This is a genomic window from Pseudoalteromonas sp. DL-6, from assembly GCF_004328665.1.
Lineage (GTDB): Bacteria > Pseudomonadota > Gammaproteobacteria > Enterobacterales > Alteromonadaceae > Pseudoalteromonas.
Window position 1 is genome coordinate 749,731 of the sequence record NZ_CP019770.1, and the last position, 57,671, is coordinate 807,401.

The following is a 57,671-nucleotide window of genomic DNA, read 5'->3' on the forward strand; positions in this document are numbered from 1 at the left end:
AGTCATCGACGGTATGAGCATGGTCGTTTACATCGTTTGCACTTTTGGCGACCAGTACTAAAGACTCTCTAATTTTAGAGACAAATAAGTTAAATGATTGCGAAAGTTGAGATATTTCATCATTACCATTTTCGTTCAGAGTACGGGTTAAATCTCCCTCACCTTGAGAGATGTCTTTCATCATCTGGGCGGCTAAACGGGTAGGGGTTAAAATACTACGACCAATAAAGTAACTAAATAACACCACCACAATAATCATAATAACTACATTAATAATGATAATAGTGCGCTGCTGCGAAAAGGCACTGTCTATAGTATCAAGGTACACGCCTGAGCCGATTATCCATTGCCATTGATCAAAACCTTTCACAAACGCAATTTTGTCTACGGGGTTGTCGTTACCTGGTTTTGGCCATTTATAAGGCACATAACCTTCGCCGGATTTTTTAACAACGCTAACCATCTCAACAAATAGCGGGGTTCCATCAGGGTCTTTGTTATTAGTTAAATCTTTTCCCTCAAGAGCTGGTTTAATTGGGTGCATTACCATGGCAGGCTTATAATCGTTTATCCAAAAATAGTTCGTATCATCGTAGCGCAATGAGCGGATTGAGGCGATTGCTTGAGATTGTGCCTGTTGGCGAGTGAGTGTTTGGTTTTGTTCAAGAGCTGCATAGTGCTTAATAGTGCTATATGCAGTTTCTACCACATTTTTAGTTTTAAGGTATTGCTCTTTTTTGAGCGCTTGGTATTGATTACTCAAACTCGAAATACTCAATACAATTAAACCCAATATTACAATCCCTACTAAAATGGCTAGACGTTGAAATATAGTAAAACGACGGAGGTTTGGCATAAATATGTTCCTGTATCAGAGCATTATTTTTCTTCAATAAGCATAGTTAAAATATAGGCTAAGAGAGCTTTATTTTCATAATATTGTATTTCTTATATTTCGTTTTAGCGGTTAGTTTAAATACAATAACAGTTGGACGCTGAAGCTTAGACTTTTAGTTACCCGTGCTTAAGATGGATTTAATTATTGTGTGTTGACGTTTTAATATATCTTATTAGCATAAAAAAAGGCTGATACTTGTATCAGCCTTTAGTCGAATGATTAACCTAACTCTAGTTAGTTTGTATTAAAGTTACGGTTAAAGAAGTTAGTAATAGTTTGATGTAAGTGAGTCTGCACTTGTTTACCGCGAAGGCTATGCTTTGAGCCTGGGTAAGTCATCATTTCAAACTGTTGATTGTTATCTTGCAGCTGTTTAAACAATTTAGTTGCATGGGTAAACAACACGTTGTCATCGGCCATGCCATGGTAAATCATAAGTGGGCCTTTTAAGCCTTCAGCATATGGGAAAACAGCACTGTCGGTATAACCTTGTGCATTCGTATCAGGGTGACCCAAATAGCGCTCGGTGTAGTGAGTGTCGTACAAGGCCCAGTCAGTTACAGGTGCGCCTGAAACACCAGCACTAAAGTAGTCGCCTGCTTTAAACATGGTCATTAGCGCCATATAACCACCATAGCTGTGGCCGTATATACCAATGCGTGCATGGTCTACGTAGTCAAGGGTACGTAAAAACTCAACGCCTTTAATCTGATCAGCTACTTCAACAACACCTAACTTTTTATATATTGCATCTTCAAACTTTTTACCACGATTGTAAGAGCCACGGTTATCTAGTTGAAAAATAACATAACCTTGTTGCGCCATATATTGAAAATATAAGTTTTTACTACGCCAGCTATTAGTGACTCGTTGAGCATGAGGGCCGCCGTACACGTTAACAATAACCGGATGCTTTTTACCTTTAGCCATGTTTGCTGGTTTAAATAAACGGTAATGCATAACTTGGCCGTCTTCAGCGGTAATGGTGCCGTACTCAGGCTGTGCTAAATCAGTCAAAAAGGGAGTGAGTGGATGTGAGTCATCTAGTTTGTTTTCTTCAAGCCACGTAATAAATTCACCATTAATTTTGCGTAGTGCTGCTGAATTTGGTTTGTTGACCGATGAGCTGGTATCAATAAAGGTTTTATTATCTTTTGCCAGTACGACATTGTGATATTGGCCTTTTTCAGTAATACGTTTAATTGCTCCTTTTTTAAATAAAGGCGCGCTGTATAAATGGCTCTCTAGCGCAGTATCTTTACGCGCTGCAAAGTAAACCATACCATTTTTTTCATCTACCCCTTTTAAGCTATCAACAACCCAGTCACCAGCGGTTATTTGACGAATAAGTTGGCCATTATTTCGATACAAATAAAGGTGCTTAAAGCCATCACGCTCTGAAGCCCACACAAAATGCTTTTTGTCTTTTAAGAACTCAAGGTCAAAATGTAGGTTGATCCAGGTATCGCTTTTTTCAGTTAATGCGACGGTTTGTTGTTTCGTTTTACTGTTGTAAAAGCGTAACTCTAAATTGTGCTGAGAGCGATTTTGCCACTGGTAAGACAGGGTGTTACTGTCGTTTAGCCATTTAGCACGTGCGATATAAATGTCTTTATCTTTACCTAAATCAATCCAGTCAACAGCTTGGTCATTAAGTTTCACAACACCAAGTTGAATTTCAACATTGTTGGTGCCAGTAAATGGGTAGCGCTGATTAAATAGCTTTACTTCATCTGCATAAATTTCGTTACGAATCGCTTCCTGAACAGGGCTTTCATCAACGCGAGTAAAGGCGATTTTAGATTCATCATTTGCCCACCAATAACCGGTCATGCGACTCATTTCTTCTTGCGCCACAAATTCGGCCATGCCATTTTTAATAACGCCACCGCCATCTTTACTTAACTGAATTTCTTTGCCAGATGCCAGTTCTAGTGCATAGAGGTTTTGCTCGCGAATAAACGATACAAAATTCCCTTTTGGAGAAAAGCGCGCATCGGTTTCAAATGCTTCAGTGTTAGTTAGTTTTTTACTATTTTTTGTGTTTAAGTCGAAATAATAAAGGTCGCCATTTAGAGGAAATAGCAGTGCTTTACCATCTTTTGACCATTTATATTCAAGAATACCTTTACCAAAAATACGTTGGCGTTCACGACGTGCTTTTTCTTCATCTGATAGGTTTTCTGGGCCTGAAAATAACTGCGCTGAATCAACAAGTAATCGATTGGTATTGTCTTTTAAATTATATTCCCATAAATCGTAGCGGTTATAGTCATCTGTTTTACCTTGTAAGTAGGTGACACGGCTGCCGTCGGGAGAAAATTTAAGTTGTACTGGAGACTTTCCCGCTAAGCTAGGATCATCAAATATACGCTCAAGCGTTAGCGGCTTTGCTTGGACGCTTAATGCGCCCGCCATCAGGGGGATTGCCAGTGAGAGGTGTTTTAGTTTTTTTAACACAGGATTGCCTTTACTTGCATAAAATTATCCCCGATGGTAAAGCACAAGCGTGTGCAACTGCAACTAAATGCTATAAAGTGTGTAGTAAAATAACTAAGGATATCAACATGAGTGAAACCCCTTTTATCTTAGCCCCAGAGCTACAAAAAGATTGTATTGAGCTGGCTGATTGGCCATTGTGTAAAGTATTGTTATTGAATGACAGTCAATATCCATGGTTTGTATTAGTCCCAAGGGTTGCAGGCTTAAAAGAGATTATTGATTTAACTGAGCAGCAACAAATCACTTACTTACAAGAGTCGGCTAAGCTTAGTCATTTATTAATTGAAGTGTTTAATCCTGATAAGTTAAATGTTGCCGCGCTTGGTAATATGGTGCCGCAATTACACATTCATCATATAGCGCGCTTCAAAACAGATATTGCATGGCCTGCGCCTGTATGGGGTAAGTTTCCGAGTATCCCTTATACTAATGAGCAGATAGAGCAATTAAAAACGTATTTTTAAAATTAGAATGAGTTACTTTGAGGGGATAGTATGAAATTAATAAAACAACTTTGTGTCAGTGTATTTATGGCAGCTATTGCTGTTTCAACCGTAATAGCGAGTGAGCAGCCAGTCGCTATAGATGTGGTAAATAACGCCAACATTAAAAACTTTGCAGCACATAACAACTTGGTTTTTTCAGCAGCGCAACCGACTGATGAGCAGTTTAAGCAACTATCGCAAGCTAAGGTGAAGCACGTTATTAATTTACGTGCAGCAGATGAGCAAGACTGGGATGAAGGGGCATTAGTAAACTCTTTAGGAATGAATTACCACGCAATTGAGATTGCAGGTGCACAAGATGTTAACATCGATAATGCAAAACGATTAGCTAGCCTTTTAGAAGAACTTAAAGGTGAATCAGTGGTTGTTCATTGTGCGAGCAGTAATCGTGTTGGTGCGCTAATGGCTATTTCAGCCCATCAGCAAGGTGCTGATATTGAGTCTGCAATTGAAACAGGCAAGCAGTGGGGAATGGTAAGCCTAGAGCCGGTTGTTCGTAAAGTGATGAGTGATAAATAATCAGACAATAAAAAAGCGTTACAGTGTAACGCTTTTTTTATGTGAACTAATTTAGCTCATATTAATTAAGGCCAAGCACATCTTTGCCTTGTTTGAAGGTCACATCTACAGGGATGTTCGCTTTGCTTAACTTTTCTAAATCTTTAGCAAGCTCCGCTTTAATATCGCCATGAGTGGCAATAAGTTGATCTACTTTTTCGTAATCACCATCACCTTGCAGGGTTAAAATAAGGCGTGATAACTTTGCCATAGCATCGCCCATTTTATCCATGTTGATGCTGTAAAGTCCGTCTTCATTTTTAGAGAAGGCACCTTCTTGAGCAAAAAAGTTAAAGCGGATCATATTTGCTTTACCATGCGCACTTGAAGCACCAAAGCGCACTGAGCGGAAAATACCCGCCATAAAAGTGGTGTAGTAATCTTCTAATGTACCTTCGGTGATTTCACCTTTTTTAAGTAACTGTTCAACCATGTATAAACCAAGAATATCGGCTTTGCCTTCTTCTAAAGCGCTAGCGTGCTCTTGAAGTGATTGGCGAACAGTACCTTTACCCGTTAGGGTGTTTTTAATCCCTAAACCGTGAGCCACTTCATGGAACATGGTATTGGCAAAAAATGCATCAAAGGTAATGTGTTTGCGTTGCTCAGGTACAATTAACTGCTCTGAGATAGGCACTAAAATTTTATCAAACTTCGCACGCATTGCGTTTTTAAGCTGTAAACGACGTGTGCCTTTTTCTAGTTGTACTTGTTCATCATTGGGTAAGTTAATCGCAATGGTTTTACTGCCTGCATTTGAATGCCCAGCATAGTACACAACATCGTAGGCATTTAGATCAGCATCTGAGCCAGGTACTTCTTGCTTATACTTGCTATCTACAGGTAAACCTTTTTGTAGTTCAGGTAAAAACGCTGCAAATTTAGCTAGGCGCTCGCTCCACTTTAAATCTTTAATAAGAACATACGATTCATAAGCTGCGCGGTAACCAAATAATTGATCTTCGTAGTTTTCAATCGGGCCAATAACCACATCGATAGGGTTATTTTTCATATCCATCCACGCAAAGTCAGAGGCTTGAAAATCATCATTTTGGATTGCGTCAGCTCGTAAGTTTAGGTAGTTGGCGAATTCTTTGTCGTCGGCTAGTTTGCTGGCTTCTCTAAGCAACTCAGCAGCTTGAGCAAGCTCTACTGCATACTCTTCTGAATAAGGTGTGCTGTATAAATTACCTAATTCATCACGCTTAATCAGTGAGTAAAGGCCTGTTTTATCTTTTACATCAGCGTTATTAAGCTCTTCTTTGGTGATGTCTGCTGGGTAAAAGCCTGCACCAAGCGGCTTTTCTTTATAGCCTGATAAGAATACTTCATCGCCGTTTAAGCGATCCCATGGGCCGTAGTTAATATCGGCAAACTGACGTACTTTTTCATCATCTAATTGTGCTAAAAAGTCTTGTTTATTTTTACCAAATGCTTGCTTCCAGAATAAATCATCCATAATTTTTGAAGCATCAATAAGCTTAGCAACCATGGCTTTTTGATTGTCAGATAAGTGCGATAAATCACTTTGTAAACTAAAGTCGGTGTAAATGTCTAAGCGTTGACGGTCAATATTAACAAGTGTTGGGCCTGAAGGCGCTGTTGAAGCCGCTGGCGTAGAGTTTTGTGCTGTGTTGCTTGAAGAAGGTGCTTGCTCTGAGCAGGCACTAAGAAAAACAGCGCCAGAGAGCAATATCGCTTGGCTAATTTTATTTAAGTTCATTATTTTGCCTATTTAAAAGTCAATTTTATAGCTGGTGTACTGTAAGTTAAGGTACTGAAAGCGTGTTAATCTGCCTTAGCATGTTCGCATTAAAGCAAAACACACTAGTAAATAGCAAGTATTAGACGTTAGAGCGCATAAATCAGGGGAGGAGGTGTAAATAATTGAATAATTATCTACACGTTTCTTTACTTTGGGTATATGTTTAGTACTACATTAGCATTGAAATAATTAATAATATAAGACCTGCCGTAAAGCGAAGTAGGTCATAAAGCAAAGGGATAATTTATGTCTACAGAAAATGCCTTACTCACTATTTTGGTTGATAGAATTAACAACGACACACTGGTGTTACCTACATTACCTGAAGTGGCGATTAAGGTTCGTCAAGCCGCTGACAACCCAGATGTAAATTTGATGCAAATGTCAGATGCAATAGCGCATGACCCTGCATTGTCTGCACGTATGATCAAAGTAGCAAATAGTGCCATTATGGGGCGTGCTGTAAAAGTGTCTAATTTACATCAAGCGGTGACACGTATAGGGCTCAGACAAATAAAAAATATAGCCACGGCAATGGCAATGGAGCAGCTGTTTGTATCCAACAATGAGCTAATAAAGGGCTATATGGGCAAAGCGTGGCATAAAACGCTGCATGTTGCTTCGCATTCTATTTCACTGATGGAATTTTACTTAAAAAGAAATACCCATACCTCGCTTAACCGTGATGCCATTACTTTAGCTTCATTGGTTTATAATATTGGGGTATTACCAATTTTGACTGAGGCTGAGCGACACCCTGAAGTATTTGCTAATCCGAGCTTTTTAGCGCATGCAATTCAACGCTTAAGCGGTAAAATTGGCGGCTCAATTATGAAAGCATGGGAATTCCCAGATGTGTTTGTAGAAGTTGCACAACATTGGGCCGATGTTAACTATCGCTCGACTGAGGTTAGCTATATCGATTTTATTCGTATCGGCGCAATCCTTGAAGGCACTTTACAAGTATCAGATAAATCTGCGGCGCTACAAACCTACATTGATAAAGGCATTATTCCTTCTTTAGAGATGTTAGAGAGTGAAGAGTATCTGCATTTGGTTGAAGACGTAAAAGAAATGTTCAGCTAAAATTTTGAATAATAAAAAGCACGATTAGTATCGTGCTTTTTATATGTGATGCTATTTAATAAAGCTTTTACGCTAAATCGTCGGCATCACCTAAGCCTTGAGTAAGCTCTTCAAGAAGCTGCTTTATTTCCTCAGATGCAAGAATGAAGTCTGCGTCTAGCTTAACCGCCATATCTTCTTTTGGAATATCTGCATTTTCTTCTTTAAGTGTTTCACTGTAGCTTAAACGTTTAATTGAACCATCGTTTTGTAGCATAAACTTAACGCGCTCTTGCCAATCAAGGGCAAGCTTAGTCACGCGTTTACCACTTTCAAGGTGCGATTTCACTTCGTCACACGATAAGTCATGGCCTTTAAGCTTAACTTGGGCACCACTGTCATCCGCTTCTTCAAGTTCAGCATCTGAGCCAATCGCAAAGCCCTCAGGTGTACTAAAGTTAGTAAGCCAGTCAGTTAAAAATACATCTAAATCATAGTTAGCAAACGCAGGAACAACCGGTAACGTGCCTAACGATTTACGTAATAACGCCAAAAGTTCTTCAGCTTTATTAAAGCTTGCACTATTAACTACAACCCAACCATTTTCTTGGTCTATGAACGCAAACTGTAGGCTCGACTTTTTAAATGCTTGTGGCAGTAGCGTGTGTAAGATGTTTTCTTTTAATTCATCTTTTTCTTTTTTCTTTACAGGGCGATTTTCTTCGGCTTCAATCTGATCTACTTTTTCAGCGACAAGCTCATTTATTACAGACGCGGGTAACACTTTCTCTTCACGCTTGGCACACACTAAAATACTTTTTTGTGAGAAGTGAGACAGCGTTTCACCATGCTTACCAAATGCTTTTGTCCAGCCAAATGTTGCCAACTCTTGGCCAGTGCAGGGACGAAATAGATCTTGTTCTAACGCCTTATCAAAGTCTTCTTGAGAGTACGAAACGTCTTGTTTAAAGCGATAGCATATAAGGTTACTAAACCACATAGGGAAATGATCCATTTAAAAAATTTGTGCAATCATAGCAATAAAAGCCGCTTCTAGAAACGGCTGATTTTACTTAGTCGAGTTTAAAAAGTGGCAGGGGGGATGACATGTTTTTAGGGAACGAAATTCGGTAATGTAATCCTTGGTTAGGTTCGCTACTGACTTCAATTTTGCCATTGAGTGTTTGTTTTACAAGGTTAAAAATAATGTGAGCACCTAAGCCACTGCCACCTTCATCACGTTTTGTGGTAAAGAATGGGTCAAATAAACGCTTAAGTTGAGCTGGTTTCAAACCGATACCATTATCTTGGTAATTAATAACTAAGTCGTTTTCATCGGTGTTTACATCTATGGTAATTTGGCCGCTGTTTATATTTTCAAAGCCATGCACTAATGAATTCATAATTAAGTTAGTAAATATTTGGCTGATCACCCCTGCTGGTAAATTAATAATTAAATCATCCGGGCAATGTAGGCGAATGCTATGGGATGTTTTTTTAATCTGTGGATGTAAAGAACGTATAACTTCATTGATGTAATCCTTAAAGTTAATGGTTCTTAACGCCTCACTGGCTTGATCTACTGCAATTTGTTTAAAGCTGGTGATTAAGTCTGAGGCACGCTCTAAATTGTGAGAGAGTAGTTGAGCGCTTTGTGCTGCATCATGAATAAACCCTTCCAATGCAGAGGAAGACAGTGATTTATTCTTAAATGCGGTTTCTATTTCAGTTAAGCGCTCTTGCAAAAATGAAGTAGCAGTTACGCCAATACCAATAGGGGTATTAATTTCATGAGTGATACCTGCTACTAAACCGCCTAATACCGCCATTTTTTCTGAGCCAACCAGTTGCTCTTGCGCAAAGCTTAGTTCATCGAGCGAGTTCTGTAGCTGAGTTTGCTTACTTAGCAGTTCTTGCTCAGTTTGCTTTCGTAAGTCAACTTCTTCAGTTAATACCGCTTTTTGGCGCTCGAGTTCATATTTTTGTTGCTGTAAATCGATCATTGCTTGGCTTAAGTTTGATGTTTTACGCGCAACATCTTGTTCAAGCTGCAAATTTTGTTGATCTAGTTTTTGATTACTTTCGATTAGGTCATGCTGAGTTTGTTTTAACTCTTTTTTATACTCAACAACTTTAGAAATCAGATTGTTAAAAGAGCGCTCCATTACCTTTAGCTCGTTATTTTCATCGGTAACGACTTTAACGTGCTGGCCATCGAGCTCTTCTAATTCAAGGTATTCAATTTGCTCAGTGAGTTGTGTGAGCGGCTCGGTTAGTAGCTTTCTAAATGCGATCAAAAATAAGATGATTAAAAAGGTGGTTTTAATCATGGCGTTGCCAATTAAAAAGTAAATAGAGAGCATAATGCGGCTGAAAATTACGTCCCGGCTAGAAAATAAAGTCACATCGCCCACTTGGGTGGCACGGCCTGAAAACTCAAAAATAAGCGGAAATGTATAGCCAAATAAACCAGCCTTGGTGTCTTCTACAATCACATCTTCTTGAACAAGCTGCTGGCTGTATAGGTTGTGAATGTTTAACGCTCGGCCTAGTTGCGAAATAATAGCGCCATTATCATCGCGAATAATAACCCCTTCAACCATAGGAATATCAAGCAACCCCTCTGCAGTTGTGGTGGTTTGCTTTATATTTAGCTCCCAAATTGCTCGGGTTAGACTTCTACCAAATGTTTTTTGTAGTGTGCCGAGCTCATCGCGTATGTAATCTTTGGTATTAACATACTCTGCGAAGATTTGTCCGCAGGTCACCACAAAAGTCAGTATAAAATAAACTGATAAAACCCGTGTGAGTAACTTTGTTGAAAGACTTTTTTGCGGCATGAGGGACTTGTATTTCCTTTAATTATTCAGCTATTGGTGTACGCTTATAAACATTAGTTAATAAATCATTAAAAATAAACATATATTTTATTATATTGTTATTTTGCGCTCTTAAATAAGCATTACCCTGTAAACTTAACAATTGTACTCCTATCCAAGTGTAGTGTGTTTAGCTAGTTTGTTTGTAAATTAGGAGGGGGATTTTGCTAATTTGTATTGTGCACTCATGCATTTTATTGATAACGTTAATAAAAGCTATAGTAAATAACCTGCTCGCTACTTATATTGGTTATATTTTTGACTTTTTACTGACTGAGCAAGTAAATTAATTTTAAAGTGGGTTTAGGTGTTTTATATGAGTTTAATTAAATAGTCATTATGGTGCGTTTTTCTATTTTAGTCTGTGATGACTCAACCGTTGCCCGTAAGCAAGTGATCCGTTGTTTAAACGAGTGCATTGATGCCGATATTCAACAGGCTACAAACGGTAAAGAGGCCTTGGAGCAATTGCATCATGGGCAGTTTGATCTTGTGTGTCTTGATTTAACCATGCCTGAGGTTGATGGCATTGCAGTGCTTGAGCAAGTTAAAGCAAATAAAATAGAATCTTATGTATTGGTAATTTCTGCTGACATTCAACAAAAAATGCGAGAGCGAGTAGCGCAACTTGGCGCAATCGATTTTATTCATAAACCGATTAATAAAACACAACTTAACGAAGTTTTGCATAAGTTTGGCATTTATTAATAAAATTCATGATGAAAAAGACTGTTTTATCTTCTAATTTAGGGTTGACAGAATAGCCTTTGTTAAGGCAGTCTTAAGCTTATGAAAACATTTAGTCTTGTAACGACCATTATTATTACAACCACCATTCTTACTGGATAGTGGCATAGGTCGGTGCAACAAATTTAAAGGCCTGTGTTCACTTAGAACACAGGCCTTTTTTCGTTTTATGGAATGAGGAAACATAAAAAATGCGCGTTTTAAAATTTGGCGGCTCATCGCTCGCTGACTTTGCCTGCTTAGAGCAAGTCGCTGTTCTAGCTAAGGCACAATTAAAAGATGAAATGTTACTGGTGCTTTCAGCGCCTGGCGGTATGACAGATTCGCTTGTTGCGTTGGCTAGTGCCGCAGAGCAGGGGCAGGATTTCAATCTGTTATGGGATGCACTTGTTACCCGCTGCAATGCCTTAAAAACGGCAGTAGAAGAAAAGCAAGGAGCAGTTAAAAATTGGCCTGACTTTGACGAATTGAAAAATAAGCTTGATGGGGTTGCACTAATTAAGTGTTGCCCAGATAAAATCAGGGCTTTTATTATTAGCTTTGGTGAGCGTGTTAGCGTATCGCTAATGCAAAGCCTATTAGCCGATCATAACGCGCATTATTTACAAGCAACAGACTGTATTGTTTCAACGGGTGGACACATAGACGCTGAAGCCGATTTAGTCGCCAGTAAAGCCCGTTTTCAAGCGGTACTAAAAGAGTCGCCTGCGACGGTTTATATTATGCCTGGATTTACTGCAAGTAATGATAAAGGTGAGCTCACAACGCTTGGTCGAAATGGCTCTGATTATTCAGCAGCAATTGCTGCAGCGTGTTTAGAGGCGCAAGTGTGCCAAATATGGACTGACGTTGATGGGGTATACAGTGCCGATCCGCGTTATATCAAAAAAGCCACTAAGGTTGATTTTCTATCTTACAAAGAGGCAATGGAGCTTTCTTACTTTGGCGCTAAAGTGTTGCACCCTAAAACTATCCTACCGTGTGCAAAAGCTGGAGTGCCATGCGAAATTAAAAACACTCATAACCCAGATGCACAAGGCTCACTAATTAGTAACGATACGGTATCTGATGAACCAGTAAAAGCACTCTCAAGCCTACAAAACTTAGCTATGCTGACCGTTTCGGGCCCTGGTATGAAGGGCAAGGTGGGCATGGCATCGAAAGTATTTAATGCATTAGCGCATGATAACGTGTCAATCGTACTGATCACTCAATCATCATGTGAATTTAGCATTAGCTTTTGTGTGCATGAAAGCGATTTAAATCTAGCGTTAAGTGCGTTGCAAGTAGCCTTTGACTTAGAGTCAAAAGCTGGGCTCATTGAGCCTGTAAATGTGCAACGTAATTTAGCAATAGTAACGCTAGTGGGCGATAACATGCGCGCTCACAAAGGCTTAGCGGCTAAGTTTTTTGCATCGCTAGCTCAAGCACAAGTAAACATTGTTGCCATAGCGCAAGACTCAACTGAAAGCGCAATTTCTGCTGTTATTGACGGTGAGTTATGTAATGACGCGGTTAAAATTTGTCATGAAAACTTTTTCACTCATGTTCCTTCAATTGATGTGTTTTTATTGGGCTGTGGCTTAGTAGGTCAAGAGCTAATTAACCAACTTGAGCGTCAACAAGCATGGCTTGAAAAGCGTAATATTAAATTAAATCTATATGGTGTGGCTAACTCTCGCCAATTACACCTTGATGGTGAAGGCATTGCGTTTGATGATTGGCAGCAAAAGTTAGCGCAATCAGAGCAAGCATTCGATTTAAAATTAGTTGAACAGTTTGTTAAGCAAAATCACCTGGTTAACCCTGTGCTAGTTGATTGTACTTCATCAGATGCCTTGGCTGCCCAATACGTCGACTTTTTAAATGCTGGGTTCCATGTTGTGGCTGCTAATAAAAAAGCCACGACAAGTTCATATACGTATTACCAAGATTTAATAGCAGCTACACATAAAAATAACCGTAAGTTTTTATACGAAACCAATGTAGGTGCGGGTTTACCTGTAATTGATAACTTACAATCACTCTTTGGTGCCGGCGATGAATTACTTGAGTTTAGTGGTATTTTATCTGGTTCGCTTTCGTACATGTTTGGTGCCCTTGAAGATGGTTTATCACTCTCTGAAGCAACGATTAAAGCGAAAGAAAGTGGCTTTACTGAACCCGACCCTCGTGATGACTTATCGGGAACAGACGTAGCACGTAAACTACTTATCATTGCCCGCGAGTCAGGCATGCAATTAGAGCTTAGCGACATAGAAGTGGAGTCGGTATTACCACAAGGCTTCGCCCAAGGTGACAACGTTGAGCAATTTATGGCAAAACTACCAAGCCTGGATGCTGGCTTTAACGACCGTATTCAAAGTGCAGCGAGTGAAGGTAAAGTACTTCGCTATGTAGGCACAATTAAAAATGGTCACTGTAAAGTAGGTATTGAAGCGGTCGATTCATCACATGCATTGAGTGTTATTCGTGATGGTGAAAATGCGCTGGCTATTTTAAGCCAATACTACCAACCACGTCCGTTTGTTATCCGTGGTTATGGTGCAGGCTCCGCAGTAACGGCTGCGGGTGTATTTGCTGATATTCTCAAAACACTATCACGCTAGGAGGCGGTTATGATTGAAGTTTATGCGCCAGCCTCCATTGGTAACTTTACGGTTGGTTTTGACTCCCTCGGTGCGGCATTAGCCCCAATTGATGGCAGCTTGCTGGGGGATGTGGTTACTATTTGTGAAGCGCCTAGTGATGAGTTTATTTGTAGTGGCGAATACGCCCATAAGCTCCCAAGCGATGCGAAGGAAAACTTAGCGTATCAATGTTTAGTGCATTTTCGTAAACATGTAGCGCCGAATATGCCAGCCGTAAAATTAGAATTGAAAAAAAATCTGCCTATAGGTTCTGGGTTGGGCTCAAGTGCTTGCTCTGTTGTGGCAGCATTTGTAGCGCTGGATAAGTTTGCTCAAACCAATTTAAGTCAAGTTGAGCTCATTGAGCTAATGGCCGATTTTGAGGGCTTGGTAAGCGGTGGACGTCATTATGACAATATCACTCCTTGTTACCTTGGTGGCTTACAATTAACGGGCGACTTAATTCCAAATAAATCAATAGCGTTACCTGTCGATGAAAACTGGTATTACGTTGCCGCATTTCCAGGCTTTTCGCTCAATACCGCAAAAGCGCGCTCTGTTTTACCAAAAGAGCTAAGTATGCATGCCGGGGTTGAGTTTGCTCAGCGTTTATCGGCGTTTAGTAGCTTACTGTTAACAGGGCGTTTTGATGATGCATTAAGCATTATGAAAGACGAAATAGCAGAGCCATACCGTGCGCCACTTATAAGCGGCTTTAGTGATGCCAAAGCAAGCTTACCAGCACTGGGTGCTGAAGTTGTGAGTATTTCAGGCGCAGGGCCGACCTTGTTTAGTGTATGTAAAACGCTTGAAGCGGCAGAGCAATGCGCGCAGTGGCTAGAGGAAAATTACATCAACGAACAAGGCTTTTGCCATATTTGTAAATTAGATAACGACGGCACGCGTCAATTAAATGTTTTATAGGATAAAGAGTCATGCAATTACATAATTTAAAAGAATATTCACAAAAAGTGTCGTTTGTTGAAGCTGTAAAAACAGGACTAGGGCGTAATCAAGGTGTGTTTTTTCCAGAGTCGTTAGCGCCATTAAGTGATGTTGATGCATTACTAGATATGGACTTTGTTACTCGCAGCGGCAAAATTTTATCGCACCTTATTGGTGACGAGCTACCAAGTGATACTGTTGCCCAGATGGTTAAGAATGCGTTTAACTTTCCGGTTAAGCTGGTGGAAGTTGAAGACAATACCTATTGCTTAGAGTTATTCCATGGCCCAACACTGGCATTTAAAGATTTTGGTGGCCGTTTTATGGCCGAGTGCTTAGCGCAATTTAATCAAGGCGAAAAAGTCACTATTTTAACTGCAACATCGGGTGACACCGGGGCTGCAGTCGCACATGCTTTTTATAAAAAACCAAATATTGATGTCGTTATTTTATACCCTAAAGGTAAAATTTCATTAGCGCAGCAAAAGTTATTTACAACGCTTGGTGACAACATTCACTGTTATGCGATTGAGGGTAGTTTTGATGATTGCCAAGAATTGGTTAAAAAATCATTTTTAGATGAAGAGCTAAAATCGAAGTTAGGTTTAAACTCTGCAAATTCAATCAACATTAGCCGTTTAGTTGCGCAGGTGTGTTATTACTTTGAAGCCATTGCACAGCTGCCAAAAGAAAAGCGTGCTACAGCGCATATTTCAGTACCGAGTGGTAACTTTGGTAATGTGTGTGCGGCTATGATTGGCGCGGTTATTGGTATGCCTGTAGGTAAACTAAGCGCGACTACGAACCAAAACGACACAGTACCGCGCTTTATGCTTGATAAAAATTGGACGCCTAATGCGACAATTGAATCGCTTTCAAATGCAATGGATGTGAGTAAACCTAATAACTGGCCACGTGTGCAATCAATGTTAGATAATAACTGGTTTAGTTATGATAACTTTTATTCGGTGAGTGTTGATGAGCAGCAAACACAAACAGTGATGAAAAAAATTCAACAGCTTGGCTATATTGCAGAGCCTCACACCGCAATTGCTTACCAAGGTCTTGTAGAAAATAAGGCAACAGATGCTGTGGGGATTTTTTTAGCGACTGCGCATCCGGCCAAATTTAAAGACAGCGTTGAGGATATCCTTAATGTTGAATTAGATATGCCAAAGCCGTTAGCTGATGCATTAGCAAAACCGTGTTTAGCCACTGATATGCACAACGATTATGATGTTTTGCGTACAGAATTGTTTAAAAAGCTTGCCTAAAAAAGGCAGATAATAAAAGCGGCTTAGGCCGCTTTTTTTGTCTGTTTATGCATCGCTTAAGACATAACGCATAAGCTATATAAATGTAGTAAATAAAATTCATTTAAAATTGTTATTAGTTTATAAAAAAATATCATCATCAAAATGCTGTGAAATAGTCTCAATCCCTGTTTAAATATCCTCAACTTAAGAGCGTAGGCAAAACGTCGTTTTAAGCGTACAATAAAGCCTCTAAAAAATACCCATACACGTTGCCCAGGAGACCCCAATGTTAGAACGTAGCATGAATATTTCGGACTTTGATCCAGAGTTATTTGACGCGATGAGCAAAGAAACATCACGTCAGGAAGAGCACATTGAGTTAATTGCATCTGAAAACTACTGTAGCCCACGCGTACTAGAAGCGCAGGGTTCTCAACTTACTAACAAATATGCTGAAGGCTACCCGGGCAAACGTTACTACGGTGGCTGTGAGCACGTTGATGTGGTTGAGCAGTTAGCGATTGACCGCGCAAATGAATTATTTGGTACAGATTACGCAAACGTGCAACCACATGCCGGTTCACAAGCGAATGCCGCTGTTTTCCAAGCACTATTAAGCCCACTTGATACCGTTTTAGGCATGAGCCTAGCGCACGGTGGTCACTTAACACATGGCTCACACGTAAACTTTTCAGGTAAAACATACAACGCAATTCAGTATGGCCTTAACGAAGAAACTGGCGAAATTGATTACGCACAAGTTGAAGCGTTAGCATTTGAGCACAAGCCAAAAATGATCATTGCGGGTTTTTCTGCATACTCAGGTATTGTTGATTGGGCTAAGTTCCGTGAAATTGCAGACAAAGTAGGTGCATACTTATTTGTTGATATGGCGCACGTTGCAGGTTTAATTGCTGCGGGTGTCTACCCAAGCCCTGTGCCATTTGCTCACGTTGTAACAACCACAACACATAAAACATTAGCCGGCCCTCGCGGTGGTTTAATCATTTCTGCGTGTGGCGATGAAGAAATTTACAAAAAGCTAAACAGCGCTGTTTTCCCAGGTGGCCAAGGTGGTCCTTTATGTCATGTTATTGCTGCTAAAGCGGTTGCATTTAAAGAAGCACTTCAACCTGAGTTTAAAACATACCAAGCACAAGTTGTTAAAAATGCACAAGCAATGGTTGCGGTATTACAAGAGCGCGGCTACAAAGTAGTATCGGGTAAAACTGACAACCACTTATTCTTACTTGATTTAATCGACAAAGATATCACAGGTAAAGATGCAGATGCTGCCCTAGGTAACGCGAATATCACGGTTAACAAAAACTCAGTACCGAACGATCCACGTTCACCATTTGTTACCTCTGGTCTGCGTATTGGTTCACCAGCAATCACTCGTCGTGGCTTTAAAGAAGCTGAATCAAAAGAGTTAGCGGGCTGGATCTGTGACGTACTAGACAACATCGAAGATGAGTCAGTACAAGCGCAAGTAAAAGAAAAAGTGAAAGCAATTTGTGCAAAATTACCTGTTTACGCTTAATCCAAGAGTAAAATAGTAATTTAGATCACAACTGCACACATTTTTGTTATGATAATGGCCGCTATTACAGCGGCCATTTTTTGTTTTTAAAACGGAAACACACAGTTATGCATTGCCCTTTTTGCACCGCCAAAGATACTAAAGTTATTGATTCTCGCCTTGTCGGCGGGGGACACCAAGTACGTAGACGCCGTGAATGTAATGAGTGCCACGAACGATTTACCACCTTTGAAGGGGCTGAATTAGTGATGCCGCGAGTTATTAAGCAAGATGGCAGTCGTGAACCGTTCAATGAAGATAAGTTACTAAATGGCTTAACCCGCGCTCTTGAAAAACGTCCCGTAAGTACCGAACAAGTTGATGAAGTCGTTAATATAATTAAATCTCAGCTACGAGCCACCGGCGAACGTGAAGTGTCTAGCCATTTAGTGGGTGAGTGCATTATGGAAGCGCTGAAAAAGTTAGATAAAGTAGCTTATGTAAGGTTTGCCTCAGTATATCGCTCGTTTGAAGATATACGTGAGTTTGGTGAAGAAATAGCCCGCTTAGGAGAGTAGTAATGACCATGCAAAGCTCGTTTTCAGAGGATGATAAACGTTATATGGCACGTGCCATTGAGCTGGCAAAAAAAGGGCGCTTTACCACCACTCCTAATCCTAATGTAGGCTGCGTACTAGTAAAGAATAATAAAGTAATAGGTGAAGGGTTTCATCAATTAGCAGGGCAAGGTCATGCTGAAGTTAATGCTTTGGCTGAGGCCGGTGAGAATGCTAAAGGTGCAACCGCTTATGTAACCCTAGAGCCTTGCAGTCACTATGGTCGCACACCGCCTTGCGCTGAAGGGCTAAAGGCCGCGGGTGTAAAAAAAGTGGTTGCTGCTATGGTTGACAGCAACCCGCAAGTTGCAGGCAAAGGCCTGAAAATTTTAGCAGATGCAGGAATTGAAGTCGCTCACGGATTACTTGAAGAGCAAGCTCGCGCATTAAACCTTGGTTTTTTTAAACGTATGGAGCAGGGGGTACCCTTTGTAACCTGCAAAATGGCCGCCAGTATTGATGGTAAAACGGCGCTTAAAAACGGCCAAAGTAAATGGATAACAGGGCCCGCTGCGCGCCAAGATGTACAACTATATCGTGCTCAGAGCTGTGCAATTTTAACCGGTGCCGATACAGTCATAATCGATGATGCAAAACTAAATGTACGCCCAGAAGAACTTCCGGTTTCTTTACCGACCAATTTACCACTGCGCCAACCTGTTCGCGTTATTATTGATTCCCAAAATAGACTCACGCCTGAACTTGCCTTATTTTCAATTCAAAGTGAGGTGATAATATTCACCACTCGGGTTGATAAATCGCATCAGTGGCCTCATTTTGTTAAACAGATCGAAGTCCCCGAAAAGAACAATAAAGTAGACTTACAAGCAGCGCTGCAAAAGCTAGCGCAATTACAGTTTAATAATGTGTGGTTAGAAGCGGGTGCCACATTGGCCGGAAAAATGGCTGAACTTGATTTAATTGATGAGTTTGTTTTTTACATTGCCCCTAAGTTAATGGGTAGCGATGCAAAAAGTTTACTGAATTTCCCTGAGTTAATGAGTATGCAAAATACCATTAATTTAACTTTTAATGAGTGTGTGCCAATTGGTGATGATTTACGTATCACAGCACACAAAAAAGCTCATTAATCATTTTATATAAAGAGTAGCACTATGTTTACTGGAATAGTTGAAGCGACAGGTAAAATTGCGTTATTACAAAAAAAACAAGGTGATTTAGCTATTCGTATCCAAAGTAAAAACCTTGATATGAGTGATGTTAAGTTAGGTGACAGTATTGCAACCAACGGTGTATGCCTCACTGTTGTTGATAAGCATATAGATGGCTTTAGTGCTGACTTATCAAATGAAACGATTAGCTTAACGGGGTTTGCACATTACGCATTAGGGCAAACAGTTAACTTAGAAAAGGCGATGCAACCTGTATCGCGCCTCGGAGGGCATTTAGTGTCTGGTCATGTTGATGGTATTGCCACAATCACAGCAATAAATACCAATGCGCGAGCAACTGAATATTGGTTAGCCACCGACGAAAATTTAATGAAATACATTCCTTATAAAGGGTCGGTGTGTATTGATGGTATTAGCCTAACGGTCAATGCGGTTGAAGGTAATAAATTTAAACTAACGATTGTGCCACACACCAGCGGGCAAACGACCATAGCCGATTTTCAAGTCGGTACCAAAGTGAATCTAGAGGTCGACCAAATAGCACGTTATTTAGAGCGCCTTGTAAAGGGAGCTGAGCATCCTACTGGTTCAGATATTTCGATGAGCTTACTCGCTAAAGCGGGCTTTATAAAATAACGATATTGACAACTTATACGAGCAACTTATGAATTTAAACAGCGCACAAGAAATAATAGATGACATTAAAGCCGGTAAAATGGTTATTTTAATGGACGATGAAGACAGAGAAAATGAAGGTGATTTAATTATTGCTGCTGAGCACATAAGTGCAGAAGCAATTAACTTTATGGCGACTCATGGCCGTGGGTTAATTTGTTTAACCATGACCCAAGAGCGTTGCTCGCAACTTGATTTACCGCTGATGGTTAAAAATAACGGTGCTGCATTCTCGACCAACTTTACTATGTCTATTGAAGCATCAAAAGGGGTTACGACGGGGATTTCTGCAGCGGATCGTGCTCGCACTGTTCAAGCTGCCATTGCTAAAGGCGCTGTGCCAAGTGATATTGTACAGCCTGGGCATATTTTCCCTATTATGGCGCAACCTGGCGGCGTATTAACGCGCGCAGGGCACACTGAAGCTGGCTGTGATTTAGCGCGTTTAGCGGGACTTGAGCCGTCATCAGTGATTGTAGAAATTCTGAATGAAGATGGCACCATGGCGCGCCGCCCTGATTTAGAAGTATTTGCTAAGCAACATGATATTAAAATTGGCACCATTGCTGATTTAATCGAATACCGTAACTTAAATGAAACCACTATTGAGCAAGTTGCAAAATGTAAATTGCCAACTGAGCATGGCGAATTTGACTTAGTAACTTACAAAGACACCATTGACGGGCAGCTGCACTATGCATTGCTTAAAGGTGAAATAAAACAACAAGAACCAACGTTAGTGCGAGTGCACTTACAAAGTACCTTTAACGATATTTTACTCTCTGATCGTAATGCTGATCGTAGTTGGGGATTATCGCAAGCAATGGCGTATATAGCTGAGCATAATGGCGCCTTAGTTATTTTAGGTAAGCAAGAAAGCACTGAAGAGTTAGAAGCCACAGTAAAAGCGTTTGCCGCAGCTGATGCGGGTGAAAATGTGACGCCACGTAAATTTCAAGGTACTTCGCGCACCGTAGGTGTAGGCTCGCAAATTTTGGCTGATTTAGGTATTCAAAAAATGCGCTTGATGAGTTTACCTAAAAAATACCATGCATTATCAGGGTTCCATTTAGAAGTGGTTGACTACGTAGAACCACAATAATTACACGCTAGGTTATTATTTTATTTATGTGGTATAATGCGCATCAATTTTTGCGCAACCGAAATCGCTTAAACTTATTTTTAGGGTTATCAAATGAAAATTATTGAAGGTAATAAATACGCTCCAGGCAAAAAGTTTGCCATTGTCATTTCTCGTTTTAATGACTTTATTGGTAGTAGCTTGCTTGCAGGTGCTGTTGATGAGCTAAAACGTACTGGTGGGGTATCAGAAGATGATATTACCGTAATTTACGTACCAGGTGCGGTTGAATTACCTTTAGCAGCGAAACGCGTTGCAGCAAAAAAAGAATATGATGCAATTATCGCCTTAGGTGTAGTGATCAGAGGGGGCACGCCTCACTTTGATCTCGTCGCTGGCGAGTCAAATAAAGGGCTTGCACAAGTATCACTTGAGTATGATATCCCAGTTGCATTTGGCGTATTAACCACTGAAAGCATTGAGCAAGCAATTGAGCGCGCAGGTACCAAAATGGGTAACAAAGGCGGCGAAGCTGCTTTAGGTGCGCTTGAAATGGTTAATGTGTTAGATAAAATTTAAGTTTAAGGAATTTTTGTGAAACCAGCAGCAAGACGTAAAGCACGTATCTTAGCACTTCAGGCCGTGTATTCATGGCAATTAAGCGGCAATGCAATTGCCGATATCGAACAACAAATGTTGATCGAAAACGATGTGACTAAAATTGATGTTGAATATTTTAAAGATTTAGCGCGTGGAGTTGCAGTAAACCACAAGCAACTAGACGAAGCTGTATCGCCTCATTTAACTCGTCCATTTGATGAATTAGACGAAGTTGAACGTGCAATCTTACGTTTAAGCAGCTACGAGCTTAAATTTCGTGAAGACGTTCCTTACAAAGTGGCTATCAATGAAAGTATTGAATTAGCTAAAATGTTTGGCGCTGAAGATAGCCATAAATTTGTAAACGGTGTACTTGATAAAGCTGTAAAACAGTTACGCAAGTAATAACAACTTTAGCTGATTTTTATTATCAGATGAGTTGTTATAAATAACCGTTAAAAAGGAGAGCCGGCATAGGCCGGCTTTTTTGTGTATGAAGGAATTTGAATTAATTAATCGTTACTTTAAAGGTCGTGGCATTACTCGTCGCGATGTTAATTTAGGGATTGGAGATGACTGTGCGCTTGTCACAGTTCCAGCGAACTGTCAGCTTGCTGTAACCACAGATACCTTAGTTGCTGGGGTGCATTTTTTTCATGATATCTCCCCTCGCGCATTAGGGCATCGAGCTCTTGCTGTTAATTTAAGTGATTTAGCTGCCATGGGCGCAGAGCCTACTTGGGTGTCGGTTGCACTTACCTTACCTAGTATCGATCCACAATGGATTGCTGAGCTGACTGATGGCATGCATGAAATTGCTGAGTACTTTAACGTTCAGATCATTGGTGGTGATACCACTCAAGGTCCACTTAGTATTACTATTTGTGCAAAAGGTACAGTTCCTGAAGGCACAGCATTACGTAGAAGTGGTGCAAAAGTGGGTGATTGGATTTTTGTAACCGGTCCGCTTGGTGATGCTGGGTTGGCGATTGAATCGAAAAAACAAGGCTTATCGATTGCACCTGAACACTTAAAAGATATTAATAAACGTTTAAATTTCCCCACGCCACGTGTAGCTGCTGGGCAAGCGTTACGAGGCTTGGCATCGTCGGCCATTGATATTTCCGATGGGTTACTAGCCGACTTAGGGCATGTGCTAAATTTATCACAAGTTAGTGCCACCATTAATATTGAAAATGTCCCCACCTCAGATGCCATGCAAGCGAGTCTTGATTTTGAGCAGCGACTTCCTTTTGTTCTTAACTATGGCGATGATTACGAGTTACTGTATACCGTTGCTGATAGTAACAAGAGTATGCTAGATATTAAGCTGCGCCAATACGGTGTAGAGGCAAGCTGTATCGGGCAAATAAAAAGTGGTGACGGCAATATAGAGTTATTACACCAAGGTGAGAAGTTTGCTTTTGAACATAAAGGTTTTGAGCACTTTTCCAAGGAGCAGGTTTGAATAAAAACCGATTATTTAATTTAAAACGCCCACATCAATTTTTTGGTTTGGGTTTTGGTACTGGGCTTGCACCAAAAGCACCTGGTACATTTGGCACATTGGCAGCATTACCGTTTATTTTTATTACCATGCATTTTCCGCTATGGTTACAAATTGTATTTGCAGTAGTCATAAGTATCTTTGGTATTTGGGCATGTGGAAAAACAGCCGATGACCTTCAAGTACATGATCATCCCGCAATTGTTTGGGACGAAGTTGCTGGTTACTATATTACTATGATAGGCGCAGCACTTAACTGGCAAACATTATTAGTGGGCTTTTTACTGTTTCGCTTTTTTGATATAGCAAAGCCTGGGCCGATTCGTATACTCGATAAACGTGCCCATGGTGGGTTTGGTATTATGGCCGATGATGTGCTTGCAGGTATTTTTTCGCTTATTTGTTTGCAAGCATTGATAAAAGTAGGTTTACTACCCTTTTAATTTATTATTTGTTTAACTAGGTGGCAGCACTATGATGCGATTTTTATTGGTTTGTGTACTTATGCTATGTGCCATGCCAAGTACGGCTTCAATTACTGATTACGTAGTTAAACAATGGAATATCAAAGACGGCTTACCCTCACAATCCCTCAAAAGTGTGGTGCAAGATAACCAAGGCTATATGTGGCTTGGCACTCAATTTGGATTAAGCCGTTTTGATGGCAATACCTTCACCAATTATAATACCCAAAATAGCTTATTTTTACCCAGCAATGGCATTAATAAATTACTGATTGATGGTGAAGGCTTGTTGTGGATAGGCACGAAAAATGGCCTTGTGGTTATCGATCCTGAGAAGCTAACCGCACAAGAGTTTAATATTAAAGGCCCTGTTAGAGACATTCTTGAAGACTCTCAAGGCAGTATTTGGATAGCAGCTAATGGGCTCTATTATATAGACAGAGGCCAAATAGAACTGCGCGACCAACTAAATAACCCTAGTCCTATTGTAAACGCTACTGCTATCACCCAAATAGTGGGGTCGGTCAGTAAAATGGCGCTTTCACCTGAGGGGATTTGGCTGGTTAACGACCGTAATTTATTACGCTTAACGCAAAGCTCGTCTGATTTTTCTAAATTACGCCTAGAACTCACCGCTAAAGTGGCTTTGCCTGATCGTTTAGCACAAACCATTGTTCACGATCTATCGTTTTTAAATGGTAATTTGTACCTAGCTTCTGAGTTAGGGGCTTATTTTTTAGATTTAGATGACGAGCTACGTCCGTTTCCACTGCCCAATGCTAATAACTCAGCTGTGTATAAATTTATGAGCGACGGTAATGGCGGCTTGTGGGTATCAACCTATGGACGTTTATTGTTCAGGGCTAAATCTAATGATTGGCAGTGGGTTGAACCCAGCCAGTTAGATCAGAGTATTTGGTTTGCCGATATATTTAGAGATGATGAAAATAACATATGGTTAGCGAGTTTTAGTGAAGGGCTATGGCTTGCTCACGAAGGGCGAATAGAGCGCCATTCTGCCATTTCTAAAATGACCGAAGCGGTAATGGCAATTAGTAAATCACCTGATGGTAAGTTATGGATTGCCAATAAAAGTGGCGTTGGCTATTTTGATGCCGATAAAACTTTTATTAATGTTATTAATAGTGCCAAGTATGGAAATGCCTCGGTACATGACCTGCAATTTGATGGCGATCGCCTTTATGTTGCTACTGGCAGGGGCTTGTTTTTTTACGAGTCGAATACCTTATATAGTTTCCCTGCTCGTGCATTGAGCGATAACCCAGTTTTTGCAATTAGCACTTCAACTAAAGGTGGTTTTTGGGTAGGCACCGGACGAGGGTTATACCGTTTAAATTACAATGGTTTAAACCCTTTTGCGTACAATGCTTTTTTAGGCAGTAAGTTTGTAACCTATGTTTTAGATAAACCAAATTTTGGGGTTATTGGCACCAGTAAAGGCGCGTATTACTTTACTGAACGCGGGATAGAAAAAATTGGCGACCAAACCACCTTAGAAAGTGCGTATGTGACCAGCATTTTACATATAAAAGGGGTAGGCATTTTAATTGGTTCGTTGAATGATGGTTTGTTTTATCGCAGTGGACAAGGGCAATGGCAGCAACTAGACGCCGCCAATGGGTTGCCATATGGTTCTATATTCAGCTTAGAATACGATGACACCTCAAAGCGAATTTGGGTAAGCACCATGAAAGGGGTTTACCGCATGCCTGTTGAGCAATTTAAAGCCAATATCGAAAGCCTAAAAGTAGAAGAAGTGATCTCTTCATTTGACCGTCAGCTCGATGGTAAAGCCAGCCAATGTTGTAATGGTCTAGGCCATGATGCGGTGGTTGATATGGATAACTCTATTTGGTACCCCAGCTTACAAGGGGTGGTTGAAATCCCTAAAGACGTAGAATTATTTGGATTACGCTCATTAAAGCCAACCATAGAAACTTTAACCACGCCATCACGAAAGCTTGCTGCGGCTGCGTTAGGTAAAAAGCCAGTACTTAAAACCGACGAGCGTGATGTAACACTTACCTATACTGCGATTGATTATTACGCGCCGGCAAGTATTGAGTTTAGATATAAACTTAATGGGCTTGATAACGATTGGCGCTATGCAAATACCCGTCGAGAAGCAATTTATACAAATTTACCCGCCGGTATGTTTTTGTTTGAATTAGAAACTAAACGCCAAGGTGAGGATTGGGGAAAAGCGCAATCAGCCGAATATGCGTTTGTTGTTCCAGAGCGATTTGGTGAAACTATCTACTTTAGGTTACTGATCACCAGTGGTTTTGTGTTGCTGTTTTATTTAGTGTTTTGGGTATTTAAAGTTCAAGAGCGACGTAAGCAACAAGTACTCGAAGGGCTTATTACTGAGCGAACCCTAGAGCTTCGTCAAGCGAATGATAAATTAAACCAAGTAAATTCTCAGCTTAAACTTGTTAGTCACTCTGATGAGCTAACTGGGCTGAGAAGTCGTCGTTTCTTGTTTGATCAACTACCAAAAGATATTGAGCATTTTCAGCGTAATTCGCAGTCATTGCAGGCTCAGGGTAAATCTTTGGTGTTATTAATTATTAATTTAGATAACTTTAGCCGTATTAATGATGCTTATGGTCCTATTGCTGGAGATAGTTGTTTACAACAAGTAGCGGCGTTACTTAACTCGCGTACTCAAGGTTCTGATTATGTTGCACGTTGGAGTGGTGATGAGTTTTTACTGTTATTGCGTGACTTTAAGTGTAATTTAATCGACAGCTATGTGTCAGAGTTATGCCAAGCCATTGCCGATTATAACTTCCAGCTTCCGAACGGCGAAACAACGAGTATTACCTCATCAGTGGGTTGGTCTTTCTACCCGCTCCCCCTGTTAGGTGGTCAAGTTATTAGCTGGGAAACATCGATTAATTTAGCTGATATCGCATTGCATCAAGTTAAAAAACGCGGTGGCGATGGCGTTGCTAACATTACCTTTGATGAGCAATTAGATGCATTTGAGTTTGAGCAAAACCCGAACGTTGAACAGCAGATTGGCTTATTGCAAAGTAATGGCTTGGCCGACATTAAGGTGTGGATGCGCTAGAGATCATAAGTTAGCAATAAAAAAGGAGCCAATGGCTCCTTTTTTATTAAACACGATAAGTATTAGCTCATAAATGCTTTAATTGTAGTTAATATGCCTTGCTCACCTAACCCCATTTCATCATGCATTTGCTGTTGTGTACCGTGTTTAATAAATTCATCCGGTATACCTAAGTTAAGTATTTTTACAGCCGCTTTTTGGGTAGCTAAATACTCATTAACAGCCGAGCCTGCACCACCAGAAATTGCATTATCTTCAAGCGTTACAATAATATCGTGGTTAGCGACAAGCTCATCAATTAACCCTGTATCAAGTGGCTTAATAAATCGCATATTAACTAAAGTCGCATTGAGCTCATCTGTGGCCAGTTGCGCGTTTTCAAGCAAGGTACCAAATGACAATATAGCCACTTTAGTTCCTTGTTTAATTACATTAGCTTTACCAATTTCGAGCTGTTGCATAGCGCTTTGAATGTCTGCTGTGCCCGCACTGCCACGCGGGTAACGCACAGCTACTGGGCAATTGGCTTGATAGCCAGTGTATAGCATTTGACGGCATTCGTTAGTATCGCTAGGTGCCATAATAACCATGTTAGGAATACAGCGCATAAAGCTTAGGTCATAGGCGCCTTGGTGAGTTTCACCATCGGCTCCGACAATACCTGCGCGGTCAATAGCAAATAATACCGGTAGGTTTTGCAATGCAACGTCGTGAATTAGTTGATCATACGCACGTTGTAAAAAGCTAGAGTAGATAGCCACAACGGGTTTTAACCCTTCACAGGCAAAACCTGCAGCAAGGGTTACGGCGTGCTGCTCAGCAATTGCCACATCAAAATATTGTTCAGGGTGTTCTTTAGAAAAACGCACCATCCCCGAACCTTCTCGCATCGCAGGGGTAATTGCCATCAATTTACTGTCTTGCTCTGCCATATCGCAAAGCCAATCACCAAATACACTTGAAAAAGTTGCAGCGCCTGGCTTAGATTTCGGCAGGCTTGATGTTGCAGGGTCAAATTTTGGTACGCCATGATAACCAATCGGGTCGGCTTCTGCTGGTTTATAGCCTTTGCCTTTTTGGGTTTTAATATGCAGCAGTTGTGGGCCTTTTAAGTTACGCATGTTGCGTAGCGTATCTACCAACATATTTACATCATGGCCATCAATTGGACCAATATAGTTTAAACCTAGCTCTTCAAAAAAAGTACCCGGGATCATCATCCCTTTAATGTGCTCTTCCATACGGCTAGCCAGCTCTTTTACCGGCGGTACACCAGAAAGAAGCTTTTTGCTACCTTCACGGATGTTGGTATAAAAGCTGCCTGATAAAATACGTGCGAAATGATTGGTTAACGCGCCGACGTTTTCAGAAATCGACATTTCGTTATCATTTAAAATGATCAGCATATCTGATTTCACATCACCTAAGTGGTTCATCGCTTCAAAAGCCATACCTGCGGTAATTGCGCCATCGCCTATCACCGCCACGGTTTTACGTCCTTTGCCTTCTTTTTGCGCCGCAATAGACATACCCAGTGCCGCAGAAATAGAGGTACTTGAATGGCCAACACTAAAGGTATCGTATTCACTTTCGTCTCTGAATGGGAATGGGTGTAATCCGTCTTTTTGGCGAATGGTGTGCATTTGGTCACGGCGGCCAGTCAGTATTTTATGTGGATAAGCTTGATGACCCACATCCCAAACTAAACGGTCCTCGGGAGTGTTGTACACATAATGTAATGCAACGGTAAGTTCTACGGTTCCTAAACCAGACGCTAAATGGCCGCTACTTTGCGATACTGAATTGAGTAAATAATCACGCAATTCATGGCTAAATGCAGGAAGCTTATCTTGTGCTAAGTCTCGCAAGTGGGCTGGTTCGTTCACCAAATTAAGTAATGGATACTTGCTGCTATCAAGTGTCATGGTTTTTTATATATCCTTCGCTAACATTAACTCCCTCAAAAAGCTAGGTTTAAGAGGCGACTTAATATTCAGTAATAATTTGTTCTAAGAGTTAGTACGTTTTAGCCATGTTTAATGGTCACGTTCAATTAAATAGTTTGCCAATGCCGCTAAGTCGGTCGTATCTGCGTCAATATTGGCTAACGCCTCATGGGCTTGTTGTATCAAATTCTGTGCTTTTTGCTTAGCACCTAGCATACCTAATAAAGCGGGGTATGTCGCTTTATTCGCTGCAATATCTGACCCTTGAGGCTTACCTAAAGTCAGGGTGTCGCCCTCAACATCTAAAATGTCGTCATGAACCTGAAAGGCCAGCCCGATAGCATACCCAAAAGTAGATAAGTTATCTAAAGTATGTTGGCTAATATTAGGGACACAGAGTGCGCCCAAAGTAATTGCACAGTTTATCAATGCGCCGGTTTTAAGTTTATGAATACGTTCTAATTCGTCAACCGTAATCAGTTTATCGGTTGCTGCAATATCACGCCCTTGTCCGGCAACCATTCCTTGCAATCCAGAAGCGTGGGCTAATTCGGCAATCATTTTTAACTGAGCTTCTGTTGAGCATTTAAATTTATGCTTAGCAATAAGCTCAAAAGCCAAAGTTTGCAGTGCGTCACCTGCTAAAATAGCTTGTGCTTCACCATATACAATATGACATGTAGGACGGCCACGACGTAAATCATCGTCATCCATAGCGGGTAAATCGTCATGGACTAATGAATAACTATGAATGCATTCTATCGCTGCTGCCAGCACATCTAAATCACGTTTTTCAGCACCGAGCATTTTACCTGTGGTATAAACTAAAAATGGGCGCAGTCTCTTGCCGCCATTCATTAAACTATAATGAGTAGCTTCTTTTATGGTGTTGTCGCTTTCAAGAGGTTGTTCGAAATAAAGATTGAGCGTATTAGCTACGTCATCTTGAGCGAGCTTTATTTGTTCTTTTATGCTCACAATTATTCCATATCGTTATCAAATTGAGTAAGCGGTGCTTTTTCGTCATTACCCATTAATATCGACACCTTTTGTTCGGCTTGTTGAAGTTTGCCAGAAGACGCACTGGCTAATGCAATACCGCGCTCAAATTGCTTTAAAGACTGTTCAAGCGATAAATCACCTTGTTCCATTTCACTGACAATTGTTGTTAACTCTTCTAGTGCTTGTTCGAAACTTAAATTTTCAGGTTTTTTAGTCGCCATCTTTATTTTCAACTTACATAATAAATTTAGACGCCAATTTTAGGGGGAATGCTAAACTAGGTCAAAGAATGATATGATTTTTTGATAGATAAATGCTGTTAATTGGGTTTTATTGCGCTTCTTAGTTATTTTTTAACATGTTTAAAATTGAGTGTTAGATAGATTGCGATAGTTGATCTAAAATAGATGAGCGCTTAACTTTTTCGGTTATCATAAAAATCACTTAAGTATTTCAGTATCTTGCCGATAAACAATTAATAACAACGCTTGCGAAGAAAAAATATAAAACCTTTGGAGGGAATGTGGATTTAGCAACCATTATTGGGATCCTTGGCGCAATTGGCTTAATTGTCATGTCCATGTTTATGAGTAGTAGCGGTGAAGTCGCTATGTTTTACAATACCCCTTCAGTGGTTATTGTGTTTGGTGGTTCCCTTTTTATCGTTTTATCTAACTTTACTATGTCGCAATTTTTTGGCATTGGTAAGGTTTGTGCAAAAGCGTTTATGTTTAAAATTGAACCCCCTGAAGCGTTAATAGAGAAAGCTGTCGAACTTGCTGACTCTGCCCGTAAAGGTGGTTTTTTAGCATTAGAAGAGGCTGAAATTCCAAATCCATTTATGCGCAAAGGCGTTGATATGCTTGTAGATGGACATGATGCAGATGTAGTGCGTGCAACATTACAAAAAGATATTTCCCTCACAACAACTCGTCATGAAATGGGTGCAAGCTTATTCAAATCGTTAGGTGATATTGCTCCTGCAATGGGGATGATCGGTACATTAATCGGTTTGGTGGCTATGTTATCAAATATGGATGACCCAAAAGCAATCGGTCCAGCAATGGCGGTCGCCTTATTAACAACGTTATATGGGGCATTTTTGGCGAATGTTGTCGCTATTCCTATTCAGGTAAAACTTGAATTGCGTAAAGACGAAGAAGCAATGAACCAGCGACTTATTTTGGATGCGGTACTAGGTATTCAAGATGGCCAAAACCCTAAAGTTATCGAAGGGATCTTGAAAAATTATTTGGCAGAGTCAAAACGCGCGGTAAACACTGAGGAATAATTATGTCTGATGAAGAGTGTAAATGCCCACCCCCAGGCTTACCTGCATGGATGGGGACATTTGCCGATTTAATGTCGCTATTAATGTGCTTTTTTGTACTCTTACTCGCGTTTTCTGAAATGGATGTGCTTAAATTTAAGCAAATTGCAGGCTCTATGAAGTTTGCTTTTGGTGTGCAAAATAAAATTGAAGTTAAAGATATCCCAAAAGGCACCTCGGTTATTGCGATGGAGTTTACTCCAGGTAAGCCTGAGCCGACCCCCATTGAAACTATTCAGCAGCAAACAGTAGAAATGACTCAGCAAATGCTAGAGTTTCAGGCGGGCGATGAAAGCTCAGCTGGCGGACGCCAAGAACAACGTGGCGAAAAACGAGGCGGGGAGTCAAGCAGCACCTCTGAGGAAGTTGCTTCAGCGCCTGCAGTTTCTGCTGCCGATCAAGAGCAAATAAATGACTTAGTTAAAAAAATTGCACAACAGCTTGAAAAGCAAATTATTGATGGAGCTATTGAGCTTGAGTCATTAGGGCAGCAAATCATTATTCGTATTAGAGAAAATGGTTCGTTTCCATCGGGCAGTGCGTTTTTACAACCCCAGTTTAAACCTATCATTCAAGATATTGGCCGGTTATTAAAAGATGTGCCAGGTGAAATCACCGTCTCCGGTCACACTGATGACTTTCAAGTTTCTAATGAACTTTATATTAATAACTGGGATTTATCCTCTAAACGAGCTGTTGCGGTAGCAAGTGAACTGCAAAAGGTTGCTGGTTTTGATAAGACCCGCATGATGGTGGTAGGACGTGCAGAAACCAGACCCTTAGTACCGAATGACTCCCGTGAAGACCGAAGACGTAACCGCCGAGTGGAAATATCAATCTTACAAGGCAAGGCTAAAGAATCAGATCCTATTGATATTAGATAGAGTTTATTGGTTTTGTCCCTTTTTTAGCATAGAATGCACTTCTCTTAACAGATGTAATTAAAGAAGAAGTTAGTATGTTAAATAAATTTTGTAGTATGCCTGGTAATGGCGATGGTACAGACGAAGATAAAAAAGTTAAGTAAGGTTTTTTAGTTTGCCTGAATGGTTTTTGTACTTCGTCAGTATATTAAGTAAAAGCTGGGTTCTTATTTTGAGCCCAGCTATTTTGTTATTTTTTATCTTTAAGGATTATTTAGCCTTAAGGTTTGCTGCTATTACCGCTGCTTTTTTCTTATTTGGCACTCTAACTTACTCAAGTTTAATGGCGTTTGATGATGGCATTTATGTATACCGTTATCTTGTATGGGCATTAACAGATATTACTTGGATGGCACTAATTGCTTATTGGGGTCTGAAAGATAAAGTGCATTTATGGCAGTGTGTACTGGGTCAACTTGTGGTTATTGGTGCCCCTATTTTGCAATTATTTCGTTTAGTCGACCGCCACCTTTGGGATTTATCTTATAGCACTGTTATGTATCAAACGTTTATGCCTTTAATAAATATTGCTACTGTGGTTGTATGCTACCTGCCTCTTTTATATATTTTTGTTAATAAGCGAAATAAAGCTTTAAGCTTATAACGACAAAAATACCCCTCGTTTTAAAATGATATGCTAGACTACTGTTTATATGAACAGTGTTGAGGCTTGGTTATGAAACTTTATATTGCTGAAAAACCCTCTTTGGGTCGCGCTATTGCAGACGCACTTCCTAAACCGCATAAAAAGCATGATGGCTATATTGAAGTGGCAAATGGTGATTGCGTATCTTGGTGCATAGGTCATTTGCTCGAGCAAGCAGAACCCGATGACTATGATGAGCGTTTTAAAAAGTGGCAGTTTGAACATTTACCTATTGTGCCTGAGCATTGGCAACTTAAAGCAAAGCCTAAAACTCGTAAACAACTCACTATTTTAAAAAAGCTAATCAAACAAGCAACAACACTTGTACATGCTGGCGATCCTGACCGTGAAGGCCAGTTATTAGTTGATGAAGTTATAGAACAAGCAAAAATCAGCCAAGCAAAAAAACAAAATATTCAGCGTTTATTGATCAGTGACTTAAACTTAACGGCAGTTAAAAAGTCACTAAATAGTATGCGTGCTAACCGTGACTTTATTCCTTTGAGCGTTTCTGCTTTAGCGCGGTCTCGTGCTGATTGGTTGTTTGGCATGAACTTGACGCGTGCATACACATTAGCGGGGCAAAAAGCGGGATTTGGTAATGTGTTGTCGGTTGGGCGAGTGCAAACACCTATTTTGGGTCTAGTCGTTAATCGCGATAACGAGATCGCAAATTTTGTATCAAAACCCTTTTTTGAAGTACTTGCTCATTTAGTTACCCCCCAGAATGATGCCTTTACTGCTAAGTGGCTACCAAGTAAAGCATGCGCCCCATATCAAGATGAAGAGGGCAGAGTGCTTAACAAAGCTTTAGCTGAAAATGTCACTTCTCGTATCGCTAATCAACCAGCAAGTGTAACTGCACTTGAGCAAAAGCAAAAAAAGCAAACCGCACCGCTTCCTTATAATTTATCTGCTTTACAAATAGATGCTGCTAAAGCTTTTGGTATGCCAGCACAGCAAGTGCTCGATACTTGCCAGGTTTTATATGAACGTCATAAGTTAATTACTTACCCGCGCTCAGACAATCGTTATTTACCAAAAGATCATCACCAAGATGCAGCTGCGATACTAAAAGCGATTGCAGTAAATGGAGGCCAAAAAGCAGAATTTGTTAATGGAGCAGATGCAAAAAAACGAAGTAAATGTTTTAACGATTCAAAAGTTGTAGCTCACCACGCGATTGTACCGACAGCTAAACAGTTAAAAAGTGTGAGTTTAGCCAATGATGAAGCAAAAATTTATCAGTTAATAAGTCGACATTATTTAATTCAGTTTTATCCTGACTACATATACAACGAAACCAAAGTTGAGGTAACCCTAGCCGGTGGTTTATTTAGGGCTAATGCAAAACAAGATGTAAGTTTAGGTTTTAAATTACTTATGGGTAAGTCAGAACTTAAAGAAGAGGCGACATTGCCTCATTTAGAAAAAGGCATGGCACTTACCTGTATTAAAGGTGAGGTGGTGCAAAAGCATACAACTCCTCCTGCTCATTTTACTGATGCAACCTTACTTGCAGCCATGACCGGGATTAGCCGTTATGTAAAAGACTCGCAAATCAAAAAAATATTAAAAGAGACAGATGGTCTTGGTACTGAGGCTACTCGTGCAGGCATCATTGAACTATTATTTAAACGTCGCTTTTTAAAACGTGAAGGAAAAGCAATTAAAGCAACTGAAACAGGCCTGGCCCTAATAAGTGTATTACCTGAGGGGTTATCAAGCCCCGATTTAACCGCAAAATGGGAGTCGAGTTTAGGAGATATAGCTCAGCAGGCAATGAGTTATCAGCAGTTTATACAGCCTTTGCTTGCTGATTTAACTAATTTTGTAAACCAAGCAACCAACTGTGATAGTGATGTGTTTGCAAATTTGCCAAAAACATCTCCTAAAAAGCGTTTTGCTAAACGTACAAAAAAAGCGCCGTATAAAAAGTCGAGTTACAAAAAAAGCCCTGCGGTAAATTAATCGCGGGGCTTAAAAATAACGTTCAAGGTTATTGATTGAATAATGCTACAGCCGCATTACTCATTGCTGTTATTCCAGTTGGAAGCGCTACTTTATAATCGGGAGCAAATTTACTTGAATGTAATGAAGGGAGTGTTTCGTTATTTTTCATCGCATTTGTATATTGCTGTTGGTTAACTCCGCCTAACCAAAATAATGTAATAGGTAGGTTTTCATCTGTTCTACCATACAAGCCAAAGTCTTCACCAGCCATAACCGCCTTTGTTTCCAGTACATTAGTTGCGCCAATTGCATCAGCAATAGCACTCCTAACTATATTGGTTTGCTCCGGGTTATTGTAAGTAGATGGAATAGACTCACTTTCATGAACATACACTTTTGGATAGAGCGCTTTTTCTAGACCTGCACTTTGTGCAATACCTGCGGTGATGCGTTTAATTGCAGCAATTTGCGCGTTTCTAACGTCTGGGTTATAGCTACGCAGAGTAAGTTGTAGTTTTACTTCATCAGAAATTACATTGTGTTTTGAGCCGCCATGGATAGAGCCAACAGTAATCACTGATGGTTCCAAAGGAGATAATTCACGACTTGTAATAGTTTGTAATGCCAAAATGGTGCGAGCAGCAATAATCACAGGGTCTACAGTCGTATGAGGATAGGCTCCATGGCCTCCTTTGCCTTTTATTGAAATATCAACTGAGTCGACGCTTGCCATAGTGTACTCATTTTTCAGAGCAACTTTTCCTGCCGGTACACTGGCACTGACATGTAAAGCAATAATATGATCGGGTTTTGCATATTTGCTAAATAATCCCTCACTCAGCATTGCTTTTGCACCACCCCCAACTTCTTCAGCAGGTTGCGCAACCATCATTAAAGTACCTTGCCACGACTGTTTATTTTTAATTAGTTGTTGTGCGGTGCCTATAAATGAACTCATATGAATATCATGACCACAACCATGCATAACACCGACTTCGCTACCTTGTTCATTTATCGTGGTAACAGTTGATGCGTATGCTTTGCCAGTTTGTTCTGTGATTGGTAAGCCATCAGTATCAGTTCGAATCATAACGGTAGGGCCTTGGCCATTTCTATAAATACCTACGACGCCATAACCGCCAACGTTATCGGTTACATCAAACCCTAGCTTTTGAAGTTGCGTAGCCATTTTTTTACCGGTTTGTTGTTCATAATAAGACAGTTCAGGTGACTGGTGTAAATCTAGATAAAGCTTTTCTATTGCTGGCATACTTTTATCGAGATCCAACTTGAGTGTTTGCGCACTTAATAGTGGGCTAACTAGTAAACACAGTGCACTCGCATAGGCTAATTTCATATTTCCCTCATTTATATAGTATGTGTGTCTTAAATGATTTAGACACATGTCTTGTAATTATTATCTTCATCACCATATAAAAACCTAAATAGATGAACATGGCAATAATTCAATGAGCAATATAGTTAATCTTAACGCACAAAATCTTCAGCAAGTATTAGGTGAAACATCACAACAAAAGTTAGTACTACTTAACTTTTTTTCGCCACAAAGCCCAGAATGTATTAGCCAAGCAGCTATTTTAGATAAGCTAGCTGCTGAATATAATAACTATATAGTTGTTGCAAACTTAGATTGTGATGCAGAGCAAGCCTTGGCCTCTCAACTTGCCCAGCAAGTTGGTTTACAAACCTTGCCTACTTTAGTGTTGTTAAAAGACTCAGCTCCAGTTGATGTATTAGCGGGTGCACAAACAGAAAGCCAGGTACGTGATGCATTATCTAAGCACTTACCTGCGCAACAAGACCTATTATTAGAGCAAGCCAAGCAAGCACTTATTAATAGTGATTTAAATGCCGCATTTAATTACGCCAAGCAAGCGTACGAATTGGATAGTCGTAATGCGAGAATTAAATTAGTGCTTGCAGATATATGTATACAGATTCACAAACTCGATGAAGCAGCTGCATTAATAGAAACAATAGAAGCACAAGATCAAGATGCATACTTTAATAACATTAAAGCTAAATGCGTGGCTGCACTAGAGGCAACCGATTCACCTGAAATAAAAGCACTGCAAGAAAGGGTAGTAAAACATCCTAATGAGCTCGAGTTACAAATGGAGCTAAGTAATCTACTCAATGAAGCAGGAAGAAAAGAAGAAGCATTAGAAGCACTCTTTACTATTCTTAAAAAAGACCTGAATTATGATGAGGCCAAACCAAACTTCTTGGCTGTTATTGCATCTTTACCAGATGGCGATGCGCTAGCTGCTAAATATCGTCGCAAGCTTTATAGCATTTTGTATTAACGATTAAGATAAACTCTCTATAAAAAGCACCTATGTTAAGGTGCTTTTTTGTTTCTGCGTTAGAATAGCAGGGTAAAAGCAAGGTTATCCACAGGGTTTTGTGGGTATCTTGTGTGTCTGAGTGGGGTATCTTTGGGGTAAGAATTAAATGCAAAAAAGCGTTTGAAAACGCTTGCGTTAAAATCGATTCGCCCTATAATGCGACCCCACTGAGACGGCAGAGCGCAACGCATAGCGGGGCACGCACTACTCAGTGAGTCGAGTAAAACTTAGCTTTTAAATCTTTTAAAAGAAACTAAAAATTAAGTGTTGACAAAAAAATAGGAAAGCGTAATATGCGCAGCCCTAGCGAGATAAAGTTTAACGCTTTAATCGCAACGTTCTTTAACAATATAAAGCAATCATCTGTGTGGGCACTCGTACAGATTGAGTTCTAACAGCCAAGCTTGGTTTACTAAGTGAGGCAAACAAATTTAGAGTCTCAATTGAAACTGAGTGACCAACAGCAATAACTACTTAGGTAGGAATTGCAGCACAGTCAATTCAATATCGAAAGATATTAAATAAATTCAGAATTCATTGAGCTGTCGAAAGACATAAAACTTTTTAATTGAAGAGTTTGATCATGGCTCAGATTGAACGCTGGCGGCAGGCCTAACACATGCAAGTCGAGCGGTAACAGGAAGTAGCTTGCTACTTTGCTGACGAGCGGCGGACGGGTGAGTAATGCTTGGGAACATGCCTTGAGGTGGGGGACAACAGTTGGAAACGACTGCTAATACCGCATAATGTCTACGGACCAAAGGGGGCTTCGGCTCTCGCCTTTAGATTGGCCCAAGTGGGATTAGCTAGTTGGTGAGGTAATGGCTCACCAAGGCGACGATCCCTAGCTGGTTTGAGAGGATGATCAGCCACACTGGGACTGAGACACGGCCCAGACTCCTACGGGAGGCAGCAGTGGGGAATATTGCACAATGGGCGCAAGCCTGATGCAGCCATGCCGCGTGTGTGAAGAAGGCCTTCGGGTTGTAAAGCACTTTCAGTCAGGAGGAAAGGTTAGTAGTTAATACCTGCTAGCTGTGACGTTACTGACAGAAGAAGCACCGGCTAACTCCGTGCCAGCAGCCGCGGTAATACGGAGGGTGCGAGCGTTAATCGGAATTACTGGGCGTAAAGCGTACGCAGGCGGTTTGTTAAGCGAGATGTGAAAGCCCCGGGCTCAACCTGGGAACTGCATTTCGAACTGGCAAACTAGAGTGTGATAGAGGGTGGTAGAATTTCAGGTGTAGCGGTGAAATGCGTAGAGATCTGAAGGAATACCGATGGCGAAGGCAGCCACCTGGGTCAACACTGACGCTCATGTACGAAAGCGTGGGGAGTAAACAGGATTAGATACCCTGGTAGTCCACGCCGTAAACGATGTCTACTAGAAGCTCGGAGCCTCGGTTCTGTTTTTCAAAGCTAACGCATTAAGTAGACCGCCTGGGGAGTACGGCCGCAAGGTTAAAACTCAAATGAATTGACGGGGGCCCGCACAAGCGGTGGAGCATGTGGTTTAATTCGATGCAACGCGAAGAACCTTACCTACACTTGACATACAGAGAACTTACCAGAGATGGTTTGGTGCCTTCGGGAACTCTGATACAGGTGCTGCATGGCTGTCGTCAGCTCGTGTTGTGAGATGTTGGGTTAAGTCCCGCAACGAGCGCAACCCCTATCCTTAGTTGCTAGCAGGTAATGCTGAGAACTCTAAGGAGACTGCCGGTGATAAACCGGAGGAAGGTGGGGACGACGTCAAGTCATCATGGCCCTTACGTGTAGGGCTACACACGTGCTACAATGGCGCATACAGAGTGCTGCGAACCTGCGAAGGTAAGCGAATCACTTAAAGTGCGTCGTAGTCCGGATTGGAGTCTGCAACTCGACTCCATGAAGTCGGAATCGCTAGTAATCGCGTATCAGAATGACGCGGTGAATACGTTCCCGGGCCTTGTACACACCGCCCGTCACACCATGGGAGTGGGTTGCTCCAGAAGTAGATAGTCTAACCCTCGGGAGGACGTTTACCACGGAGTGATTCATGACTGGGGTGAAGTCGTAACAAGGTAGCCCTAGGGGAACCTGGGGCTGGATCACCTCCTTATACGATTTAGAACTTATTTGTTCGTAGTGTCCACACAGATGATTGTTAGTTAGTTTTACCCTCTGGGTTAACTAATTAATATGCTCTTTAAAAATTTGGAAAAGCTGATAATAAAATTCGTATGAATAACATTTGTTATTTGTACAGAGTTTTCAAAAGTAAAAAAGAATGATAGCAGTATCATTCAGTGCCAATTTAATCTTCGGATTAATTGGTATCTACTTTAGTATTCAATATTAACTTCTGGCGAAGTTAAACTGTCACGAAACAAAGACCCGTTTGGGTTGTATGGTTAAGTGACTAAGCGTACACGGTGGATGCCTTGGCAGTTGGAGGCGATGAAGGACGTATTAACTTGCGATAAGCCTAGTCAAGCTAGTAAAAAGCACTTGAGGCTAGGATTTCCGAATGGGGAAACCCACCTGCTTGCAGGTATCGTTAACTGAATACATAGGTTAACGAGGCGAACGCGGAGAACTGAAACATCTAAGTACCCGTAGGAAAAGAAATCAACCGAGATTCCGAAAGTAGCGGCGAGCGAAATCGGAACAGCCCTTAAGCTTATTATGTGTTAATGGAAGGCTCTGGAAAGTGCCACGATACAGGGTGATAGTCCCGTACATGAAAATGCATTTTAAGTGAAATCGAGTAGGTCGGAGCACGTGAAACTTTGACTGAATATAGGTGGACCATCATCTAAGGCTAAATACTCCCAACTGACCGATAGTGAACCAGTACCGTGAGGGAAAGGCGAAAAGAACCCCTGTGAGGGGAGTGAAATAGAACCTGAAACCGTGTACGTACAAGCAGTAGGAGCCTACTTGTTAGGTGACTGCGTACCTTTTGTATAATGGGTCAGCGACTTATATTTTGTAGCGAGGTTAACCGATTAGGGTAGCCGTAGGGAAACCGAGTCTTAACTGGGCGAATAGTTGCAAGGTATAGACCCGAAACCCGGTGATCTAGCCATGGGCAGGTTGAAGGTTGAGTAACATCAACTGGAGGACCGAACCCACTAACGTTGAAAAGTTAGGGGATGACCTGTGGTTAGGAGTGAAAGGCTAATCAAACCGGGAGATAGCTGGTTCTCCCCGAAATCTATTTAGGTAGAGCCTCGGACGAATACTTACGGGGGTAGAGCACTGTTAAGGCTAGGGGGTCATCCCGACTTACCAACCCTTTGCAAACTCCGAATACCGTAAAGTAATATCCGGGAGACACACGGCGGGTGCTAACGTCCGTCGTGAAGAGGGAAACAACCCAGACCGCCAGCTAAGGTCCCAAAGTCATAGTTAAGTGGGAAACGATGTGGAAAGGCCCAGACAGCCAGGAGGTTGGCTTAGAAGCAGCCATCCTTTAAAGAAAGCGTAATAGCTCACTGGTCGAGTCGGTCTGCGCGGAAGATGTAACGGGGCTAAACTATGCACCGAAGCTGCGGATTCAGAATTTATTCTGAGTGGTAGGGGAGCGTTCTGTAAGCGGTTGAAGGTGTACCGGGAGGTATGCTGGACGTATCAGAAGTGCGAATGCTGACATGAGTAACGATAATGCGGGTGAAAAACCCGCACGCCGGAAGACCAAGGGTTCCTATCCCATGTTAATCAGGGTAGGGTAAGTCGACCCCTAAGGCGAGGCCGAAAGGCGTAGTCGATGGGAAACGGATTAATATTTCCGTACTTGGTATAATTGCGATGGGGGGACGGAGCAGGCTAAGCAAGCATGGCGATGGTAGTCCATGTGAAAGTGTGTAGGCTAGTGACTTAGGTAAATCCGGGTTACTGTTAGGCTGAGACACGAGACGAGTCACCAAGGTGATGAAGTTGCTGATGCCATACTTCCAGGAAAAGCCTCTAAGCTTCAGATTATACCGAATCGTACCCCAAACCGACACAGGTGGTCAGGTAGAGAATACTAAGGCGCTTGAGAGAACTCGGGTGAAGGAACTAGGCAAAATCGTACCGTAACTTCGGGAGAAGGTACGCTCCGATTGGTGATGAGACTTGCTCTCTAAGCTGATTGGAGCCGCAGTGACCAGGTGGCTGGGACTGTTTATTAAAAACACAGCACTGTGCAAAATCGCAAGATGACGTATACGGTGTGACACCTGCCCGGTGCCGGAAGGTTAATTGATGGGGTTATCTTCGGAGAAGCTCTTGATCGAAGCCCCGGTAAACGGCGGCCGTAACTATAACGGTCCTAAGGTAGCGAAATTCCTTGTCGGGTAAGTTCCGACCTGCACGAATGGTGTAACCATGGCCACGCTGTCTCCACCCGAGACTCAGTGAAATTGAAATCGCAGTGAAGATGCTGTGTACCCGCGGCTAGACGGAAAGACCCCGTGAACCTTTACTACAGCTTGGCACTGAACATTGAACCTACATGTGTAGGATAGGTGGGAGACTTAGAAGCAGAGACGCTAGTTTTTGTGGAGTCGTCCTTGAAATACCACCCTTGTAGTTTTGATGTTCTAACGTTGGCCCCTGAATCGGGGTTACGGACAGTGCCTGGTGGGTAGTTTGACTGGGGCGGTCTCCTCCCAAAGAGTAACGGAGGAGCACGAAGGTTGGCTAAGTACGGTCGGACATCGTACGGTTAGTGTAATGGTAGAAGCCAGCTTAACTGCGAGACAGACACGTCGAGCAGGTACGAAAGTAGGTCATAGTGATCCGGTGGTTCTGAATGGAAGGGCCATCGCTCAACGGATAAAAGGTACTCCGGGGATAACAGGCTGATACCGCCCAAGAGTTCATATCGACGGCGGTGTTTGGCACCTCGATGTCGGCTCATCACATCCTGGGGCTGAAGTCGGTCCCAAGGGTATGGCTGTTCGCCATTTAAAGTGGTACGCGAGCTGGGTTTAGAACGTCGTGAGACAGTTCGGTCCCTATCTGCCGTGGGCGTTTGAGAATTGAGAGGGGTTGCTCCTAGTACGAGAGGACCGGAGTGAACGAACCGCTGGTGTTCGGGTTGTCATGCCAATGGCATTGCCCGGTAGCTACGTTCGGAACTGATAAGCGCTGAAAGCATCTAAGCGCGAAGCAGGCCTCGAGATGAGTTCTCACTAGACTTTTAAAGTCTCTGAAGGGCCGTTGAAGACTACAACGTTGATAGGCAAGATGTGGAAGTGGTGTGAGCCATTAAGCTAACTTGTACTAATTACCCGTGAGGCTTAACCATACAACGCCAAACGCGTTTTATGTGATAGTGAAACAAGCGAAGAAGTTAATAGACTAAAGTAGATACTTGAAGACTTTATTATCAGAATTCCAAATTTTAGTTAGTGCGTAGTAATACGGACTGACACCCAAATTTGCTTGGTGACAATAGCGTTTTGGACCCACCTGACCCCATGCCGAACTCAGTAGTGAAACGAAACAGCGCCGATGATAGTGTAGCATTTGCTATGTGAAAGTAGGACATTACCAGGCTCCAAATTTAGTCGAAAGACTTTAAATTTAAAAATTAAGAATAAGAAAATTGAAAAGAATTTTCTTGGTGACAATAGCGTTTTGGACCCACCTGACCCCATGCCGAACTCAGTAGTGAAACGAAACAGCGCCGATGATAGTGTAGCATTTGCTATGTGAAAGTAGGACATTACCAGGATCCAATTAAAGAAACCCGTTACAGCAATGTAACGGGTTTTTTGTTGTTTGGGGTTTAGTAAATAGCCAAGAGCCCATGCCAAACTCAGTAGTCAAACAAAACAGCTCGAAGGCGAGCCCCGCACAAGGCCGCCCCGACACAATAATAGGGTAGCATTTGCTATGTGATTTTCTACCGCTGTGGGCACCATGACATTACCAGGATCCAATTAAAGAAACCCGTTACAGCAATGTGACGTTTTTTTTGCTGTCTGGGGTTTAGTAAATAGCCAAGAGCCCATGCCAAACTCAGTAGTCAAACAAAACAGCGCGAAGGCGAGCCCCTCACAAGGCCGCCCGACACAATGATAGTGTAGCATTTGCTATGTGACTTTCTACCGCTGTGGGCACCATGACATTACCAGGATCTAAATAAAGGAAACCCGTTACAGCAATGTAACGGGTTTTTTGTTGTCTGAGATAAAGTAAAACATCAAGCCAAGACCATATATGGAACTCAGTAGTGGTCGCTCTTGCACATCCAGTGCTCCACGGCATTCGTATTCCTAAACAGCTCGGAGCTCAACAAAATAGTAGGACACTTTACTGTATTGTCGCTATAAGTGAGCGCACTGGATCCAAATAACAGAACCTCGTCACAGCAAAATGCTGGTTTTTTATTGTTTTAAGTTTAAAGATAAATTACTTAATATCTTAAAAAAAGAGACTGCCCGCTAATCCCACCATGTATATGCTTCCTATCATATTACTAATAACATATAGACTTAACATTCTCATGCAGTTATGGATCCTACGTGTTAAAATTTGACTTTAGTTTTCGTATTATTGAGGTGTCGATTGCCAACGAGTGATTACCAACGAGTGTTAAATGAGATAACTCAAGAGGTTAAGCCTTTACTAACGCAGGGTAAAGTTGCCGATTATATACCGGCATTGGCAGAGGTTTCTCCTGAGCAGTTCTCCATTGCCATTTATACTACGGACGGAGAAATTTTTTGCGCCGGTGATTGTGAGCAACGCTTCACAATTCAATCTGTCTCTAAGGTTATGACTCTGACATTAGCGTTGCAACGCTATGGCGACGAATTATGGAATAGAGTTGGCAAAGAGCCTTCAGGTACGGCGTTTAACTCTCTGACACAGCTTGAGTTTGAAAAAGGTATTCCACGTAACCCATTTATTAATGCAGGAGCGATTGTTACCTGTGATGCTCTGTATAGTCGTTTATCTGCACCTATGCACTCTATGCTTGAAACATTTCGCGATTTGTCAGGCAATCGAAGTATTGTAATAGACAAACAAGTAGCTAACTCAGAGTATGAGTTTAGGCATCGAAATGCGGCAATGGCACATTTAATGAAATCATTTGGTAACTTTGAGAATGAAGTAGATGATGTGCTTTGGTCGTATTTTAATTTTTGTGCTATAGAACTTAATTGTATCGAGCTTGCTAAGGCGTACAATTTTTTAGCCAATAAAGGGATCGATTACAGCTCAAAAAAACGAGTGCTTTCTAGTCGTCAAAACAAGCAACTAAATTCGTTGTTATTTACCAGTGGGTTATATGACGCAGCGGGTGACTTTGGTTATCGTGTTGGTATGCCGGGTAAATCGGGTGTTTCTGGAACAATATTAGCGGTGTTACCGAATAGGTTTACAGTTGCAGTCTATTCACCGGGATTAAACTCTTTTGGTAACTCAGTGGCGGGAATAGCAGCATTAGAGCTGCTATCTAAAAAGCTTGATATATCTATATTTTAGCTTTGTTTAGCGTAATGGGAGCTTATTGATCCCAATACACTTGTTCTAAACAATCTTCGCGCTCAGGCAAACCACGAGATAAGCGAGGAGAGTGTTGTACAAGTACTTCAAAGCTTGCACGGTTAGCGTATTTGCTAATTTGTGCGAGCGAAGAGTAGGTAATGGCTTGTTGCTGATGCTTTGCTGAGTTAGCAACATTCAACTTATGATAAACATTCGCTGATAAGTCATGTAAAACCGCGGCTAAGGCACAGTCACCGGCACCATTGGTATTTTTAATTGAGTCAGGCCCACCCATAAATGGAGCAGTATGGCTATATGCCTTTATAGGATTTTCACAGTCAACTTTACGCATTGCACGTGAAAATTCATAACGGTTAAAATCTGGTATGGCACCCGGTAATAATGGATACTCTGTTTCACGTTTGCAGCTGTCATCAACAAAACCAGCCATAAATAAGCCTTTCTCACCGGCTGTACAAATAACTAAGTCAACCCAGTCTAATGCTTTGTCAGCAGCAAGAAGTGGATCTTCATATCCAGTAATTGCTTGGCCTTCTTCTTCGTTCATAGCAAGTATATCAACATGCTTTTCTACAAAGTTAGCCCACCATGTCGGATCCTGCTCGATAAGAAACTTAGTCCCTAGAGTTAATACCACCGGTACATTTGCATCGTTAGCGTACTTGATTGCTTGCATGGTCGCTTCGGTCATGGTTTCATCACCTTGAGTACGCATTAAATAAGCACTGATGACTAATGCTGATGAGCCTTCTATTAGCTCTTTATCAATTGACTCTGGCTTTAGGTAATTCATCAGGCCAGCACTAATAGCAAACGTGCGCTCACCTGTTTCATCAATCAAGGTAAAGCAACGGCCTATAGGGCCATCGACTGGTTGTAAGTAGTCTAAATCTACACGACTTGAGTTATTACATAAAAATCGATAAGCATAACTGCCTATTTTTATATTTTCGCTCATTACGCCTAATAGTACCGAACGATCATCAGCAAGTACGGAATAGTTGTGCATTGTGTTGCCAACGGTTCCTCCTGCGAATTCGTAATCGACCATATCGTTTAGTTTTAAGCGATCGTATAAAGCATTAGTGATGTCATTATCTATAACTTGCGACATCCCTCGGCGCAATTGAAATTCATCGAGAAAAGCTTGGTCAACCTTAGCTTCTATATCAACAACGATTTGATCGATCCCCGTAATATAGCTGCGGTGTAATCGCTCTGTGGCGTTAAGTTGATTGGTCAGTGGATCTTTGGCTTCCACTGGAAAATAATGTTTATGCCTGCGGCGTCCAGGAAATTTCATTTGCTACCCGTGTTGTGAGCTAAATAAAAAAAGCGTGAGATTATAGCGTAAATCCCGCCTTATGAGCCATGGCAAACCACTTAAATATGTTTTATTTTTGCAATAAAGTGATCAATAACGCATTTTATTACGCTAAGTTGGTATAATTACGGCATAAAAAATAGTTAAGTAATAATCATGACAGAGCCATTTGACGACCAATATTGGATGGAACAAGCCCTTGTGTATGCAAAACAAGCAGAGCAACTCGATGAGATACCTGTAGGCGCTATTATTGTCAAAAATAATCAGCTTATAAGTGCGGGTTATAATCGCTCAATTACTGATAATGATCCGTCGGCTCATGCTGAGATGATAGCGGTAAGAGAGGCCGGAAAAGTGCTTAATAACTATCGCTTAATTGATTGCACCTTGTATGTCACGTTAGAGCCGTGCTCTATGTGTGCAGGTTTATTGGTGCACAGCCGAATTAAACGCTTAGTATTTGGTGCAGCCGATGCTAAAACGGGTTCTGCTGGTTCAATTATGAACTTGTTGCAAGAACCTCGTTTGAACCATCAGGTAGAAATAACGGGTGGGGTATTAGAGACACAATGTGCAGAGACTATTTCGAGTTTTTTTAAGCGCCGTCGAGCACAAATAAAGGCTGCAAAGCTAGCCGCTCGTATTGCTAACAGCGATTAGTCAGCTGCTGCTATTAGAGCATCTAACTCAGCCATTTGTTGCATAGCGAACATGCGGCGACGCCAAATAACCTTTTTATGCAAGTTTCTTAACATCACTCGACGGCGAGTAGCAGTTGAGTGCTTTATACAACGTTTAAGTTGATGTGTACGTCTACGTTTAAGCATGACTTATCCTTATGTGCTTGGTGATGACACAAATTTTAATACAATTGAGCCAGATTATTGAATAATTGATTGCAAGTAAACAACTATTTGCTTTTCTGGCATGTCGCTAATTCAGCGCGAAATTTCATAGCATATTTATTTCTCTTTTTCGACTTCATCACTAGTACGTTGATTTGCCTCATCTGGTTTAATAGTCTGCTCTTTTGTTTCGCTTGCTGGCGGTATAGTTGCCATTGCGTCATTTTCATCCAGCCAAACAAGCGCATCGTAATAGCGACGAATATTATCAACGTAAGTCACTGCAACATCACCGCGAGCATAGCCATAGCGGGTATTACGGTAGTGACGTTTTTTTACTAGTAATGGTAAGCGCTTTTTAACATCAGCCCATTTATCAGGGCTAGCGCCTTGTTGCTCAGTAATTATGCGGGCATCATTGACGTGGCCCCAACCAACATTATAAGCGGCAAGTGCAAGCCAAGTTCGATCAGGCTGCGGGATTCTATCTGGTATACGCTTGATTAATTTTGCTAAGTATTGAGCACCGCCACGTATGTTTTGTTCTGGCTCTAAGCGATTAGTAACACCGACTTGTTTTGCAGTGCGCCTTGTTAGCATCATAATACCGCGTACACCCGTTGGTGACTTAGCTCGTGGGTTCCACATCGACTCTTGATAACTCAATGCAGCAAGTAAGCGCCAATCAAGGCTACCCGCATATTGCACAAACCAAGGTTGATATTTAGGCAGTGTTTCTTTTATTGCATCTATGTAGGCTAAGGTATTAACGTAATTAAACTGACGTACATGGCCAAAGTACTTTTCTTCAAGTACATAAAGTTGATTGTTTTGTTTTGCCTCACCAAAAAAAGGAACTAGCAATGCGTATAAAGAATCATCATTTGATTTTCGAAGTATCCATGCAATTGAATCATTACGCGTAACTGAAAAGCCAATACTCAAGTTAGGGTGATAGCGCCTAAACAACGCTAATGTATGAGAGTCTGCTAAGGTGTAATCTATTTCCCCATCAATAACGGCTTGTAGTAACTCTTCTTCATCAAATTCTTCGGTTTCATTCCAAGTTAAATCTGGGTTGTTTTGTTTTATTTCTTCTAATGTTAATGAATGACTACTTTTAGCAATAACGGTGAAGTTTCCGGTTAAATCATCAAAATCACGAGGGCGTTCACGCCCTTGTTTAAAAACTAATTTTTGACTTATCGTTCTGTAAGTTGGGCCATAGCGGTAACGTTTGGCGCGCGCCTTGTTAAAAGTAAGCCCAGAGGCAATTAAATCGAGATCGCCACTATCTAAGCGCGCGAACATATCGGATAAATTAAAAAAGGGCACAATTTCAAGCTCTACCCCAAGGTAGTCGGCGAATGCTTGAGAGAGTTCAAATTCAAACCCTTGTTCTCCTTGAACAGCTTGATAATAATTACTTGCACTGGCGAGTGTACCAACGCGAATTTTATTTTCTGATTTAATTTGGGCGAGCTGTGTTGACTGCTCTTGTGTGTTACAGGCACACAAAAGGATGACTAACGTAATGATTGTTATTAGCTTTATCTTCAACATATTCGCCTCTTTAGCATCGTATCTCCTGTTATAACAAAACTTACTGATTACGTCACTTACCGTTTAATCGCAGCCAGTAAAAAATAGGTGTAAACAAAAAGAAAAAGTTAATTTAATGAAAAGCGCATTTTTGAGTTAAATCTGAGAGTAATTTGGACTATAATACGCGCCTAAAATATCGTTCAATCCCTAACCCCGGGTGAAATTACTTATGTTGATCCTTCGTGGTGCACCAGCACTTTCAGAGTTCAGAGTTAATAAAATTTTAGCGCGTTGCCAACAATCGCAACTTCCTGTCACCAATGTATATGCCGAATACGCTCACTTTGCCGATTTAACATCGCCATTAAACAATGATGAGCAAACCAAACTTGAGAAGTTATTAACCTATGGACCAACAATAGCTGAGCATGCGCCAGCGGGTCAGTTGGTATTAGTAACGCCTCGCCCTGGTACTATTTCGCCATGGGCTTCAAAAGCGACTGATATCGCTCATAACTGTGGGCTTAAGCAAGTTCATCGCGTAGAGCGAGGAATTGCATATTATGTTGAGGGTGATTTAAGCGCCGAACAGCTTGCACAGGTTACAGCGCTTCTTCATGATCGCATGACTGAAGCTACTCATAGCAAATTAGAAAATGCAGCGCAGTTATTTCGCAGCGATGCGCCACGCCCAATGTCATCAGTTGATATCTTAGGTGGCGGCCGCGAAGCATTAGCCGTAGCAAATATAGAGCAAGGGTTTGCACTTGCTGATGATGAAATTGACTACTTAGTTGAAAATTTCATCAAGTTAGGGCGCAACCCTAACGACATCGAATTATTCATGTTTGCACAAGCAAACTCAGAGCATTGTCGTCATAAAATATTTAATGCTGATTGGACTATCGATGGTATTGAACAGCCAAAGTCGTTGTTTAAAATGATTAAAAATACCTTTGAGCATAATCCTGAAAATGTACTGTCTGCTTATAAAGATAACGCAGCCGTAATGAAAGGCTCAAAGGCGGGTCGCTTCTTCCCGAATGCGCAAGGTGAATATGCGTATCATCAAGAAGACATTGAAATTTTAATGAAAGTTGAAACCCATAACCACCCAACAGCGATTGCTCCTTTTTCTGGTGCCGCAACTGGGTCAGGCGGTGAAATCCGTGATGAGGGCGCAACCGGTCGAGGTTCTAAGCCAAAAGCGGGTTTAGTGGGCTTTACTGTATCTAACTTACGTATCCCTGGTTTTGAACAGCCTTGGGAAAGCGATTTTGGTAAGCCTGGCCGTATTGTTAATGCCCTAGATATTATGACTGAAGGCCCATTAGGTGGCGCTGCATTTAATAACGAGTTTGGTCGTCCTAACTTGTTAGGCTACTTCCGTACTTACGAAGAAAAAGTAACAAGCCATAATGGTGAAGAAGTACGTGGTTACCATAAACCAATTATGCTTGCCGGTGGTTTAGGTAATATTCGTGCTGATCATGTTCAAAAAGGCGATATTCCAGTAGGCGCAAAATTGATTGCGCTTGGCGGCCCTGCAATGAACATTGGTTTAGGCGGCGGTGCTGCATCTAGCATGGCATCGGGTCAATCAAACGAAGATTTAGATTTTGCTTCTGTTCAACGTGAAAACCCAGAAATGGAACGTCGTTGTCAAGAAGTGATCGATAAATGTTGGCAGCTAGGTGATGCAAACCCTATTGCATTTATACACGATGTGGGCGCTGGTGGTTTATCAAATGCATTCCCTGAGCTTGTAGATGATGGCGGACGTGGTGGTAAATTCCAGCTGCGCGATATCCCTAATGATGAGCCAGGCATGGCTCCACACGAAATTTGGTGTAATGAATCGCAAGAGCGCTATGTGCTTGCTGTGGGCGTTGAAGACTTTGCACGCTTTGAAGCAATTTGTAAGCGTGAGCGCGCACAATATGCAGTTATTGGTGAAGCAACAGAAGAGCGTCATTTAACGGTTGCGGATAGTCATTTTGATAACAGCCCTGTAGATTTACCACTGGATGTATTACTAGGTAAAGCACCTAAAATGCATCGTGATGTTACTTCGCAACAAGTAGTAGGCACTGCACTTGATATGGATGCTATTAATCCTGCGGATGCAGCGCAGCGTTTATTACGTTTACCAACCATTGCAGAAAAAACCTTCCTAATTACTATTGGCGACCGCTCGGTAACTGGTTTAGTGGCACGCGATCAAATGGTAGGCCCATGGCAAGTGCCTGTGGCTAACTGTGCAGTAACCGCAGCAACATATGATACTTACCATGGTGAAGCTATGTCACTAGGTGAACGTACTCCAGCGGCATTACTTAATTATGGCGCTTCAGCACGCTTGGCAGTGGCTGAGTCTCTTACTAATATTGCCGGTGCTAATATTGGTAGCCTAGAAAACATTAAGTTATCTGCAAACTGGATGGCGGCTGCGGGTCACCCTGGCGAAGACGCAGGTTTATATGAAGCGGTTAAAGCTGTTGGTGAAGAGTTATGTCCAGCACTTGGTTTAACTATACCTGTAGGTAAAGACTCGATGTCGATGAAAACGACATGGAAAAATGAAGATGATACAACTGAGCAATCAGTAACATCGCCTCTATCACTTATTATTACAGCCTTTGGCCGCGTTGACGATGTACGTAAAACGGTGACTCCACAGCTGCGCACTGATAAAGGCGACACTTCGCTTATATTAGTTGATTTAGGTGCGGGTAAAAACCGACTGGGCGCCTCAAGCCTTGCACAAGTTTATAAGCAGCTTGGTGATGTTACTCCAGATGTAGACAGCCCTGAGTTACTTAAAGGCTTTTACAATGCTATGCAGGCGCTAGTGGCTGATAGTAAGTTACTTGCGTATCATGACCGTTCAGACGGTGGCTTGTTTACCACTATTGCTGAAATGGCGTTTACCGGTCATACCGGTGTAACCGTAGATTTAGCAACTTTGACAGGCTCTGATATTGAAGCGCTTTATAACGAAGAGTTAGGTGCTGTAATTCAAGTAGCAAACAGTGATTTAGATGCAGTAAATGCGGTGTTTGAACAACATGGTATAGCAGCCATTAGTCACAACATTGGCACGCTTAACAGTGACGATGCGATTATATTTAACCGTGGCGAAAATACGGTACTTAATCATACGCGTACTGAGCTTCGTACAATTTGGGCCGAAACAACCTATCAGATGCAAGCACGTCGTGATAACCCTGAGTGTGCAAAGCAAGAGTTTGACGCTAAATTTGATGCAAAAGACCCAGGCTTAAACGTTAAACTTAACTTTGACTTAAACGAAGATATTGCTGCACCGTACATTGCGACAGGTGCTAAGCCACAAATGGCTATTTTACGTGAGCAGGGCGTTAACTCGCACCTAGAAATGGCTGCTGCGTTTAACCGTGCTGGTTTTGCTGCGGTAGATGTCCACATGAGTGATATTTTAGAAGGTCGTTTAACGCTTGAACAGTTTAAAGGTTTAGTGGCGTGTGGTGGCTTCTCTTACGGTGACGTATTAGGCGCCGGTGAAGGCTGGGCTAAGTCAATATTGTTTAACGATATGGCACGCGATCAGTTCCAAAGCTTCTTCCATCGTGAAGATACCTTTAGCTTAGGTGTATGTAACGGTTGTCAGATGCTATCAACATTAAAAGAGTTAATTCCGGGTACTGAACATTGGCCGCGCTTTGTAACTAATAAGTCAGAGCGTTTTGAAGCACGCTTTAGTCTGGTTGAAATTCAAGAAAACCCATCGGTGTTCTTTAATGGTATGGCTGGTTCGCGTATGCCAATAGCAGTTTCTCATGGTGAAGGTCATGCAGAATTTGCAAATGATGCGGCAACTAAGGCTGCACTTGCAAGCGGCACTGTAGCGGTTAAGTTTGTTGATAACTACGGTAATCCAACAACACAGTACCCAGCAAACCCGAATGGCTCGCCAGAAGGTATCACCGGTATTACATCAACAGATGGTCGTGCAACTGTAATGATGCCGCACCCTGAACGTGTATTCCGTGCGGTTGCTAACTCTTGGCACCCAGATGAGTGGGCCGAGGATAGCCCATGGATGCGTATGTTTAGAAATGCGCGTAAAAATGTAGGTTAAATATCTATTTATACACACTAGATTCATGATCTAGATGTAAAATAAAAAAGGCTGCCTTGTGCAGCCTTTTTTGATTATTATGGCTAAAAAGCATTTAAGGATAATATGTTTAAGCGTATTGGTTTAATTATTGGCACTCTTATACTGAGTATATTATTACTTGGTTATGTATTTCGCTTACCGTTATTACAATGGGCCATCGCTCCTGAACTTAAAAAAGCAGGGGTAACATTAAGCTGCCTAGATTTCTCTATTACCACTAAACTTAATATTCATGTGCAGAACATGTGCGTACAGTACCAAGGACAACAATTAACCCTTAAAAATATAACCGCAAATACTCAGCAAATAATAATTGAACAAGTACAGTTGGTAACAAGTACTTCATCAAGTAGTGGCAATAATAGTTTAGCAAAGCCCCTTAACTTAGCGCTCTTAGATAAGCGCCCATTAGTTAGCATTAAGCAGCTTTTATTAGTGAATAATCAGTTGAGTAAAGAGCTTAAATTGAGCATTTCAGAGCCTGCTCTAAACCAATTTGTAATACAGGGCGACATAGATGCAACGGTGCGCCTACAAAAAAACTTAGTCAGTGGTAACTTTAAGATCAATGAGTCACACCTCAAGCTTATTGCAAATAACGCATTCTCTTCGTTTCAGAGAATAACCTTTGATGCTCAGCAGCAATTTAACTTTGATGGTATTAACCTCGATTTAAAGGGGGATATTAGTGCGCAATATGTCGATAGCTATCAACAGTGCCAAGTACAAACGCATAGCCAAGGTAAAATAGCAGCGAGTGTTAATTTAAATAGCAAAGCAGTAATCCTTGATACCCAAGCGCTAAATAACAACTTAACGCTTGCCCCTCGTTGTACAGCGTTGATAGACAGCAGTAAGTTGGCTATTGAACCACTGCCACTGAATTGGCAATTAACACTGCCCGCGAATATTAACCTTGAGAATAATCAACTTAGCCTACCAGCGATAAGCATAACTAGTGAGGGAGATAAGCACTATAAGCTGTCAATAACAGATACTCGTCTAGATACGACAAGGCCCATACAAAGTATACAGTCGCAAATTACACTACAAGTAAGTAAATCAGTGAATGATAACTTGAAAATTAATACGCAGTTATCAGGGGGGAATTTACAAGGCGACTTTGCTTTAGCGCTTAAAAAGCTGCCTAGACTTACAAACATAAATGCTAAGAACATTCACATCAATGGTGAGTTTGCTATTAGCAATGTTATTGATGACACGCCGACTGCCCATGTTAATGCACAACTGAGTGCAGCAGAGGTTGATGGTTTTAATACCTCTATTGTGCAATATCAAGCAGGTATTACGGCAAAAATAGATGATAAACGTAATGCCGAAATTGCATTATCTCATCAGTTTAAAAGTGCACAATACAAAAAATATAAACTCACAGGTATACACAATACACTTACTGCTAGCGCACATTTAGGCGCAGGAGAAATATTTGCTAAGTTAGCTGCAAAAACGAGTATTAAGACTATAAATAGCCCAGAACTTCAGTTGAAAAATATAAAAGTTAACTCTTCAGGAGAGCAAAGTCGGGCGTTACAAGCAACGCACCATGCATTTGTTGATGGTATGGAGCTAGTTGTTAATCATCATTTTTCATCGCAAGCACATCCGTTTGAGGTTATATTTCCGGTGCAAAGTATATTGCCATTAAATAGCTATATTAATCAGTTTGCGCCATTAGCAACGCTCACTCAGGGTGAGTTTAATGGGCATATACACGGAGATATTAATTTACAAAAAGCGTCTTTTAAAGGTGAGATCAGCAAATTAACTGCGCTTTATAACGACTATCTCGCGAGTGACTTTGATAGTATTTTTAGTGGTCAATATAATTCAGGTCAGCTTAATGTTGAACCTACTACCTTTAGCATTAATGAGCTTAGAGCGGGTGCGGTTATTAATAATATAACAGGGCATTGGCGGTTAAATGATGAAGTGCAAATAGATGATGTTAAAGGGCATGTTTTTGATGGTAATTTTGGCATAGAGCGCTATATAGTAGGTCAGCCCAATCAAATTGTAGATGTTGAATTTGATAATATTGATGCCAGTAAATTGGTTACTTTTAATGAACAATCAGGTATTAGTGTCAGTGGTCGTCTAGCTGGCTCACTCCCTGTTCATTTTGATAAAAACCAAGTGTCTGTGCTTGATGGTCAGTTATTTAGCCAAGGCGAAGGACGTTTAAAAATTACCAACAATGCCGCTTTTGAAGCTGTGCTTGAACAGCAACAAGCGCTTAAACCTGTATTAGGGTTATTAAAAGATCTAGATATACAGAATCTCAAAAGTAGTGTGGCATTAAAAAATGATGGTTGGTTAAAGTTAGGTGTTAATTTGCAAGGCTATAATAAGCAGGCCAAGCAGCAGGTTAACTTTAATTATAATCATGAAGAAAACGTGTTTACACTGTTACGTGCGCTACGCTTAAGTGATGAAATCACCCAAAAAGTTGAGCAGCAATACTCACAAAAAGGAAACCAATAATGAGAGAGTTATTAACGCTAAAAACGCTGACAGCACTAATTGCCATTAGTGTACTCAGTGCGTGTACTCATCGGGTTGAGGTGGCAACTAAAGAACCAATAACGATTAACTTAAATGTCAAAGTTGATCACGAAATTCGTGTCAAGGTAGATAAAGAGCTCGATAACTTGTTCAGTGACGAAAGTGGATTATTTTAGGAGTAAGGTATGAAAATTAACAACAAACTAAATTTAGTGATGTTATTCGGTGCACTGTGCCTGTCGTTTTCAGTATGGGCTATGAGCCTAGATGACGCTAAAAACCAAGGGCTCGTCGGTGAAAATAGCTCGGGTTATTTAGGATTGGTGGTTAACAATAATGAGGCTAAGGCCGTTATTGATGAAATTAACGAAAAGCGTAAGGCGCAGTATTTAAAGTTAGCCAAGAAAAACAATTTGTCACTTGCTCAAGTAGAAGCGTTAGCAGCGGCAAAAACCATTGAAAAAACCCAGGCGGGTCACTACATAGAAGTTAATGGTAACTGGGTAAAAAAATAACCCTGCGTATCATTTAAAGAAACTAAAAACCGAGCTTATACGCTCGGTTTTTTGCAATTTTCAAGCAGCTGCTGCCAAAAGTGAATGCCTTTACGGCGGGCTAAGTTGATATTGTGTTCAGGAATTGACTCTGGCTCGTTGTATTCATCTAGTGCCGCGCTCATACTTGCCTCACGTATTAAGTGTAAAGTAGGAAAAGGTGAGCGGTTGGTATAATTTGCAGCGTCATCTTCATCACTATCAGCGAATACATAATCAGGATGAAAGTTTGCAATTTGGTACTTCCCCTCAAACCCTTGTGCAACTAGTAGCGCATTTGCTAAATCAACAAGGTCTAAGAAATCTTCAAAATCAGTAAAGCCATTATCAAATATTAATAAAGTGGTTTCACGCTGAGGATCCCGGTCAAGCTGGGTACATTGTTCAAGCATATCCATAACAGCATCATCAATTTTTGAGGCGCTACTCATGGTGTAGTGAATACAGTTATTTTCAACCTCTTTACGGGCGAATGGACAAAAATTGTACTTTACAATCACAGCACTTACCCATTCACGGGTTTGAGTTATAGCTAAATGAGTCACAGTCTTGGCTCTAAATAAGGAGTTATAATGGCAAGCGTTTTGGTAATAGCGCCTTGGTTTTTAGCAACGCACTGAGCGGCTTTACTGCCAAGAATATCACACGCTTTGGTGTTTTTAATTAAGCGAAGCAATGCAAGTACCAGTTTGTCAGTATTTTCAACTACATGGGCGCCTTTGAGTTTAATAAGTTCAGGGTAAACATGGTCAAAGTTGTAGGTATGAGGGCCGGTAAGTACACCCACTGCAAAAGCTGCCGACTCTAATGGATTATGACCACCACGACGAATTAAACTGCCACCGATAAAACTAATATTAGCGGCACCATATAGGTATTGTAATTCACCTAATGTGTCGGCTAACACAACTTGTTCATTGTTATAATTTTTTTGACTGCGGCGACTAAAGCTAAGGTTTGAGTGAGTCAGTAGCTCTGCAACTTTATCAAATTGTTCAGGGTGACGTGGCGCAATGATCAGTAAAGCGTCAGGATGTGTTTCTAGTAGTTGCTGGTGGGCTGCTAAAATAAACTCATGTTCTATAGGGTGTGTAGAACCTGCAACCCATATAAAGCGTTCTGCTTTTTTATAATCTTGCTTTAAAGAGGCGACTTTATCGAGTTGCGCAGTGGTTGGGGTAATATCAAATTTTATTGATCCCGTTACATGGCTTTTTTCAGCAGGTAGTCCTAATTCAATAAAGCGATTTGCATCTGTTTTGTCATGGCTTGCAAGTGCGGTAATTGATTGCATGATATTGCGAGTTAGCTGGGCAACTTTTTCGTAGCCTTGCTGTGACTTTTCAGATAGACGCGCGTTAACAACCAATACAGGTATATTTTGTTTTTGCGCATTAGCCATTAAGTTCGGCCAGAGTTCAGTTTCTAAAATACAGAGTAATTGCGGCTTTACTCGTTTTAAAAAGCGAGTAGTGGCTACAGGAAAATCAATGGGTAAATAGCTAACAGCAACGCTTTGTTTAAACTGTGCGGTAACTTGCTCTCGTCCTGTGGGGGTATTGCAGGTAATTAAAATATTTAACTGCGGTTGTTCATGTTGTAGGGCTTTGATTAAAGGGGTTGCAGCTAAAACCTCGCCCACAGAAGCACAATGAAATACAACCGGTTTGTTGCTATTTGAAAATAAAGCGCGGCTTATGAAGCCAAAACGTTCCTTAAAGTGAACGCGATATCCCGCGTTTTTCTTACCTCTTAATACATATAAGTAAAATACGATCAGCGGGCTAATAATAATTAATGCGAGTGAATAAAAAATGCGTGCCATACTGTGCTTTATGTAAATGAAAGTGGCGCTAGTTTAGCGTGAAATCGTTTTTTTCTAAATACACAAATATAAAATAGCAACTCGGAAAAAGTTACAACGATAAAAACCTTCTGTTATTTATAATTTAAAAAATAGGTTTGCCACGCTGTGTAAGATAATAACTATCTGCCCGTGCTTTAATTTAGTTATATAGAGGTGATTTGGCTATAAAATTATGGAATAATGAAATTAATTTTTCCTGCCATTTCAGTTCCAAGAGGAATATCTCATGTCAATTATAGATTCAGTGGCAACTAGCTACCTAGAAAGTTTAAATCGTCACCAAGTATTGTTCGAAACCATGGAGGCGTATCATCAAGAGGTAATGCAATTGTTAGAAGCATGTCATAGTGCTTTACAGGCTGGAGGTAAGGTTGTTTGGTTTGGCAATGGCGGCAGTGCGGCTGATGCTCAGCATTTGGCTGCGGAGTTTGTGGTACGTTATAAGTTAGAGCGAGGACCGTTAGCGTCTATTGCTTTAACTACAGACACCTCTATTTTAACAGCGCACAGTAATGACTATCATTTTGATACGGTATTTGAACGCCAAGTACAGGCGTTATGTAAACCTGAAGATATCGTAATTGGCTTAACTACATCGGGAACCAGTAATAACATTAATTTAGCGTTAGAAGCCGCTAATAAAATAGGGGCGTTCACTGTTGCATTTACAGGTCGCGATGGGGGGAAAGTAAAAGACATCGCCAAGTTACCTATTATTATTAAAAATGATGAAACAGCCCG

The 57,671-nt window shown here is 41.2% G+C and carries 43 protein-coding genes and 4 rRNA genes (2 of these 47 only partly in view); 33 read left to right on the forward strand and 14 right to left on the reverse strand.

The window, feature by feature from the left end; translation table 11 throughout:
• Together B1F84_RS03475 and B1F84_RS03480 are read right to left on the reverse strand one after the other, a co-directional pair.
• Positions 1 to 856, reverse strand: the 5' portion of a protein-coding gene (locus B1F84_RS03475; RefSeq protein WP_131690584.1) for a methyl-accepting chemotaxis protein. Its footprint begins 782 nt before the window's first position; only the first 856 of its 1,638 coding nucleotides appear in the window; the start codon lies at positions 854 to 856; its stop codon lies beyond the left edge, outside the window.
• 276 nt (positions 857 to 1,132) lie between these two features.
• Positions 1,133 to 3,358, reverse strand: coding sequence for a DPP IV N-terminal domain-containing protein (locus B1F84_RS03480; RefSeq protein WP_131690585.1), 2,226 nt, complete (start codon positions 3,356 to 3,358; stop codon positions 1,133 to 1,135).
• A 107-nt stretch (positions 3,359 to 3,465) separates the two neighbouring features.
• Between B1F84_RS03480 and B1F84_RS03485 the strand changes: the two genes are divergently transcribed.
• Positions 3,466 to 3,864 carry an HIT domain-containing protein gene (locus B1F84_RS03485; protein WP_131690586.1) on the forward strand — a complete coding sequence of 133 codons (399 nt, stop codon included), beginning with the start codon at positions 3,466 to 3,468 and terminating at the stop codon, positions 3,862 to 3,864.
• A gap of 30 nt (positions 3,865 to 3,894) precedes the next feature.
• On the forward strand, positions 3,895 to 4,425 hold the full coding sequence (locus B1F84_RS03490; RefSeq protein WP_131690587.1) for a hypothetical protein: 531 nt from the start codon (positions 3,895 to 3,897) through the stop codon (positions 4,423 to 4,425).
• 61 nt (positions 4,426 to 4,486) lie between these two features.
• Here B1F84_RS03490 and B1F84_RS03495 read toward each other — a convergent pair whose 3' ends face one another.
• Positions 4,487 to 6,187, reverse strand: a complete 1,701-nt coding sequence (locus B1F84_RS03495; protein ID WP_076919335.1) for a Zn-dependent hydrolase — start codon at positions 6,185 to 6,187, stop codon at positions 4,487 to 4,489.
• 288 nt (positions 6,188 to 6,475) lie between these two features.
• On the opposite strand from B1F84_RS03495, the gene B1F84_RS03500 reads away from it, so the two are divergent.
• A complete protein-coding gene (locus B1F84_RS03500; RefSeq protein ID WP_008111992.1) occupies positions 6,476 to 7,315 on the forward strand; it encodes an HDOD domain-containing protein in 840 nt (279 codons plus the stop codon).
• A 67-nt stretch (positions 7,316 to 7,382) separates the two neighbouring features.
• Here B1F84_RS03500 and rdgC read toward each other — a convergent pair whose 3' ends face one another.
• Entirely contained in the window at positions 7,383 to 8,294 is a 912-nt protein-coding gene (gene rdgC, locus B1F84_RS03505; RefSeq protein ID WP_131690588.1) for a recombination-associated protein RdgC, read from the reverse strand.
• A gap of 73 nt (positions 8,295 to 8,367) precedes the next feature.
• A complete protein-coding gene (locus B1F84_RS03510; protein WP_131690589.1) occupies positions 8,368 to 10,134 on the reverse strand; it encodes an ATP-binding protein in 1,767 nt (588 codons plus the stop codon).
• A gap of 378 nt (positions 10,135 to 10,512) precedes the next feature.
• Between B1F84_RS03510 and B1F84_RS03515 the strand changes: the two genes are divergently transcribed.
• From B1F84_RS03515 to B1F84_RS03580, 14 genes are all read left to right on the forward strand, one after another.
• Positions 10,513 to 10,881 carry a response regulator gene (locus B1F84_RS03515; protein ID WP_008112003.1) on the forward strand — a complete coding sequence of 123 codons (369 nt, stop codon included), beginning with the start codon at positions 10,513 to 10,515 and terminating at the stop codon, positions 10,879 to 10,881.
• A gap of 230 nt (positions 10,882 to 11,111) precedes the next feature.
• Positions 11,112 to 13,529: a bifunctional aspartate kinase/homoserine dehydrogenase I gene (thrA, locus tag B1F84_RS03520; protein ID WP_131690590.1), complete on the forward strand. Its 2,418-nt coding sequence runs from the start codon at positions 11,112 to 11,114 to the stop codon at positions 13,527 to 13,529.
• 9 nt (positions 13,530 to 13,538) lie between these two features.
• Positions 13,539 to 14,474 carry a homoserine kinase gene (gene thrB, locus B1F84_RS03525; protein ID WP_131690591.1) on the forward strand — a complete coding sequence of 312 codons (936 nt, stop codon included), beginning with the start codon at positions 13,539 to 13,541 and terminating at the stop codon, positions 14,472 to 14,474.
• A gap of 11 nt (positions 14,475 to 14,485) precedes the next feature.
• Positions 14,486 to 15,769 (forward strand): threonine synthase, encoded by a 1,284-nt coding sequence (gene thrC / locus B1F84_RS03530; protein WP_131690592.1) that lies wholly within the window; start codon positions 14,486 to 14,488, stop codon positions 15,767 to 15,769.
• Between the two features lie 268 nt (positions 15,770 to 16,037).
• Entirely contained in the window at positions 16,038 to 17,294 is a 1,257-nt protein-coding gene (gene glyA, locus B1F84_RS03535) for a serine hydroxymethyltransferase (RefSeq protein ID WP_131690593.1), read from the forward strand.
• A 107-nt stretch (positions 17,295 to 17,401) separates the two neighbouring features.
• Complete coding sequence (gene nrdR / locus B1F84_RS03540; protein WP_010390928.1) at positions 17,402 to 17,851, forward strand: transcriptional regulator NrdR; 450 nt, start codon at positions 17,402 to 17,404, stop codon at positions 17,849 to 17,851.
• 2 nt (positions 17,852 to 17,853) lie between these two features.
• A complete protein-coding gene (gene ribD / locus B1F84_RS03545) occupies positions 17,854 to 18,981 on the forward strand; it encodes a bifunctional diaminohydroxyphosphoribosylaminopyrimidine deaminase/5-amino-6-(5-phosphoribosylamino)uracil reductase RibD (protein WP_131690594.1) in 1,128 nt (375 codons plus the stop codon).
• Positions 18,982 to 19,005: 24 nt separating this feature from the next.
• Complete coding sequence (locus B1F84_RS03550) at positions 19,006 to 19,659, forward strand: riboflavin synthase (RefSeq protein WP_010390931.1); 654 nt, start codon at positions 19,006 to 19,008, stop codon at positions 19,657 to 19,659.
• A 28-nt stretch (positions 19,660 to 19,687) separates the two neighbouring features.
• Positions 19,688 to 20,800, forward strand: a complete 1,113-nt coding sequence (ribBA, locus tag B1F84_RS03555) for a bifunctional 3,4-dihydroxy-2-butanone-4-phosphate synthase/GTP cyclohydrolase II (RefSeq protein WP_013464232.1) — start codon at positions 19,688 to 19,690, stop codon at positions 20,798 to 20,800.
• 93 nt (positions 20,801 to 20,893) lie between these two features.
• On the forward strand, positions 20,894 to 21,358 hold the full coding sequence (ribE, locus tag B1F84_RS03560) for a 6,7-dimethyl-8-ribityllumazine synthase (protein WP_008110216.1): 465 nt from the start codon (positions 20,894 to 20,896) through the stop codon (positions 21,356 to 21,358).
• A 15-nt stretch (positions 21,359 to 21,373) separates the two neighbouring features.
• Entirely contained in the window at positions 21,374 to 21,784 is a 411-nt protein-coding gene (gene nusB, locus B1F84_RS03565; protein WP_010390936.1) for a transcription antitermination factor NusB, read from the forward strand.
• Positions 21,785 to 21,872: 88 nt separating this feature from the next.
• Positions 21,873 to 22,847, forward strand: coding sequence for a thiamine-phosphate kinase (gene thiL, locus B1F84_RS03570; protein ID WP_010390938.1), 975 nt, complete (start codon positions 21,873 to 21,875; stop codon positions 22,845 to 22,847).
• On the forward strand, positions 22,844 to 23,329 hold the full coding sequence (locus B1F84_RS03575) for a phosphatidylglycerophosphatase A (RefSeq protein WP_008110211.1): 486 nt from the start codon (positions 22,844 to 22,846) through the stop codon (positions 23,327 to 23,329). The genes thiL and B1F84_RS03575 overlap by 4 nt, the downstream gene beginning before the upstream one ends.
• A 31-nt stretch (positions 23,330 to 23,360) precedes the next feature.
• Positions 23,361 to 26,447: a ligand-binding sensor domain-containing diguanylate cyclase gene (locus B1F84_RS03580; RefSeq protein WP_076919345.1), complete on the forward strand. Its 3,087-nt coding sequence runs from the start codon at positions 23,361 to 23,363 to the stop codon at positions 26,445 to 26,447.
• A gap of 62 nt (positions 26,448 to 26,509) precedes the next feature.
• Here the strand turns inward: B1F84_RS03580 and dxs are convergent, their stop codons facing one another.
• The 3 genes from dxs to xseB all read right to left on the reverse strand — a co-directional run bounded on the left by dxs (position 26,510) and on the right by xseB (position 29,616).
• A complete protein-coding gene (gene dxs / locus B1F84_RS03585; protein ID WP_131690595.1) occupies positions 26,510 to 28,372 on the reverse strand; it encodes a 1-deoxy-D-xylulose-5-phosphate synthase in 1,863 nt (620 codons plus the stop codon).
• Positions 28,373 to 28,483: 111 nt separating this feature from the next.
• On the reverse strand, positions 28,484 to 29,371 hold the full coding sequence (ispA, locus tag B1F84_RS03590; RefSeq protein ID WP_131690596.1) for a (2E,6E)-farnesyl diphosphate synthase: 888 nt from the start codon (positions 29,369 to 29,371) through the stop codon (positions 28,484 to 28,486).
• A 2-nt stretch (positions 29,372 to 29,373) separates the two neighbouring features.
• The gene (xseB, locus tag B1F84_RS03595) at positions 29,374 to 29,616 is read right to left on the reverse strand and encodes an exodeoxyribonuclease VII small subunit (protein WP_008110204.1); all 243 of its coding nucleotides are present in this window, start codon (positions 29,614 to 29,616) and stop codon (positions 29,374 to 29,376) included.
• 302 nt (positions 29,617 to 29,918) lie between these two features.
• Between xseB and pomA the strand changes: the two genes are divergently transcribed.
• The 4 genes from pomA to B1F84_RS03615 all read left to right on the forward strand — a co-directional run bounded on the left by pomA (position 29,919) and on the right by B1F84_RS03615 (position 34,265).
• Entirely contained in the window at positions 29,919 to 30,686 is a 768-nt protein-coding gene (gene pomA, locus B1F84_RS03600; protein ID WP_008110202.1) for a flagellar motor protein PomA, read from the forward strand.
• Positions 30,687 to 30,688: 2 nt separating this feature from the next.
• Positions 30,689 to 31,609: a flagellar motor protein MotB gene (locus tag B1F84_RS03605; RefSeq protein WP_075170368.1), complete on the forward strand. Its 921-nt coding sequence runs from the start codon at positions 30,689 to 30,691 to the stop codon at positions 31,607 to 31,609.
• A gap of 154 nt (positions 31,610 to 31,763) precedes the next feature.
• Positions 31,764 to 32,252 (forward strand): hypothetical protein, encoded by a 489-nt coding sequence (locus B1F84_RS03610; protein WP_131690597.1) that lies wholly within the window; start codon positions 31,764 to 31,766, stop codon positions 32,250 to 32,252.
• A gap of 72 nt (positions 32,253 to 32,324) precedes the next feature.
• A complete protein-coding gene (locus B1F84_RS03615) occupies positions 32,325 to 34,265 on the forward strand; it encodes a DNA topoisomerase III (RefSeq protein WP_131690598.1) in 1,941 nt (646 codons plus the stop codon).
• Positions 34,266 to 34,293: 28 nt separating this feature from the next.
• On the opposite strand, the gene B1F84_RS03620 is transcribed toward B1F84_RS03615, so the two are convergent.
• On the reverse strand, positions 34,294 to 35,604 hold the full coding sequence (locus B1F84_RS03620) for an amidohydrolase (protein WP_131690599.1): 1,311 nt from the start codon (positions 35,602 to 35,604) through the stop codon (positions 34,294 to 34,296).
• A 112-nt stretch (positions 35,605 to 35,716) separates the two neighbouring features.
• Here B1F84_RS03620 and B1F84_RS03625 point away from each other — a divergent pair, with 112 nt between their 5' ends.
• From B1F84_RS03625 to glsB, 6 genes are all read left to right on the forward strand, one after another.
• Positions 35,717 to 36,574, forward strand: a complete 858-nt coding sequence (locus tag B1F84_RS03625; RefSeq protein ID WP_131690600.1) for a tetratricopeptide repeat protein — start codon at positions 35,717 to 35,719, stop codon at positions 36,572 to 36,574.
• A gap of 607 nt (positions 36,575 to 37,181) precedes the next feature.
• A 16S ribosomal RNA gene (locus B1F84_RS03630) occupies positions 37,182 to 38,717 on the forward strand.
• A 290-nt stretch (positions 38,718 to 39,007) separates the two neighbouring features.
• Positions 39,008 to 41,894 (forward strand): 23S ribosomal RNA (locus tag B1F84_RS03635).
• 136 nt (positions 41,895 to 42,030) lie between these two features.
• Positions 42,031 to 42,145 (forward strand): 5S ribosomal RNA (gene rrf, locus B1F84_RS03640).
• A gap of 63 nt (positions 42,146 to 42,208) precedes the next feature.
• Positions 42,209 to 42,323, forward strand: a 5S ribosomal RNA gene (gene rrf / locus B1F84_RS03645).
• Together the 16S, 23S and 5S rRNA genes form the textbook arrangement of a ribosomal RNA operon.
• A gap of 836 nt (positions 42,324 to 43,159) precedes the next feature.
• Positions 43,160 to 44,083: a glutaminase B gene (gene glsB, locus B1F84_RS03650; protein ID WP_131690601.1), complete on the forward strand. Its 924-nt coding sequence runs from the start codon at positions 43,160 to 43,162 to the stop codon at positions 44,081 to 44,083.
• 22 nt (positions 44,084 to 44,105) lie between these two features.
• Here glsB and B1F84_RS03655 read toward each other — a convergent pair whose 3' ends face one another.
• Positions 44,106 to 45,410: an inosine/guanosine kinase gene (locus B1F84_RS03655; RefSeq protein ID WP_036985324.1), complete on the reverse strand. Its 1,305-nt coding sequence runs from the start codon at positions 45,408 to 45,410 to the stop codon at positions 44,106 to 44,108.
• Positions 45,411 to 45,587: 177 nt separating this feature from the next.
• Here B1F84_RS03655 and tadA point away from each other — a divergent pair, with 177 nt between their 5' ends.
• Positions 45,588 to 46,094 (forward strand): tRNA adenosine(34) deaminase TadA, encoded by a 507-nt coding sequence (tadA, locus tag B1F84_RS03660; RefSeq protein WP_008115564.1) that lies wholly within the window; start codon positions 45,588 to 45,590, stop codon positions 46,092 to 46,094.
• Here tadA and B1F84_RS17925 read toward each other — a convergent pair.
• Together B1F84_RS17925 and mltF are read right to left on the reverse strand one after the other, a co-directional pair.
• Positions 46,091 to 46,261 carry a hypothetical protein gene (locus B1F84_RS17925; RefSeq protein ID WP_008115566.1) on the reverse strand — a complete coding sequence of 57 codons (171 nt, stop codon included), beginning with the start codon at positions 46,259 to 46,261 and terminating at the stop codon, positions 46,091 to 46,093. The genes tadA and B1F84_RS17925 overlap by 4 nt on opposite strands.
• A 135-nt stretch (positions 46,262 to 46,396) precedes the next feature.
• A complete protein-coding gene (mltF, locus tag B1F84_RS03665; RefSeq protein WP_076920158.1) occupies positions 46,397 to 47,842 on the reverse strand; it encodes a membrane-bound lytic murein transglycosylase MltF in 1,446 nt (481 codons plus the stop codon).
• 211 nt (positions 47,843 to 48,053) lie between these two features.
• Here mltF and purL point away from each other — a divergent pair, with 211 nt between their 5' ends.
• The 4 genes from purL (at position 48,054) to B1F84_RS03685 (ending at position 55,024) form a co-directional block, all read left to right on the forward strand.
• Positions 48,054 to 51,944, forward strand: a complete 3,891-nt coding sequence (gene purL, locus B1F84_RS03670) for a phosphoribosylformylglycinamidine synthase (RefSeq protein WP_131690602.1) — start codon at positions 48,054 to 48,056, stop codon at positions 51,942 to 51,944.
• 105 nt (positions 51,945 to 52,049) lie between these two features.
• Entirely contained in the window at positions 52,050 to 54,488 is a 2,439-nt protein-coding gene (locus B1F84_RS03675) for a YdbH domain-containing protein (protein ID WP_131690603.1), read from the forward strand.
• Positions 54,488 to 54,685: a YnbE family lipoprotein gene (locus tag B1F84_RS03680; RefSeq protein ID WP_076920161.1), complete on the forward strand. Its 198-nt coding sequence runs from the start codon at positions 54,488 to 54,490 to the stop codon at positions 54,683 to 54,685. Before B1F84_RS03675 ends, B1F84_RS03680 begins: the two co-directional genes overlap by 1 nt.
• A 9-nt stretch (positions 54,686 to 54,694) precedes the next feature.
• Positions 54,695 to 55,024, forward strand: a complete 330-nt coding sequence (locus B1F84_RS03685; RefSeq protein WP_131690604.1) for a YdbL family protein — start codon at positions 54,695 to 54,697, stop codon at positions 55,022 to 55,024.
• Between the two features lie 35 nt (positions 55,025 to 55,059).
• Here the strand turns inward: B1F84_RS03685 and B1F84_RS03690 are convergent, their stop codons facing one another.
• Together B1F84_RS03690 and waaA are read right to left on the reverse strand one after the other, a co-directional pair.
• Positions 55,060 to 55,608, reverse strand: a complete 549-nt coding sequence (locus B1F84_RS03690) for a DUF1415 domain-containing protein (RefSeq protein WP_131690605.1) — start codon at positions 55,606 to 55,608, stop codon at positions 55,060 to 55,062.
• The gene (gene waaA, locus B1F84_RS03695) at positions 55,605 to 56,888 is read right to left on the reverse strand and encodes a lipid IV(A) 3-deoxy-D-manno-octulosonic acid transferase (RefSeq protein ID WP_131690606.1); all 1,284 of its coding nucleotides are present in this window, start codon (positions 56,886 to 56,888) and stop codon (positions 55,605 to 55,607) included. Before waaA ends, B1F84_RS03690 begins: the two co-directional genes overlap by 4 nt.
• 268 nt (positions 56,889 to 57,156) lie before the next feature.
• Here waaA and B1F84_RS03700 point away from each other — a divergent pair, with 268 nt between their 5' ends.
• Positions 57,157 to 57,671 carry the 5' portion of an SIS domain-containing protein gene (locus tag B1F84_RS03700; RefSeq protein ID WP_008115583.1) on the forward strand. The gene runs 76 nt beyond the window's last position, so 515 of the gene's 591 nt are visible here — the first part of the coding sequence; it begins with the start codon at positions 57,157 to 57,159; its stop codon lies beyond the right edge, outside the window.

Excerpts from the sequence above, each read along its gene's own strand:
- purL (WP_131690602.1), top strand. The coding sequence starts at position 48,054 with ATGTTGATCCTTCGTGGTGCACCAGCACTTTCAGAGTTCAGAGTTAAT.
- ribE (WP_008110216.1), top strand. The coding sequence starts at position 20,894 with ATGAAAATTATTGAAGGTAATAAATACGCTCCAGGCAAAAAGTTTGCC.
- B1F84_RS03675 (WP_131690603.1), top strand. The coding sequence starts at position 52,050 with ATGTTTAAGCGTATTGGTTTAATTATTGGCACTCTTATACTGAGTATA.
- B1F84_RS03495 (WP_076919335.1), bottom strand. The coding sequence starts at position 6,187 with ATGAACTTAAATAAAATTAGCCAAGCGATATTGCTCTCTGGCGCTGTT.
- B1F84_RS03580 (WP_076919345.1), top strand. The coding sequence starts at position 23,361 with ATGATGCGATTTTTATTGGTTTGTGTACTTATGCTATGTGCCATGCCA.
- mltF (WP_076920158.1), bottom strand. The coding sequence starts at position 47,842 with ATGTTGAAGATAAAGCTAATAACAATCATTACGTTAGTCATCCTTTTG.
- B1F84_RS03625 (WP_131690600.1), top strand. The coding sequence starts at position 35,717 with ATGAGCAATATAGTTAATCTTAACGCACAAAATCTTCAGCAAGTATTA.
- thiL (WP_010390938.1), top strand. The coding sequence starts at position 21,873 with ATGAAGGAATTTGAATTAATTAATCGTTACTTTAAAGGTCGTGGCATT.
- B1F84_RS03655 (WP_036985324.1), bottom strand. The coding sequence starts at position 45,410 with ATGAAATTTCCTGGACGCCGCAGGCATAAACATTATTTTCCAGTGGAA.
- B1F84_RS03615 (WP_131690598.1), top strand. The coding sequence starts at position 32,325 with ATGAAACTTTATATTGCTGAAAAACCCTCTTTGGGTCGCGCTATTGCA.
- xseB (WP_008110204.1), bottom strand. The coding sequence starts at position 29,616 with ATGGCGACTAAAAAACCTGAAAATTTAAGTTTCGAACAAGCACTAGAA.
- dxs (WP_131690595.1), bottom strand. The coding sequence starts at position 28,372 with ATGACACTTGATAGCAGCAAGTATCCATTACTTAATTTGGTGAACGAA.
- B1F84_RS17925 (WP_008115566.1), bottom strand. The coding sequence starts at position 46,261 with ATGCTTAAACGTAGACGTACACATCAACTTAAACGTTGTATAAAGCAC.
- B1F84_RS03500 (WP_008111992.1), top strand. The coding sequence starts at position 6,476 with ATGTCTACAGAAAATGCCTTACTCACTATTTTGGTTGATAGAATTAAC.
- ribD (WP_131690594.1), top strand. The coding sequence starts at position 17,854 with ATGACCATGCAAAGCTCGTTTTCAGAGGATGATAAACGTTATATGGCA.
- B1F84_RS03490 (WP_131690587.1), top strand. The coding sequence starts at position 3,895 with ATGAAATTAATAAAACAACTTTGTGTCAGTGTATTTATGGCAGCTATT.
- B1F84_RS03605 (WP_075170368.1), top strand. The coding sequence starts at position 30,689 with ATGTCTGATGAAGAGTGTAAATGCCCACCCCCAGGCTTACCTGCATGG.
- thrC (WP_131690592.1), top strand. The coding sequence starts at position 14,486 with ATGCAATTACATAATTTAAAAGAATATTCACAAAAAGTGTCGTTTGTT.
- waaA (WP_131690606.1), bottom strand. The coding sequence starts at position 56,888 with ATGGCACGCATTTTTTATTCACTCGCATTAATTATTATTAGCCCGCTG.
- B1F84_RS03680 (WP_076920161.1), top strand. The coding sequence starts at position 54,488 with ATGAGAGAGTTATTAACGCTAAAAACGCTGACAGCACTAATTGCCATT.
- ribBA (WP_013464232.1), top strand. The coding sequence starts at position 19,688 with ATGAATTTAAACAGCGCACAAGAAATAATAGATGACATTAAAGCCGGT.
- B1F84_RS03515 (WP_008112003.1), top strand. The coding sequence starts at position 10,513 with ATGGTGCGTTTTTCTATTTTAGTCTGTGATGACTCAACCGTTGCCCGT.
- B1F84_RS03550 (WP_010390931.1), top strand. The coding sequence starts at position 19,006 with ATGTTTACTGGAATAGTTGAAGCGACAGGTAAAATTGCGTTATTACAA.
- tadA (WP_008115564.1), top strand. The coding sequence starts at position 45,588 with ATGACAGAGCCATTTGACGACCAATATTGGATGGAACAAGCCCTTGTG.
- nrdR (WP_010390928.1), top strand. The coding sequence starts at position 17,402 with ATGCATTGCCCTTTTTGCACCGCCAAAGATACTAAAGTTATTGATTCT.
- B1F84_RS03620 (WP_131690599.1), bottom strand. The coding sequence starts at position 35,604 with ATGAAATTAGCCTATGCGAGTGCACTGTGTTTACTAGTTAGCCCACTA.
- glyA (WP_131690593.1), top strand. The coding sequence starts at position 16,038 with ATGTTAGAACGTAGCATGAATATTTCGGACTTTGATCCAGAGTTATTT.
- thrA (WP_131690590.1), top strand. The coding sequence starts at position 11,112 with ATGCGCGTTTTAAAATTTGGCGGCTCATCGCTCGCTGACTTTGCCTGC.
- rdgC (WP_131690588.1), bottom strand. The coding sequence starts at position 8,294 with ATGTGGTTTAGTAACCTTATATGCTATCGCTTTAAACAAGACGTTTCG.
- thrB (WP_131690591.1), top strand. The coding sequence starts at position 13,539 with ATGATTGAAGTTTATGCGCCAGCCTCCATTGGTAACTTTACGGTTGGT.
- B1F84_RS03485 (WP_131690586.1), top strand. The coding sequence starts at position 3,466 with ATGAGTGAAACCCCTTTTATCTTAGCCCCAGAGCTACAAAAAGATTGT.
- B1F84_RS03510 (WP_131690589.1), bottom strand. The coding sequence starts at position 10,134 with ATGCCGCAAAAAAGTCTTTCAACAAAGTTACTCACACGGGTTTTATCA.
- B1F84_RS03685 (WP_131690604.1), top strand. The coding sequence starts at position 54,695 with ATGAAAATTAACAACAAACTAAATTTAGTGATGTTATTCGGTGCACTG.